At 36.3% G+C, this 57,671-nt stretch carries 55 protein-coding genes and 1 other annotated feature; of the genes, 21 read left to right on the top strand and 34 right to left on the bottom strand.

Annotation, left to right across the window (positions count from 1 at the left end):
- Positions 1-196 precede the first annotated feature (196 nt).
- The gene (locus VIO64_RS17460; protein ID WP_331920591.1) at positions 197-532 is read left to right on the top strand and encodes a YlbF family regulator; all 336 of its coding nucleotides are present in this window, start codon (positions 197-199) and stop codon (positions 530-532) included.
- A 356-nt stretch (positions 533-888) separates the two neighbouring features.
- Here the strand turns inward: VIO64_RS17460 and VIO64_RS17455 are convergent, their stop codons facing one another.
- From VIO64_RS17455 to VIO64_RS17390, 14 genes are all read right to left on the bottom strand, one after another.
- Positions 889-2,541: an FAD-dependent oxidoreductase gene (locus VIO64_RS17455; protein WP_331920589.1), complete on the bottom strand. Its 1,653-nt coding sequence runs from the start codon at positions 2,539-2,541 to the stop codon at positions 889-891.
- Positions 2,542-2,570: 29 nt separating this feature from the next.
- Positions 2,571-3,650: an ACR3 family arsenite efflux transporter gene (arsB, locus tag VIO64_RS17450; protein ID WP_331920587.1), complete on the bottom strand. Its 1,080-nt coding sequence runs from the start codon at positions 3,648-3,650 to the stop codon at positions 2,571-2,573.
- A gap of 32 nt (positions 3,651-3,682) precedes the next feature.
- Entirely contained in the window at positions 3,683-4,018 is a 336-nt protein-coding gene (locus tag VIO64_RS17445) for a metalloregulator ArsR/SmtB family transcription factor (protein ID WP_331920585.1), read from the bottom strand.
- A 111-nt stretch (positions 4,019-4,129) separates the two neighbouring features.
- On the bottom strand, positions 4,130-5,671 hold the full coding sequence (gene nhaB, locus VIO64_RS17440; protein WP_331920583.1) for a sodium/proton antiporter NhaB: 1,542 nt from the start codon (positions 5,669-5,671) through the stop codon (positions 4,130-4,132).
- 147 nt (positions 5,672-5,818) lie between these two features.
- Positions 5,819-5,874: a sequence feature (sodium ion sensor (DUF1646 type); this cis-regulatory element may regulate processes involved in with the transportation of sodium ions), on the bottom strand.
- Between the two features lie 255 nt (positions 5,875-6,129).
- Positions 6,130-7,188, bottom strand: a complete 1,059-nt coding sequence (locus tag VIO64_RS17435; protein ID WP_331920581.1) for an aldose epimerase family protein — start codon at positions 7,186-7,188, stop codon at positions 6,130-6,132.
- Between the two features lie 21 nt (positions 7,189-7,209).
- Positions 7,210-8,529 carry a xylose isomerase gene (gene xylA, locus VIO64_RS17430; protein ID WP_331920579.1) on the bottom strand — a complete coding sequence of 440 codons (1,320 nt, stop codon included), beginning with the start codon at positions 8,527-8,529 and terminating at the stop codon, positions 7,210-7,212.
- A gap of 42 nt (positions 8,530-8,571) precedes the next feature.
- Positions 8,572-9,774, bottom strand: coding sequence for an ROK family transcriptional regulator (locus VIO64_RS17425; RefSeq protein WP_331920577.1), 1,203 nt, complete (start codon positions 9,772-9,774; stop codon positions 8,572-8,574).
- A gap of 75 nt (positions 9,775-9,849) precedes the next feature.
- Positions 9,850-11,376, bottom strand: coding sequence for a xylulokinase (xylB, locus tag VIO64_RS17420; protein ID WP_331920575.1), 1,527 nt, complete (start codon positions 11,374-11,376; stop codon positions 9,850-9,852).
- A gap of 167 nt (positions 11,377-11,543) precedes the next feature.
- Positions 11,544-12,650, bottom strand: coding sequence for an endospore germination permease (locus VIO64_RS17415; RefSeq protein WP_331920573.1), 1,107 nt, complete (start codon positions 12,648-12,650; stop codon positions 11,544-11,546).
- The gene (locus tag VIO64_RS17410; RefSeq protein ID WP_331920571.1) at positions 12,650-12,871 is read right to left on the bottom strand and encodes a hypothetical protein; all 222 of its coding nucleotides are present in this window, start codon (positions 12,869-12,871) and stop codon (positions 12,650-12,652) included. The genes VIO64_RS17415 and VIO64_RS17410 overlap by 1 nt, the downstream gene beginning before the upstream one ends.
- Before the next feature lie 13 nt (positions 12,872-12,884).
- On the bottom strand, positions 12,885-14,054 hold the full coding sequence (locus VIO64_RS17405) for a Ger(x)C family spore germination protein (protein ID WP_331920569.1): 1,170 nt from the start codon (positions 14,052-14,054) through the stop codon (positions 12,885-12,887).
- Positions 14,055-14,059: 5 nt separating this feature from the next.
- Positions 14,060-15,655 carry a spore germination protein gene (locus tag VIO64_RS17400; protein WP_331920567.1) on the bottom strand — a complete coding sequence of 532 codons (1,596 nt, stop codon included), beginning with the start codon at positions 15,653-15,655 and terminating at the stop codon, positions 14,060-14,062.
- Positions 15,656-15,788: 133 nt separating this feature from the next.
- Positions 15,789-16,643 (bottom strand): divergent polysaccharide deacetylase family protein, encoded by an 855-nt coding sequence (locus VIO64_RS17395; protein ID WP_331920565.1) that lies wholly within the window; start codon positions 16,641-16,643, stop codon positions 15,789-15,791.
- 106 nt (positions 16,644-16,749) lie between these two features.
- Positions 16,750-16,935, bottom strand: coding sequence for an N-acetylmuramoyl-L-alanine amidase (locus tag VIO64_RS17390; RefSeq protein ID WP_414705306.1), 186 nt, complete (start codon positions 16,933-16,935; stop codon positions 16,750-16,752).
- 365 nt (positions 16,936-17,300) lie between these two features.
- On the opposite strand from VIO64_RS17390, the gene pdaA reads away from it, so the two are divergent.
- The 10 genes from pdaA to VIO64_RS17340 all read left to right on the top strand — a co-directional run bounded on the left by pdaA (position 17,301) and on the right by VIO64_RS17340 (position 28,336).
- Entirely contained in the window at positions 17,301-18,230 is a 930-nt protein-coding gene (pdaA, locus tag VIO64_RS17385) for a delta-lactam-biosynthetic de-N-acetylase (RefSeq protein WP_414705305.1), read from the top strand.
- 318 nt (positions 18,231-18,548) lie between these two features.
- Positions 18,549-20,336 carry an indolepyruvate ferredoxin oxidoreductase subunit alpha gene (gene iorA, locus VIO64_RS17380; RefSeq protein WP_331920563.1) on the top strand — a complete coding sequence of 596 codons (1,788 nt, stop codon included), beginning with the start codon at positions 18,549-18,551 and terminating at the stop codon, positions 20,334-20,336.
- Positions 20,333-20,914 (top strand): indolepyruvate oxidoreductase subunit beta, encoded by a 582-nt coding sequence (locus tag VIO64_RS17375; RefSeq protein WP_331920561.1) that lies wholly within the window; start codon positions 20,333-20,335, stop codon positions 20,912-20,914. The genes iorA and VIO64_RS17375 overlap by 4 nt, the downstream gene beginning before the upstream one ends.
- Positions 20,915-20,961: 47 nt before the next feature.
- The gene (locus VIO64_RS17370; RefSeq protein ID WP_331920559.1) at positions 20,962-22,197 is read left to right on the top strand and encodes a phenylacetate--CoA ligase; all 1,236 of its coding nucleotides are present in this window, start codon (positions 20,962-20,964) and stop codon (positions 22,195-22,197) included.
- Positions 22,198-22,467: 270 nt separating this feature from the next.
- Positions 22,468-23,031, top strand: coding sequence for a tryptophan transporter (locus VIO64_RS17365; protein WP_331920557.1), 564 nt, complete (start codon positions 22,468-22,470; stop codon positions 23,029-23,031).
- Entirely contained in the window at positions 23,028-23,870 is an 843-nt protein-coding gene (locus tag VIO64_RS17360; RefSeq protein WP_331920555.1) for an energy-coupling factor ABC transporter ATP-binding protein, read from the top strand. The genes VIO64_RS17365 and VIO64_RS17360 overlap by 4 nt, the downstream gene beginning before the upstream one ends.
- A 55-nt stretch (positions 23,871-23,925) precedes the next feature.
- Positions 23,926-24,762 carry an ABC transporter ATP-binding protein gene (locus tag VIO64_RS17355; RefSeq protein WP_331920553.1) on the top strand — a complete coding sequence of 279 codons (837 nt, stop codon included), beginning with the start codon at positions 23,926-23,928 and terminating at the stop codon, positions 24,760-24,762.
- The gene (locus tag VIO64_RS17350; protein WP_331920551.1) at positions 24,746-25,513 is read left to right on the top strand and encodes an energy-coupling factor transporter transmembrane component T; all 768 of its coding nucleotides are present in this window, start codon (positions 24,746-24,748) and stop codon (positions 25,511-25,513) included. The genes VIO64_RS17355 and VIO64_RS17350 overlap by 17 nt, the downstream gene beginning before the upstream one ends.
- 134 nt (positions 25,514-25,647) lie before the next feature.
- On the top strand, positions 25,648-26,265 hold the full coding sequence (locus tag VIO64_RS17345; protein ID WP_331920549.1) for a hypothetical protein: 618 nt from the start codon (positions 25,648-25,650) through the stop codon (positions 26,263-26,265).
- Positions 26,266-26,902: 637 nt separating this feature from the next.
- Positions 26,903-28,336, top strand: coding sequence for an S-layer homology domain-containing protein (locus tag VIO64_RS17340; RefSeq protein ID WP_331920547.1), 1,434 nt, complete (start codon positions 26,903-26,905; stop codon positions 28,334-28,336).
- A 73-nt stretch (positions 28,337-28,409) separates the two neighbouring features.
- Here VIO64_RS17340 and VIO64_RS17335 read toward each other — a convergent pair whose 3' ends face one another.
- Positions 28,410-29,006 carry a copper amine oxidase N-terminal domain-containing protein gene (locus VIO64_RS17335; protein WP_331920545.1) on the bottom strand — a complete coding sequence of 199 codons (597 nt, stop codon included), beginning with the start codon at positions 29,004-29,006 and terminating at the stop codon, positions 28,410-28,412.
- Between the two features lie 434 nt (positions 29,007-29,440).
- Here VIO64_RS17335 and VIO64_RS17330 point away from each other — a divergent pair, with 434 nt between their 5' ends.
- The gene (locus tag VIO64_RS17330) at positions 29,441-30,991 is read left to right on the top strand and encodes a glycosyl hydrolase family 18 protein (RefSeq protein WP_331920543.1); all 1,551 of its coding nucleotides are present in this window, start codon (positions 29,441-29,443) and stop codon (positions 30,989-30,991) included.
- 91 nt (positions 30,992-31,082) lie between these two features.
- Here VIO64_RS17330 and VIO64_RS17325 read toward each other — a convergent pair whose 3' ends face one another.
- A complete protein-coding gene (locus VIO64_RS17325) occupies positions 31,083-32,450 on the bottom strand; it encodes a sialate O-acetylesterase (protein ID WP_331920541.1) in 1,368 nt (455 codons plus the stop codon).
- Positions 32,451-32,664: 214 nt separating this feature from the next.
- Positions 32,665-35,475: a methyl-accepting chemotaxis protein gene (locus VIO64_RS17320; protein ID WP_331920539.1), complete on the bottom strand. Its 2,811-nt coding sequence runs from the start codon at positions 35,473-35,475 to the stop codon at positions 32,665-32,667.
- A 173-nt stretch (positions 35,476-35,648) separates the two neighbouring features.
- On the opposite strand from VIO64_RS17320, the gene VIO64_RS17315 reads away from it, so the two are divergent.
- Complete coding sequence (locus VIO64_RS17315) at positions 35,649-35,849, top strand: asparagine synthase (RefSeq protein ID WP_331920537.1); 201 nt, start codon at positions 35,649-35,651, stop codon at positions 35,847-35,849.
- Positions 35,850-35,926: 77 nt separating this feature from the next.
- Here VIO64_RS17315 and VIO64_RS17310 read toward each other — a convergent pair whose 3' ends face one another.
- The 6 genes from VIO64_RS17310 to VIO64_RS17285 all read right to left on the bottom strand — a co-directional run bounded on the left by VIO64_RS17310 (position 35,927) and on the right by VIO64_RS17285 (position 42,587).
- Entirely contained in the window at positions 35,927-37,960 is a 2,034-nt protein-coding gene (locus tag VIO64_RS17310) for a RiPP maturation radical SAM C-methyltransferase (protein ID WP_331920535.1), read from the bottom strand.
- A 48-nt stretch (positions 37,961-38,008) separates the two neighbouring features.
- The gene (locus VIO64_RS17305; protein WP_331920533.1) at positions 38,009-39,481 is read right to left on the bottom strand and encodes a radical SAM family RiPP maturation amino acid epimerase; all 1,473 of its coding nucleotides are present in this window, start codon (positions 39,479-39,481) and stop codon (positions 38,009-38,011) included.
- A 114-nt stretch (positions 39,482-39,595) separates the two neighbouring features.
- A complete protein-coding gene (locus VIO64_RS17300; RefSeq protein ID WP_331920531.1) occupies positions 39,596-40,129 on the bottom strand; it encodes an NHLP leader peptide family RiPP precursor in 534 nt (177 codons plus the stop codon).
- 332 nt (positions 40,130-40,461) lie between these two features.
- A complete protein-coding gene (locus tag VIO64_RS17295) occupies positions 40,462-40,701 on the bottom strand; it encodes a hypothetical protein (RefSeq protein WP_331920529.1) in 240 nt (79 codons plus the stop codon).
- Between the two features lie 100 nt (positions 40,702-40,801).
- Positions 40,802-41,473, bottom strand: coding sequence for a hypothetical protein (locus VIO64_RS17290; RefSeq protein ID WP_331920527.1), 672 nt, complete (start codon positions 41,471-41,473; stop codon positions 40,802-40,804).
- A 163-nt stretch (positions 41,474-41,636) separates the two neighbouring features.
- The gene (locus tag VIO64_RS17285; protein ID WP_331920525.1) at positions 41,637-42,587 is read right to left on the bottom strand and encodes a type II CAAX endopeptidase family protein; all 951 of its coding nucleotides are present in this window, start codon (positions 42,585-42,587) and stop codon (positions 41,637-41,639) included.
- A 140-nt stretch (positions 42,588-42,727) separates the two neighbouring features.
- Here VIO64_RS17285 and VIO64_RS17280 point away from each other — a divergent pair, with 140 nt between their 5' ends.
- Genes VIO64_RS17280 through VIO64_RS17270 form a run of 3 tightly spaced genes read left to right on the top strand, consistent with a single transcriptional unit; the run spans position 42,728 to position 43,441 of the window.
- Entirely contained in the window at positions 42,728-43,039 is a 312-nt protein-coding gene (locus VIO64_RS17280) for a hypothetical protein (protein WP_331920523.1), read from the top strand.
- Positions 43,023-43,262, top strand: coding sequence for a hypothetical protein (locus VIO64_RS17275; RefSeq protein WP_331920521.1), 240 nt, complete (start codon positions 43,023-43,025; stop codon positions 43,260-43,262). Before VIO64_RS17280 ends, VIO64_RS17275 begins: the two co-directional genes overlap by 17 nt.
- Positions 43,247-43,441, top strand: a complete 195-nt coding sequence (locus tag VIO64_RS17270) for a dockerin type I domain-containing protein (RefSeq protein ID WP_331920609.1) — start codon at positions 43,247-43,249, stop codon at positions 43,439-43,441. The genes VIO64_RS17275 and VIO64_RS17270 overlap by 16 nt, the downstream gene beginning before the upstream one ends.
- A gap of 221 nt (positions 43,442-43,662) precedes the next feature.
- On the opposite strand, the gene VIO64_RS23155 is transcribed toward VIO64_RS17270, so the two are convergent.
- From VIO64_RS23155 to VIO64_RS17240, 6 genes are all read right to left on the bottom strand, one after another.
- Positions 43,663-43,797, bottom strand: coding sequence for a hypothetical protein (locus tag VIO64_RS23155; protein WP_331920607.1), 135 nt, complete (start codon positions 43,795-43,797; stop codon positions 43,663-43,665).
- Positions 43,798-43,916: 119 nt separating this feature from the next.
- Positions 43,917-44,375, bottom strand: a complete 459-nt coding sequence (locus VIO64_RS17260; protein ID WP_331920519.1) for a hypothetical protein — start codon at positions 44,373-44,375, stop codon at positions 43,917-43,919.
- 74 nt (positions 44,376-44,449) lie between these two features.
- Positions 44,450-45,352, bottom strand: coding sequence for a GNAT family N-acetyltransferase (locus VIO64_RS17255; RefSeq protein WP_414705309.1), 903 nt, complete (start codon positions 45,350-45,352; stop codon positions 44,450-44,452).
- Between the two features lie 102 nt (positions 45,353-45,454).
- A complete protein-coding gene (locus tag VIO64_RS17250) occupies positions 45,455-45,724 on the bottom strand; it encodes a hypothetical protein (RefSeq protein WP_331920515.1) in 270 nt (89 codons plus the stop codon).
- A gap of 355 nt (positions 45,725-46,079) precedes the next feature.
- Complete coding sequence (locus VIO64_RS17245) at positions 46,080-46,658, bottom strand: response regulator (RefSeq protein ID WP_331920513.1); 579 nt, start codon at positions 46,656-46,658, stop codon at positions 46,080-46,082.
- A gap of 4 nt (positions 46,659-46,662) precedes the next feature.
- Positions 46,663-48,507: a HAMP domain-containing sensor histidine kinase gene (locus VIO64_RS17240; RefSeq protein WP_331920511.1), complete on the bottom strand. Its 1,845-nt coding sequence runs from the start codon at positions 48,505-48,507 to the stop codon at positions 46,663-46,665.
- A 250-nt stretch (positions 48,508-48,757) separates the two neighbouring features.
- Between VIO64_RS17240 and kdpF the strand changes: the two genes are divergently transcribed.
- The 4 genes from kdpF to kdpC are packed head-to-tail and all read left to right on the top strand — an operon-like array spanning position 48,758 to position 53,236.
- Positions 48,758-48,835 carry a K(+)-transporting ATPase subunit F gene (gene kdpF, locus VIO64_RS23150; protein WP_414705308.1) on the top strand — a complete coding sequence of 26 codons (78 nt, stop codon included), beginning with the start codon at positions 48,758-48,760 and terminating at the stop codon, positions 48,833-48,835.
- Between the two features lie 19 nt (positions 48,836-48,854).
- Positions 48,855-50,534 carry a potassium-transporting ATPase subunit KdpA gene (gene kdpA / locus VIO64_RS17235; RefSeq protein WP_331920509.1) on the top strand — a complete coding sequence of 560 codons (1,680 nt, stop codon included), beginning with the start codon at positions 48,855-48,857 and terminating at the stop codon, positions 50,532-50,534.
- 16 nt (positions 50,535-50,550) lie between these two features.
- Entirely contained in the window at positions 50,551-52,596 is a 2,046-nt protein-coding gene (gene kdpB, locus VIO64_RS17230; protein ID WP_331920507.1) for a potassium-transporting ATPase subunit KdpB, read from the top strand.
- Between the two features lie 13 nt (positions 52,597-52,609).
- The gene (gene kdpC / locus VIO64_RS17225) at positions 52,610-53,236 is read left to right on the top strand and encodes a potassium-transporting ATPase subunit KdpC (protein ID WP_331920505.1); all 627 of its coding nucleotides are present in this window, start codon (positions 52,610-52,612) and stop codon (positions 53,234-53,236) included.
- A gap of 341 nt (positions 53,237-53,577) precedes the next feature.
- Here kdpC and VIO64_RS17220 read toward each other — a convergent pair whose 3' ends face one another.
- The 5 genes from VIO64_RS17220 to VIO64_RS17200 form a co-directional block, all read right to left on the bottom strand.
- A complete protein-coding gene (locus VIO64_RS17220) occupies positions 53,578-53,886 on the bottom strand; it encodes an IS110 family transposase (RefSeq protein ID WP_331920503.1) in 309 nt (102 codons plus the stop codon).
- 27 nt (positions 53,887-53,913) lie between these two features.
- Positions 53,914-54,084 carry a SymE family type I addiction module toxin gene (locus VIO64_RS17215; RefSeq protein WP_331920501.1) on the bottom strand — a complete coding sequence of 57 codons (171 nt, stop codon included), beginning with the start codon at positions 54,082-54,084 and terminating at the stop codon, positions 53,914-53,916.
- Positions 54,085-54,805: 721 nt separating this feature from the next.
- Complete coding sequence (locus VIO64_RS17210) at positions 54,806-55,336, bottom strand: ClbS/DfsB family four-helix bundle protein (RefSeq protein ID WP_331920499.1); 531 nt, start codon at positions 55,334-55,336, stop codon at positions 54,806-54,808.
- Positions 55,337-55,399: 63 nt separating this feature from the next.
- A complete protein-coding gene (locus tag VIO64_RS17205; RefSeq protein ID WP_331920497.1) occupies positions 55,400-55,666 on the bottom strand; it encodes a zinc ribbon domain-containing protein in 267 nt (88 codons plus the stop codon).
- A 75-nt stretch (positions 55,667-55,741) separates the two neighbouring features.
- Positions 55,742-56,656, bottom strand: coding sequence for a YafY family protein (locus VIO64_RS17200; protein WP_331920495.1), 915 nt, complete (start codon positions 56,654-56,656; stop codon positions 55,742-55,744).
- A gap of 472 nt (positions 56,657-57,128) precedes the next feature.
- Here VIO64_RS17200 and VIO64_RS17195 point away from each other — a divergent pair, with 472 nt between their 5' ends.
- Positions 57,129-57,341 carry a transposase gene (locus VIO64_RS17195; RefSeq protein ID WP_331920493.1) on the top strand — a complete coding sequence of 71 codons (213 nt, stop codon included), beginning with the start codon at positions 57,129-57,131 and terminating at the stop codon, positions 57,339-57,341.
- Positions 57,342-57,671 lie beyond the last annotated feature (330 nt).

Genomic DNA, 57,671 nt, shown 5'->3' with positions numbered 1-57,671 from the left:
CTACTGTTGGTCTCACCAGTAGTCTAAATCCATTTAATACCTGATTACTCCAAACTATTATAGGAAATCTTATCCTCCTCTATATATTGAAGTATTGTTTCATGTTAACGAAAAAGATGACTTTATATACACTTCTGAATCTACGAGTACATATTATAAAAGATGAAGAATATGATTCTAAATGGTGGTATATTCGATGGGATTAAATAATCATATATGGGGATTGGTTGAAGCAATAAAAGCAAGTTCTGAGTTCTCTAAACTTAAGCAGGCAAATGACATCATTTCAAAAAATCCTGTTTTAAAGAAAGAATTGGAGGACCTAAATGCTAGGCAGGAACAACTATTAACCTCGAGGCTCTCTGCAAAGGAAGCAGAGTCTAATTTAAAGCAGTTAAACTCTAAAATTGAAAGTTTATCAAATCTGCCTGAAGTAGACAGTTATTTTAAGGCAGCACACGCATTTGAGCGTATGATGTATAATATCTATAAAGAAATTAGTGGATATTTGGAAAAAGAACTCAAAAAATAGAGCACGGAAATTAGTGGTGTTTGTAGTTAAGGAACAGAAAACGGCTATAAGTGTGTCGGACAGGATGTAGAAGCTATTGTTGGTAACACAATTGCAAAAGCACAAGAGTTAGCAAAAGGTTTCTATGCTGTTAAAAAGTTCGTTTATTCGCTGACCGGCCGCAGTGTCACCCCATTTACTAACAAATACTTAACGGCCTGAAAGCAACAACAGCAATACGTGAGTACGGATATCATAATAATTGCAAAATATTTTTGCCATAATATAGAAAATTATTAAATGAAAAAGCCATACGAAGAAGGGATGCTGCTGTGTCCTTTCTTCATATAGATTGCCTGACTTTATTTTAGATGTTCTTATATATCCTTTGTTTTGAAATAGTTTTTATGTCCTCCGGAAAGGTTGTAAACCTTATTAAATCCCTTGTTAATTAGTATATTTTGTGCTGCATTTCCTGTAACACCTTTATTACAGTAGGTTACAATCATATTATCCTTATCTATGGAATCTGTGTTTTCTCTTAAAATCTCATGGGGCAAATTAACAGCCCCTTCAACATGAGACTGCTCATACTGCTTGGCTGCCCTGGCATCAATAATAGTAATACTCTCATTATTCTCAATTCTATAATCCAGCTCATCTGATGTAATAAGCTTTCTTCCTCTTTCCAGGTCGTTTGTCAAAATCATTCCAGTATACATCACAGGGTCCTTGGTAGTTGAGAAGGGGGGTGCATAAGCTAGATCCAAATGAAATAAATCCTGGACTTTAGCACCAAAAGTAATGGCAGTGGCAAATACATCAACCCGTTTATCCACACCGGATTTTCCGATAATTTGAACACCCAAAAGCTTTCCGCTATCTTTATCTGCAACTGCCTTAATTAACATCTCTTCACCATGAAAGTATTCAGGTTTATCGGGCTTAATATTGTGGCAAACTGATATTCCATAGCCTTCGTTTACAGCCTCTCGTTCTGAAAGTCCGGCCTGTGCGACGGTATAATCAAATATTTTAAAAATACTGGTACCTAAAATTCCCCTAAATTCCAAGTTTTCACCTGTTGCCTGGTCTCCAGCAATCCGTCCCGTTTTATTGGCCGTGGATCCTAATGGTCTATAACATGGTTTTCCGGTAACTATTGAAAAGCTTTCAGCACAATCCCCACATGCATATATATCTTTAATGTTTGTCTCCATTCTGTTGTTAACCTTAATTGCACCTGTTGTTCCAATTTCAATTCCCGCTTTTTTTGCAAGCTCAACATTTGGACCAACCCCTGCAGCCACAACAACCATATCGGTATCCAATACAGCTCCGCTTTTTAAAACTGCTTTATTGGTATATTCGTCTCCCGCTAATTCAGTAACCATTTCATTGAGGTACACTTCCACACCATTTTTCAATAAGATATCTTTTAAATACATTGATACATCACAATCCAATGGCCTCATCAGATGATCTTCCATCTCAACAACAGCAACCTCTATTCCAAGAGCTTTTAGATTTTCAACCAACTCAAGCCCGATAAAACCGGAACCAATTACAATTGCTTTTTGTGGATTTTGCTTATTTATATAAGTTTTTATCAAATCTGCACTTCTTACATTTCTGAGCATAAAAACATTCTTCTTGTCTATACCTTGTATTTGTGGCGTTATTGGCTTGGCACCTGTTGAAATTATTAATTTGTCATAAGAATCGGTAAAGACTTCAGAAGTTAATAAATTTTTTACTTCAATTTTCTTGTCATTAGAATTTATATTCAAAACCTGGTGGCTTGTTAGTATGTCAACATTGTATTTACTCTTAAAAAACGCCGGGTTCCGTGGAACCAGCTCCTCAAGAGTTTCAATTTTCCCGCCGACAAAATATGGAAGTCCGCAGGCCGAATAAGATATATCACTGTCCATCTCATATATTTTTATTTGTGCATCTTCATTGTTTCTTCTTGCTTTAGCAGCTGCAGATGTGCCTGCTGCAACAGCACCAATTATAACTATTTTCATATTTGCCCCTCCAGTATGTATAGTACCTCTTATTTTAATCTCATCTTTGGTAAACCTTTCTCGTCAAAATATTTTCTTCTCATAAAAAGTGCGGCATTAACCAAAGCCACCATAACAGGAACTTCAACCAATGGTCCGATAACAGCTGCAAATGCCTGACCGCTTCCAATAGAAAAGACTGCAACTGCAACTGCTATAGCAAGCTCAAAATTGTTGCTTGCAGCAGTAAAGGCAAGTGTTACTGTCTTTTCATATGAGAATCCGCTTCGTACCGACATATAAAAGCTCACAAAGAACATAATGGCAAAATATAGCAATAGCGGAATTGCGATTCTAATTACATCCATAGGCAACTCAACAATTTTATGCCCCTTAAGTATGAACATAATAACTATTGTGTAAAGTAAAGCAATTAAAGCAAGTGGAGATACCTTGGGCAAAAATACATTTTCAAACCATTCCCTGCCTTTTAATCTAATCAGTGAAAAGTGTGTAATAAAGCCTGCTGCAAAAGGAATTCCCAGATATATAAGAACGCTTTGTGCTACTTTTAGAATTCCTACACTAACTTCAATCCCTCCAAAGGATAAACCCAAAAAATCAGGAACTACTGTAACGAAAAACCATATATATACTGAGTAAAGCAGTATTTGGAATATGGAATTTAGTGCTACAAGTGCAGCACAGTATTCATTATCGCCTTTTGCAAGGGTATTCCAAACAATTACCATAGCAATACAGCGTGCAAGACCTATAATAATTAGGCCAACAGCATATTCCTTCATATCGGGAAGAAATATTACAGCAAGTATAAACATCAATATAGGTCCAATTATCCAGTTTTGAATCAAAGAAAAATTGAAAACCTTTTTGTCCTTTGATACCTTCCCCATCTCATTATATTTAACCTTGGCAAGGGGCGGGTACATCATTACTATTAGCCCTACAGCAATTGGCCAGGAAGTTGTTCCTGTACTCATTCCTTCCAGAGTTTTGGAAAGGCTTGGAAACAGAAATCCGATTGTTACCCCTAATCCCATTGCAAGAAAAATCCATAGAGTTAAAAATCTATCCAGGAATGACAGTCTTGTTTTTTGATTAATATTCATTTTAAAGCTCCTTACATTAAAAAACGATAAATCTATTCACAATTATTCTTTTGGCTTAACCATTTTGCCAAATTCTCAAGATCAGTTTTATATAATTCCATGTTTCTTAAATTATCATAAACCAGGCTGTCGATAAATTTCATTTGTCCATCTTTAAACATGGAGTAATATGTCCACTGGGCGTGTTTTCGATCTTTTACAAGATCGGCATTTTTAAGGTAAATTAAGTGCCTTGATGCTTTTGTCTGAGATATTTGTAATGCTTCCATTATGTCACAGACACAAAGCTCCTTCTCATATAAAAGGTTCATAATTCTTAATCTGGTCTCATCTGAAAGTGCTTTTAAACCATCTAAAAGTTTATCCATCATTTCACCCCTTTTATGGCTTGTATGCCTATATGCGTATAAGCGAATATATTAACATTATATACATATTTGAATAAGAATGTAACCCTTTTTTATTTAAATATGGTGTGGTTATAATAAAAACATTGTTGCCAGTAGACCTGTAGCTGTTAAAGCGATGGTGTACGGCAATGCAAGCTTTACCATAGACATGAATGAAAGCCTTATCACAGGAGCAAGAGATGATGTAAGTAAAAATAGAAACGCAGCCTGACCATTTGGAGTTGCTACTGATGGAATATTTGTACCCATGTTTACAACGGCTGCAAGCTTTGTATACCATTCGTAGGAAAAAGCACCTGCTTCAAAAGCTGCCTGCAGTTCTTTTATATAAACCGTGGCTACAAAAACATTATCACTTATAGCAGACAAGATTCCGTTTGCAAGAAAGAGTGAAATTAACTGGTTGCGTCCTTCAATACTCAGAACAAGATCAATAACCGGAGAGAATAGATGCAAATCATGAATTACAGCTACAATAGCGAAAAATACAACTAAAAGTGAAGTAAAAGGCAGAGCCTCATGAAATGCGGCACCAAATTGATGCTCTTCGGTTATGCCGTTGAAGGCTGTCAATAAAATGATAACCAGGAGGCCTATTAATCCAACTTCAGCAAGGTGCAAAGCCAAAGCGATTATTAATAATACTCCAACAATAGCTTGTATGGCTAAACGAGCAATTGCTTGAGCATCCATTTTTTTTGCTTTTTCTTTATTTTCATTTTCAAGAACTGCTCTTACTTTGTCGGGAAGTTTGTATCCATAGCCCATGATTCCTGTCAATTCCAGGAATAAGCAAACGAAGAGTCCTACTATAAGTACCGGGATAGATATACGGGAACAGTATAAGAAGAAGTCAGCAAAACTCCATTTCATGATAGTACCTATAAGAAGGTTTTGCGGTTCACCTACTATCGTGGTGGCTCCGCCAAGGGCAGTACCTACTGCACCATGCATCATTAGATTCCTTAGAAAGCCTCTGAACTGATCCAAATCCTTTTTATGCTCTTCCGGTATTGAACTGTCATCTGTAACCCCTGCATATTCAACCAGGTCATCATCGAAATGGTCAGGTTCTCCAGTGGACGAGACCCTTCCAAGCTTTGAAGAATATTTATGGAATATGTTATAAAAGCTATAAGCTACTGCAATGATGACAGCTGTAACAGTCAACGCATCTAAAAAAGCCGATAAAAACGCTCCTAATATACAAAAGATAAGTGATAAGAATACCTTTGATTTTACAGAAACAAGTATTTTAGAAAATATCACTAAAAGGCCGTCTTTCATAAAATGAATCCCTGCTACCATGAACATAAGCAGCAAGATTATGGGAAGGTTTTGTGAAACTTCTTTATAGACAGTGTCGGCAGATGTCATACCTATGATAACAGCCTCAATGGCCAATAAGCCGCTGGCAGGCAAAGGATAACATTTTAGTGCAAGTGCAAGTGTAAATATAAATTCTGCAACCAGGACCCAGCCTGATAAAAACGGGTTAATAAAAAAATAGATAATTGGGTTAATTAGCAAAAAGGCTATTATGGTATACTTATACCATTGAGGGGACTTGCCCAAGAAATTTTTTAAAATGACCTTACCAAATGAATTCAAATTTGAAAGCCTCCTTCTTAATAAAATAATAAGTCAATATAACAAAATCACGAAGAGATTTTGCAACCCTGATCGTTGTCGTGAGAAATTATGGTGTATACACCATAATTTCTCACGACATAAAAAGGGTAAGAATCTCGTTAAACGAGCTTCCCACCCCAGAAGCCAAATGTCTTGAAAGTAAACTTATTGTTTACCCAACCGAAATATTTATACTCTTTTTTGGGATAATAATATCATAATTTCATTTTTACTTCAATACAATTTTCATACATTTAAAATAGCAGACTTTCCTAAGTGAAAGCCTGCTATTTTCTATATGTCTATACGCCTTACAATTCCATTCTTACTCTAATCAAAAATAAATAATCTAAATAAATAATCTAAATAAATAATCTAAACAAAATAATGCAAACAAATAATCTTAGAACAATCTATTAAATAAAAAATAAAAAAATTTAAATTGTCAGGAATTTATATATTGTTGTGTGTTTGTACTCCTGACCGGCACTAAATACAGGTGACGGAAAGTGCTTGTGTTTTAATGAGTTGGGGAAATATTGTGTTTCGAGGCATAGACCACCTCGTTTTTTGTATTGAATATTACCCTTCCCTGCACCTACGTCAACAAGATTGTTTCCTGAATAAAACTGTATCCCAGGCTTTGTAGTATGAACCTCCATAAATCTTCCGCTCTCAGGATCATATACTTCAGCTGCAAGCTTAAGCTTTTCTTCAGAAATATCTAAAATATAATTATGATCATAACCTTCGCCGTACTTAATTTGGATGTCATCACTGGATATTCCTGAACTAATTGGCTTCATTGTTGTAAAATTCAATGGAGTGCCTTTTACTTCTCTAATTTCTCCTGTAGGCAGGCACTCTTCATTTATTGGTGTAAACTTATCGGCATAGATCTTCAGATGGTGTTTTGTGATATCCCCTGCCCCATGTCCTGAAAGATTAAAGTATGCATGGTTTGTAAGATTTATCACAGTGTCCCTGTCTGAAACAGCATGGTAGTCAATTTTAAGAGCATTGTCATAGGTAAGGGAATAAGTTACTGTAACCGTAAGGTTGCCAGGGTAATTCTCTTCCCCATCCTTGCTTAGATAAGTAAGCTGTAAACACTCTATATCATTCTTCTCAACTATTTTTGCATCCCAGATAACCTTATGAAATCCTTTTGTACCGCCATGCAAATGATTATCACCCTCATTTTTCTCAACATGGTACTCTACACCCGAAATCTCAAAGCATGAATCTTCAATCCTGTTTGCGTGCCTTCCAATTATTGCACCAAAAAATGGTTTGTTCTCATAATAATCCTGAAGCCTTTCATAACCCAGAGCAACATCCTCATAATTTCCATATTTGTCTGGAACAAAAATGGAAATTACGATACCCCCAAAGTTGGTAATTTTGACTTTCATGCCATTGCTGTTAGTCAGCGTATATATATATATTTCATGTTGGTCATGATCGTCACAAAATTTCTCTCTAATAATATTCATAAAAACTGTCCTTCAAATAAATTAATCTTCCAGGATGTACTTGTTTAACATGCTTTCGAGTACTTCCTGCCTGCCTGATACATTCTTAACTTCACCAAGATCCAGCACATATTTTTCAAGCTCCTTAAAGCCAACTTTGCCGTTTACGATATCACTTCCGATACCGCTCTTGAAGCTTGCATAACGGTCTTCAACAACCTTTTCAAACTTACCATCCGAAACCATTTTGTGTGCAATTTTGAGACCCTTAGCAAATGCATCCATACCAGCTATATGTGCATAGAACAAGTCGATTGGCTCAAATGAACCTCTTCTAACCTTGGAGTCGAAGTTCAAACCACCGGTTGTAAAGCCGCCTGCTTTTAGCACTTCATACATACAAAGAGTTGTATCGTAAATATTTGTAGGGAATTGGTCTGTATCCCATCCTAAGAGAAGGTCACCCTGGTTTGCATCTATGCTTCCGAATACACCATTTACTCTTGCAGTATGGACTTCATGCTGGAAGGTATGAGCAGCGAGTGTAGCATGGTTTGCTTCTATGTTCATCTTGAAGTCGTTTTCGAGGCCGTGAGCTCTCAAGAAACCGACAACTGTAGCTGTATCGAAGTCATACTGATGCTTTGTAGGTTCCTTCGGCTTTGGCTCGATGAGGAACTGTCCCTTAAAGCCAATTTCCTTAGCATAGTCAACAGCCATTCTTAAGAATCTTCCCATATTGTCAAGCTCAAGCTTCATGTCGGTGTTAAGTAAAGTTTCATAACCTTCCCTGCCGCCCCAGAAAACATAGTTCTGACCGCCAAGCTCTAAAGTTATTTCCATAGCTTTTTTAACCTGAGCAGCTGCGTATGCAAATACATCAGCGTTTGGTGATGTGGAAGCACCGTGAACGAACCTTGGGTTACTGAAAGCGTTTGTTGTACCCCATAGAAGTTTTACGCTGCTTGTTTTCATGTATTCCTTCATGAGGACAACAATTTCATCAAGTCTCTTATTTGTTTCTCTAAGAGTTGAAGCTTCAGGAGCAATATCTCTGTCATGGAAACAGTAGAATGGTACACCTAATTTTTCACAAAGCTCAAAGTTAGCAGCAACTTTAGCCTTTGCAAGCTCCATAGGGTCAGATATATTATCCCAAGGTCTTACTGCTGTTCCAGGTCCAAAGGGATCTGATCCTGTTCCCTGGAAAGTATGCCAGTAAGCAACTGCAAACCTTAAGTGATCCTTCATTGTTTTGCCGCCTATAACTTCATCAGGGTTATAGTACTTAAATGCCAATGGATTGTCGGATCCTTTGCCTTCGTATTGGATCTTTGATACATTACTAAAAAATTCTGCCATATTTTTTCCTCCTTAAATATTTTATGAATTAAACACTTGTGTTTATTTCCCAAAGAAAACCTTAAGTGGTATTATAGCCGAACCAAGCACTGAAGCTCTTTCACCCAGCTTGGATTCGGTTATCTCAACATCCTTAGATGTTTGCTTTAAAGCCTTGCACATTACAATCTCTTTCATATGGTCAAGTACGATATCCGAATAATGGACAAAATCTTTGCCCAAAACAACTTTTTGAGGGCTTAGGATGTTGACAATGCTTGAAATTGCCAGTCCAAGGTATCTTGCCGATTCAAGAAGGATATTCCTGGATACTTCATCTCCCTCTCTAGCACAGTCGATAATGGATTTGGGACTTAAATCTTCAACATCCGATATATCGTTAAGCTTTGAAGCAATACCTGATTTAACCAATCTTTTTGCCTGGTCAACCATATGCGTTGTAGATGCAATTGTTTCAAGGCATCCATAATTTCCACATCTGCACTTTGAACCATTGGAATCAACAACCATGTGGCCAACCTCTCCGGTTATTCCGCTTGTGCCGCGGTAGGGTTTACCGTCAATAAATATACCAGAACCTATACCGGATTTAATATTTACACAAACGAAATTACTTATTCCCTGACAGGTACCAATCCAGTTTTCGCTTATTGCAGATGCCATTGCTTCGTTTTCAACATAGACTTTTATATCTGAGAAATCCTCGAACTGGTCCTTAACATCTATGTCTTCCCACCCCATGTTGGGTGCAAAAATGATTTTTAAGTCCCTGCTATCCACCATGCCGGGCACCGACATACCAATTCCCAAAAGCCTTTCTGTGGTTATGCCATAATCTTTCAAAATCTTTTTGATTTCACCGCGAATAACCTTCATCACATTCTTGAAAACTAGGGATTTTGGCATTCCCAGTGTTCTTTCTTCAATAATCCAACTGGTGATATCCATTAAAACAAAATTTATGTAATTTACATCCATGTCTATTCCAATGGTGTAAAAGGATTTTGGCTTAAGTTCGATTAAAACAGGCCTCCTGCCACCCTTTGATTCTCCTATGCCGCTTTCGGAAATATAACCCATTTCCAGTAGCTCCGATACGATGCTGCCTATTGCTGTGGGTGACAACCCAGTGAGTTTGGACAATTCAGCCCTGGAAATTGCTTTGTGAACCCTTATCATGTCCAGGATTGCTGTCTGATTAAACTCCTTGAGAAATCTGTTATTGCCTACTATCTTCCCTGTCATTATCTACTCCTTTTCGGATCTGAATTAAAAGTGATAAACCTATTTATTAGCACTTTTAATGTACAAACACATGCATCACAGTATGGATGAAAGATCTGCAAAATCCTTTTTCAATGAGATATACAGGCGTTTGTATATATCGTAAAATTTATTGTACCTGCTGTTAAGTCCCATATCAGCTTGCTGTCTTGTCTTGACACTTATTACTTTGTCACATGCTTCTGTAACGCTGTTGTAAATGCCTGCACCAACCCCTGCAAGAAGAGCAACACCAAGTGCCGGTCCTTCACTTGAATTTATGGTAGTAATTTCTGTGCCGAATACATCCGACTGCATCTGTCTCCATAGTGGGCTCTTTCCACCGCCTCCTGACGCTCTTACCTCTGAAACATTTACTCCCATTTCCCTTATGATTTCAAGACAGTCCTTCAGGCTGTATACAACGCCTTCCATTACCGCTCTTACCATATCCGGTTTTTCATGCTTTGCTGACAGACCGAAGAATACGCCTTTTGCATTAGGGTCAAGGTGTGGCGTTCTTTCACCCATGAGGTATGGCAGATAAATAAGACCGCTGCAGCCTGCAGCAACTTTTTCAGCTTCCTTGTCCATGAGCATGTATGGATCAATTCCCATTAGCTCTGCAGTTCTCTTTTCTTCTATGCAAAAGTTATCACGGAACCACTTTAAAGAAAGCCCTGCACCCTGAGTAACACCCATTATATGCCATGTGTTGGGCACTGCATGACAGAATGTATGAACCCTGCCCTTTGGATCTATGCTTACATTTTGTGAGAATGCGAATACGACACCGGACGTTCCTATAGTTGAAGAAACTACTCCCGGTTTTACAATACCATTTCCAACAGCTCCGGCAGCCTGGTCACCGGCTCCGCCTACTACTATGGTTCCTTCTTTTAGTCCTGTAAGGGATGAAGCTTCTTTATTTACTGTTCCTGTAACTTCTTGGGACTCATAAAGCTTTCCTAACATTCCTTTATCTATCTCAAGCTTTGTGAGCACTTCATCGCTCCACTTGCGGCCTGGTATGTCCATAAGCTGCATACCGCTGGCATCGGAAACCTCTGTTGCAAATTCACCTGTCAATTTAAATCTTATATAGTCTTTGGGAAGAAGTATTTTACTTACTTTTTCATAAACCTGGGGCTCATTATTCCTGACCCAGAGGATTTTTGATGCTGTAAATCCTGTTAGAGCCGGGTTTGCAGTTATTTCAATGAGTCTTTCCTTGCCTATTAGCGAAGTGATTTGATCGCACTCAGCGGAACTTCTCTGATCACACCATATGATTGATCTCCTTAATACATTATAGTTCTTGTCCAGAAGAACTGCACCATGCATCTGGCCTGAAAGACCTACACCCTTGATGTCAGCCGCATCGATACCGCCTTTTTGAATAACCTGCCTGATAGTCATGCAAGTAGCCTTCCACCAATCTTCAGGGTCCTGCTCTGCCCAACCGATATTAGGCTGGTATAATGGATATTCTTCAACACTGCTTGCTATTGTATTACCTGCTTCATCAAATAACACCGTCTTTGTACCCGATGTCCCGATATCAATTCCCAATAAAAATGACAAGCATAATCCCTCCCCATATTGTTTTGTTGACTTTGTAATATCATATTAATAACTATAATTAATTATACCATTGCCAAGAAAATAAATCCACTGTTTTTGCAAAACTTTATAATATGGTATTAATAACAATTTATATATCATATTGTTTCTAATTTACAAAGAAACGCTTATATTGTGCTGGCAGCTTTAGCATTTTTTACTTTCCTAGTCCTCTTGTGCCTGACAAACGATATAATAAGCAATATACATGGTATTGCAATTTGAAATGGAATAGAATAATATGGCCAAATATCTATAGCCCACTGCAGCATCTCCATAATACTTCCATATACCCAAATAGATAATGAAACAGCCAATGCAGTAAGAGGAAGCACAAACGGCTTATAATCATCAAGGTTTAAGAGTTGTACTATACCCGCAGATGCTGCATAGATACAAATCCCTGTTTTAATAATTCCTGCCACTGTAAGGTTAACATCAAGAAGCGGATCTACATCCAGATTGGGAATAAGTCTGAATACTATATGTGACGGAAATATGTCCCTTGAGGCCATATCGCTGCCTAAAACTAAAATATTTCTCAATATAACCTGAATAAGAACCAAACCCACAAACAGCGAAGAAAATATTGATGTTTTCATAATTTTCTCTTGTTTAACGGCATGGGGAAAAACCATTAGAAATGCAATTGTCTCCCCGAATGGGAAAGTTGCCGTTCTGAATGCGGTTTTTAATACCGGTTTTATACCTCGTGTCATAAAGGGTTTCAGGTTTTCAAAATCATATGCAGTGATCAGGGAAAAAAACACAAAAGCAAGAATTGCGGTCAATATTAGAAGAAATATTTCGCTGATCCTACCCATAACTTCTATACCTGCCCTTACTGAAAAGGCAATAATGAGAGAAAAACCTATAATTATAAACAGAATGGGTGTTTCAGGATAACCTGTTACAACAGAATATTCGCCAAAATTCCTTAATACCAAAGATGCCAGATGAATAAAATACCAGATATATAATATTGCGAACACTTTGCCCAGTACCTTGCCAAAATTATTTTCCAAAATTTCTATTAGAGTACATGAGGGGTTCAACCTGGATATTAATGCATACATTGCTATTAAAATTGTACCAATGATACAGCCAATAAGAAATGCCAGCCAAGTTTCTTGCTTTGCTTCTACTGCAGGATTTATAATCAGTGAACTTCCTATCATAAAGCCGCACAGAAGAGTAAATAATTGATAATTTGATATCCTCGTATTTTTATACATTATGTTTCACCTATTATTCCTTTAATGATTGATTCTATGACTTTTGCAGGACTTGCAGGGGCTTTATCTATTACTTGCAGGAGGCTTATAGTAAAACCAATTACAAGAATAAAAGCATAAAGCCCGATATATTTTACTCTATGCTTTGATTTCTTAACAATACTTGGTATATCGACTAGAGTTATTGTGATAAATGCTGCAATTATACCTAATATGACCATACATACCCATCCTTTATTTTGGTTCGGCAGGCTGTCTTATAAGACCCGACCTTCTTATTTTGAATTTCACTTCTATTTTAACTGGTGTTTGGCTGTAAATATTGCTCCAATTATGGATTGACTTCATCCAATCAGAGTAATAGTTTCTATAAATTTCATCTATAAAACCAAAAATATCACTTTTATATTCTTTTTGTGTAGTTTTAACAGCATTGCCGATTTCGTCTTCCATTTCTCTTTGCACTGCATCTTCCAAAGCTTTGACCATATCAGGTTTGGTTAAGTCTGCTTTTTCCTGTTGCTCACCAATATTGCCTTCTGCTGAAACTTCAATGCTTAAAACAGGCTTTCCATTCACAATTTTTGAAATGACTTTTCCATTAGTACGGGTAACCTCTATTGAAATAGTATTTTTAGAATGCAGCGGACTTGGTATATTAATAATAGTGCTTTCTATTTTATCATCTGCAAATATATAACCTCTTGTCTGTAAAGGATCAAGAAAGCCTGCCAATTTATCCTTTTTGATAACAGCGGAGCCTTCTGTTAATAGGTCTTCCTGAAATACTTTCCCTGCCTTAGTGCTACTATATATTATTGGCAGTACAAAGCTATATTCTTCCTTATTAAGAACTTTTAGTACATCAACCAGAGTTACCTTTATAGTTTTACCAAAATATCGACTGGCCTCCAAAGCCTCTATCTCGTGTGTTGCCGGAAGCTTAGACATGCGGCTTTCACTTTCCAAAACAGTTTTGGCCTCTATTCCTTTTGCTATTATTAAATCCGCACGCCTTCTTGTTTCAGTATCTCTTTCAAACAAATCAAATATCTTACTTATCCCATCTCTTGCAAATTCCTCTGAAATCACCATCAACTGTACTTGTCCAAAATATGCTCTTTTGTTTATCTTTGCTGTTAAATTTCTGGCACACTCAAAAACAGTTTCTCCCGTGATGCTAACATTAATAAAAGCATTTTTTTCATTTTCTCTACCTTGCCCGGAAGTTTTTATAGCTTCAGGCTTTACAAACTGAACAGTAATTTGAATTTTCCCATTTTCACCCTTATCAAATGCAATCCCTGTCATGATGGACAAATCTGTCAAGTCCCGATTACCCCAACACCCTGGCAGTATTAATATAATACTTAGTATAAAAAGCAATTTGTTGAAGCGTCTCATAAATTCTACCTGCCTTCCTTTTTATGCCTGTTTCTGAATTTTGCATTTCCCCCATGTTCCCAGGTTAATTCCTTTGGCCTTGTAAACATAGCCCATAGCGGAACACGGACAAAAGTGTCCTTCAAATCGGAAATGCTTAACGGTGTAAAAGGAGATAAAAAATTTACTCCAAAAGACTTTAACTGACACATATGAATAAAAAATGCGACGGACACCAGTAAGATACCAAGAATTCCTATAATGTTGGCAGCCAACATTAACACTATTCGCATGAACAAAAAAGTGCCTGATAACGAAGATACTATAAAGCTTGATATGGCAGTTACAGCTATTACTATGATCATAGGTGTACTAACAAGCCCTGCTTTTACAGCAGCATCTCCTATAACCAATGCTCCTACTATACTTATTGCTTGTCCGATTGCCCTCGGCATCCTAATTCCTGCTTCACGGAGAAGCTCAAATGTGATTACCATTACTAGTGCTTCTGTTAGTGCGGAAAATGGAATTCCCTCCCGGGCAGCTGTCATAGTTAATAAAAGCTTATAGGGTATAATATCCTGGTGAAATGTAACCAGTGCTACATAAAAAGCCGGTAAAAAGACGGTAATTACAAGTGCTATAATTCTAACAAATCTACTCATTGTTGCATAAATAGATCTGGTATAATAATCCTCACTGGATTGTATGGCCTCAACAAAAAGGTATGGGACAGTAAGGACAAAAGGAGTCCCATCACATAAGATAGCTACACGGCCCTCTAATAACTTTCCGGCCACAACATCAGGTTTCTCACTGTTTCCGACCGTAGGGAATAACCCTAATTTGGAGTCTTGGATAAATTCTTCAATATATCCTGATTCCAGTATGGCATCAGTTTTAATACTTCCAATCCTTTCTTTGACTGTTTTAATTGTATCATCGCTTGCTATTCCCTTGATATAACATATGCAGATTTCTGTATTCGTCTGCTCTCCGACCGTCATTGTCTCAAATTTCAAATTTGAGTTTTTAATCTTTCGCCTTAATAAAATAGTATTAGTACGAAGAGTTTCAGTAAATCCTTCTCTCGGCCCCCGAATTACAACATTAGTGGTTGGCTCCCCGACACTTCTTTTATCCCACAATCGAAGCGATGCTTTTAAAGCTGAATCACAGTTATCTATGAAAATCATGGTATCTCCGGAAAGTAAGGAGGCAACGCTCTCGTCAAAGCTGTTTACTTCCTTAATATAACTGGTGCTGATGAGTTTTTCTTTTAATAGGTTCAACGTTGATTTGTCCTTTAAGCTATGGACCGGATTAATTGAATTACATTCAATCATTATGGGTTTTATTATATCTGAATTAATCAACTGATTATTTACCATACCGTCTATATATGCAATAAGGATATGAGTTGAGCTATCCTTCCCAAGTAGGAGTTCCCTGAGTATGAAATCACTGCTCTCTGAAAAACGATCTTCAAGCATAGCTCTGACTTTATTTATTGATTTGGGTATTTTACTAACTTTATTGCTATTTTGTTTTTCATTGTTCGAATTATCATTAATAGCATTTAGCTTTGTGTAAGTAAAAATTCTTTTCAAGCGTCTGAACATTTTTCCTCCATAAATTTACTATATTATCAATTTAGGCTGACTTCTGTAAAAAAGCGATGCTTATATTGAAGTATTAGCAAAAAATTAATCTCTTAAACTTAAAAAATGATATATATAGGAAGTATTGATATAATCAAAGTTCCGAAACAAATACAAGTTGTATATTATTACTTTCCAATACAGGTATAATCTCGGAAATTGCTTCTGCTGTGATCTGCCCACCTTCTGTTCCAACATGCCCGATTGCAATTGCTTTGCCATTTTTTAAAGCTATATCTCCAGCCTTCCGCAGTTGCTCAATTATATAAGATTTTGGTTTTTTACCATCTAAAAAAACATCTCTATCATGACAAATAATACCTATTTTATCGGCTAGTTTTTTTGCAATTGGATGATCTTCCGATCGACTGTCTACAAAAAACATATTTTTCTCTTTGATAATATCCAATATACTTGATACTACATGTTTTTCATTTCCTGCTTTAGAGCCCATATGAATATTAGCTCCCACCGCATACGGTACATCCTCAAGAGCATCTAATGTAACCTGCTTTATTTCATTAACTTGCATATTTGCTAATATTGGTTTAGGCCCAACCCATTTTAAAGGAGCACTGTTTGCTTCTAGCGGAAGGTGAACAATAACTTCATATCCTTTTGTATGTGCATTTAAAGCATCTGTTTTCGTATATGTAAGAAAAGGCATTACAGCAAATGTTAGATGTTTGTTTATTGACATCATCTCATCAACACCTTTACGATTTTGCCCGAAATCATCAATTATAATTGCTAATTTAGCTTTTTGAATTAGTGAATTGGAGTTACCATGACCAATAGAATTAACAGATCTAGAAAGTTCTTGCTTTCGAGAATTATTTGCCATAAAATTGCAGATAAATGCAATACCGAAAACTGTAATAATTGCAAGTATAAGAAATATTGAAAAAGCTCTTTTTGTAACGATTATTAATATGCTGAATTTGTTCATTGTATATAATCTCACTTTCTATAAATTATTTTTTATTCAAGCTTTATAAACTTATGGGCTAAATACCCTTTCATCTATTTTTAAGCAAGTACAGGGTATCAATTTTTTATGGATCATGAATTGTTTTCTTTTTATCGTCTATAACCATGCTATTTAAAGCTTCCTGTACAGTTTTAATCTTACGGGAGGTGTCTAAATTTATATACTTTTCCAGTAAATTGTTGATTGAAGCTCCTCCATCAATTCCACCATGTCCGGGATCTATAACGATAACTCTGTTATGGGGGGGCATTGAATGAATCTGTTTTAATATTAGAAAGTTTAAAATAGCTAATAGACAGTATAAATATCGTTGAAAACATAATCAAAGCTGATTTGAGAAAAACTTTTTTACTAAAAGTTTTTATTTTAATTTTCACATTTGATTCCTTGACTTTTATAACTATATATATTTTATTCTTTGAAATTTAAAATATGATGATACTAAGTATAGCGAGAGCATTCCATTTAAAATATTTATTTTTAAACCGGAATAATAAGTTAGTGCATTATTGAATATATATTTGATAGTAATCCGATGGGAGTGAACAAAAAATGCAATATGATGATTTGAAGCAATCCAACAATTACGGCAAGATTGCAGGGAGGTATTTGTGAATGAGTTTTAAATATAAATTGAAGAGAATATTATTATTAGGTATTTCTTTAGTAATGATAGCAATGGTATTAGGAGGATGTTCAAAATTTTCAGATACAGGAGCATATTCCGAGTTCAAGGGAAACATTAGTTTTGATAATGAGATAACCGGAAGGCTCTCTGAGGATTTTGGCTATGAAATTAAGGATTTACAAAGTAATTTGTCAGTAAAAGAAGATATTAAGCCGCTTAATAACAAAACCCTTGGGTGGGGAATTTTGAGAAGCCCTGATAATAAACCGCCAAAGGCAGACCCTGGAGCACCTGAGCTGCTTTCTAAATATGGAGGTTTCTACCTGGGAGATACGAGCAAAAAGGAAGTATACCTGACATTTGACGAGGGTTATGAAAATGGCTATACTCCAAAAATTCTTGATGTTTTAAGAGATAATAATGTAAAAGCTGTATTTTTTATTACCGGGCCTTATTTAAAAGGTCATCAGGACCTTGTTACGAGGATGGTGGAAGAAGGTCACGAAGTGGGAAATCATACTATAAATCATCCTAGTTTGCCGGAAGTTGATGACAAAAGGATTGAGGAGGAAATATTAGGACTTGATAAGATTTTCAATGAAATATTTGGGAAGCATATGACTTATTTAAGACCTCCAAAGGGTGAATTCAGCGAAAGAACTCTTTCAATAAGTCAAAGACTTGGTTATACAAACCTTTTTTGGAGCTTTGCTTATGAGGATTGGCACAGGGATAGGGTAAGAGGCCCTGATTATGCAAAAAATATAGTAATGAGAAATATTCATAATGGTGCAATAATATTATTGCATGCTGTGTCAAAGGATAATGCAGAAGCACTTGACAGTATTATAAAAAGTGCTAGAGAGAATGGTTATGAATTTGGAAATATAAATAATTTATGTAAAAAGGCACCTTAGCTGTCACAATCAATACAATGACCATTTCTTTCAATATTATATAAAACTTAATAGGCAAACTAATACAATAATTCCCGGATGTATGATCAGATTTTGCCCACTTCCAGGAGGCAAAATTATATCTAACTTATCCAGGAATATTTTTTTACCCTTCTCACTCTTAACAATAGCCTTGAATGAAGTATTTAGGTCCGGATTACAAGGGGTAGTGTTTATTGGCTTATATAAGGCGGTCTGCCAAGTTGAAGCTTTACTTTCGACGAAATTTGACTTATAATTTTCATATGGACTAGCAGAAGTTTTTTGGAGGTCATCATAATGTATAAAAAAGTAATAATGGGTAATGAAGCCATTGCCCTTGGTGCAATAAAAGCAGGTGTCAATTTTGTTTCAGGGTATCCTGGAACCCCTTCCACCGAAGTCCTTGAGAGTATTGCAGAAAACAATCCAGGAGAAATTTATGTAGAATGGTCGGTAAATGAAAAGGTTGCATTGGAGGTGGCTGCCGGAGCTGCTTATGCAGGTGCAAGATCACTTGTTACCATGAAGCAGGTTGGTTTGAATGTAGCTTCAGATCCTCTGATGAGCCTTTCATATATTGGAATAAAAGGAGGCATGGTTGTCCTTGTAGCGGATGACCCAGGTCCTTTTTCTTCCCAGACAGAGCAGGACACAAGGCACTTTGCCCGTTTTTCCAACTTGCCGGTTTTTGATCCCTCATCCCCTGAAGAGGCGTTCGAGATGATACAATCGGCCTTTGAGCATTCTGAACAGGTAGGACTTCCTGTGTTTTTCAGGCCTACCACCAGGATATGCCATTCCTGTAGCACTCTTGAGATTCCTGAACTGTCCGAAAGACACAAGCCGGAGGGATTTGTAAAAGATCCACGATGGGTAATATTCCCCAGTCTTTCTTATAGAAAACATGTCCAACTTGAAGAATTGCAAACTAAGATAAGTGATATTTTTTCAGATTTCCCTTATAACAAATTAACAGGAAGCGGAAATAAGGGTATTGCTGCTTCTGGTATTGCCTACGCATATGTTAAGGATGTTCTTACATCATTAGATAAGGATATAAAGCTTATGAAGATAGGCACTCCCTATCCGTTTCCTAAGAAGCTAGGGATAGAATTCATTGACGGACTTGATGAGATACTGATCTTTGAAGAGCTGGATCCAGTTATAGAAGAAAGTTTTCTTGAGCTAAAGGCGTTAAACGAATATAAAATTGGGGTACTGGGTAAAAAGACAGGACATCTCCCCTATGCCGGTGAATACAGCTACGAGCTTGTCAAGGGTGCTGTGTCAAAGTTTCTGGGAATTGATACTGAGGTTAAAAAACCCCTTCCTACTCCTGAGCTTCCTGTAAGACCACCTGTTTTATGTGCAGGGTGTCCTCACAGAGCTTCCTTCTATGCTGTCAAAACCGCTTTGAAAAATCAAAAGGCTGTTTTTTCAGGTGATATAGGTTGCTATACCCTTGGAAATGCAAAGCCTCTTGATATGGTTGATACATGCCTTTGCATGGGAGCCGGTATTACAATTGCTCAAGGCTTGCAAAGAATTGAACCGGATGTAAAGCATATTGCTTTTATTGGAGACTCCACATTCTTTCACACAGGAATTCCTGGAATAATAAATGCAGTTTACAACAACACCGATATTACCGTAGTAATTTTAGATAACAGTACCACTGCCATGACAGGTAATCAGCCCCACCCAGGAACAGGTAAAACCATGATGAAAAATATTTCGGAAAAGATTGATATTTACAGTATGGTTAAGGCTTGCGGAGTAAAGCAGATTTCAAAAGCCAACCCTTTAAATCAAAAAGAGGCTGTTGATGCAGTTAAGGAAAATATTTCCTATAACGGTCCTTCTGTAGTGATTTTTGAAGCCCCATGTATTGCATTGCAAAAGCAGACCAACATACAGGCTGTGAATGAGTCATGCAATTTATGTAAAAAGTGCATCCGTGAGATAGGCTGTCCCGGAATGAGTATCATAGAAGGCAAGGTCGTAATAGAACAGTCCTTATGCTATGGATGTACACTTTGCTCCCAGATATGTTCCGCAGATGCTATAGGAGGTGCTGAAAAATGAAATTTGATATATTAATTGCCGGAGTCGGAGGTCAGGGAACGGTCCTTGCATCAAGGCTCCTTGCAGCTTCAGCCATAAAGGCAGGTTATTTTGCTCGAACCTCTGAGACAATCGGTATGGCTCAAAGAGGAGGCTGTGTTGTCAGCCATGTAAGGATTGGAGATGAAAACTTAAGCCCTGTAATTCCCTTTGGTGAAGCAGATTTGTTAATAGGCTTTGAGCCGGCAGAAGCGGCCAGAAGTATTGCAAGGCTAAGTCCTGAAGGCAAATGTGTTGTTAATACACGAATAATCAAACCTGTTACAGCTTCATTAAATACCGTTTCTTACGAGGTTGAACCAATTTTGGAGTTCATTAATAAAAATTCATCTCATAGGATATTGGTTGACGGATATGATTTAGCCCAAAAATCAGGCTCTGTTAAAGCGTTGAATACGGTACTTCTTGGGGTAGCTGCAGCTGCAGGCTTCCTTCCATTTTCCAAGGAGGATCTTTTAAATACAATAGGTGAAAATGTTTCTCCAAAGTATGTAGAGCTCAATGAAAAGGCCTTCAATATTGGAGCGTCATTTGTATAAATATACAAGTATATTATTGAAATAATAGAATAGGAGAGTCAGATAAGATGAGAAGAGAACAGTTTGAGTCGTTTAAAGAGCTCTTGGAAAGGCTTTCGGAAAACAGTCCTTTCTATAAAAACAAGTTTAAAACAACCGAAGTAAGTATAGATGACATAAAGTCACCGGAAGATATCAGCGAGTTGCCTTTTACTACCAAAGATGAGTTAAGAGATGCTTATCCATTAGGGCTTCAAGCTGTCCCAGATGAGGAAGTTGTCAGAATCCATTCTTCCTCGGGTACCACGGGTAAGCCTGTCATAATACCATATACAAGAAAAGATATTGAAGATTGGTCAGTAATGATGGCAAGATGCTTTCAGCTTGCGGGGATTACTCCTTTGGACAGGGTGCAAATAACTCCAGGCTACGGACTTTGGACTGCGGGAATAGGTTTTCAGGCAGGAGTTGAGAAAGTAGGTGCCATGGCTGTTCCAATGGGCCCTGGGAACACTGAAAAGCAACTTCAAATGATGATGGATTTAAAATCAACAGTTTTTGTTGCTACATCCTCCTACGCACTTGTGTTGGCAGAAGAAGTTGAAAAAAGAGGAATACGCCCCCAAATTCACCTGAAAAAAGGTGTTATAGGTTCCGAACGCTGGGGGGAAAAAATGCGAAGCAGGATAAAAAATGAGCTTGATATAGACATTTATGACATTTACGGTCTTACAGAGATCTATGGACCCGGAATTTCATTAGACTGTGATTGTCACACAGGACTTCACTATTGGGATGATTTTCTCTATTTTGAGATAATTGATCCTGTTACATGCAAGCCCCTTAAAGAAGGAGAATACGGTGAGCTTGTCATAACCACTTTGAAAAAAGAGGGGGCTCCCCTTTTAAGATACAGAACCCGTGATCTTACCAGACTTATACCCGGAGAGTGTCCCTGCGGTTCCCCCTATCCAAGGCATGATGTGATCATTGGAAGGACAGATGATATGGTTAAGGTTAAGGGGGTAAACATCTATCCCGGCCAAATAGATGAACTCCTTAGGGATATTGAGGGAGCGAGCAGTGAATACCAAGTGATGATAAGACACATAAACGGCAAGGATGAAATGACCCTGAGGGTTGAAAAAGAGAAAGATTCTCAAAATAACAACTTAAGGGATATAATTATCGATCGTTTTAAGAAAAAAGTAGGAATACATATAGAAGCCGAAGTTTTAGATATTGGTGAACTGCCAAGAAGTGAAAAGAAGAGTGCAAGGATTTTGGATTGCAGATACCAGTAAACAGTTATCAATAGCCATTTGGCTTTATTGGTCGCAGGATTGACTTTAAGCTAATTACATGTTAATATAATGTTAGATGAGTTGAGAAGAGAATAGATTTTTTAGACGAGACGAGATGAGCCTGAAAAGTGTAATTGACTAGCAATTGACATAGCCAGGTTAATCCAGGGCTATGTTTTATTTATGTTAAGGACACAAAATCCCAAAGTAATTTGCAAAAGTTGTTCTCTATACTCAACCTTCAATATATTTTCTGGAGGTTGTTTTTTTATGGAAACTGCTATTAAAAGACAGGTTGTCAAAAAAGGTTTAAGTGCGACAGACGTTGTCCTTGTTGCCGTATTACTTGCTGCAGGTGCAGTATTAAGGCTTTTTACACCGCCTATTTTCGGTATCACACCCAATTTTATAATCGGAATGTACTGTATGGCAATATTCCTCATCAGACCCAAATTTATTGAAGTTATATTTATAGGCCTTGTGGCTGCTGCGGTATGCCACTTTACAACCAAATCAATGATTCCCTATATCAACTTTATCAGTGAGCCTGTGGCAGCATTGGTGGTATTTACTATGATGAAGCTTCCGTTTAAAGCTATGGTCAATAAAGTTTCCTTCAAGCCTGCGATTATTGCCTTCTTTGGTACATTGACCAGCGGTTTGGTTTATGTTTCGATTTTGAAATTCCTCATACTGTTTGTAGAGACGCCAAAGAATCCTGCCTTGATGGGATTACTTACCGTTGTAATTGTTACGGCAATTGCAAACACAGTCATAGCACAGCTTATCTATTATCCTGTTAAAATCGCTACCGGAAAGAAGGATTTGGAATGATCAATATAAAAGGTTTGTCCTTTCTCTATAACGATACCAAGGAACCAGCTCTTAACAACATTAATATAGACATTTCTGAAGGTGAGTTTGTGGGTATTGCCGGTCCTACCGGTGCCGGTAAGTCAACCCTTACATTATGCTTGAACGGAGTTATCCCCCACTTCCTCCATGGCGACTTTTACGGTGAAGTTAAAGTGGACGGCAAGGATACAGTTGAAAAAGATTGTGCCCAGATTGCTTATTCGGTGGGAAGTGTTTTCCAGGACCCGGAAGCTCAGATAGTATCAACCTGTGTTGAAGATGAAATAGCTTTTGGACTTGAGAACCTCAACATTCCCAGAATAGAAATTGCTTCAAGGATAAAAGAAAGCCTGGAAATGACAGGTATATCGGATTTGCGGAATTATTCCACCTCACAGCTTTCTGGCGGTCAGAAACAAAGAGTTGCTATTGCTTCAGCCATCGCACTTCGCCCGAAGATACTTGTGCTTGATGAACCCACATCCGAATTGGATCCCAAGGGCAGCCTTGATATATTCAACACCTTAAAAAAGCTGAACATGGAATACAACATTACCATAGTTGTTGTTGAGCAAAAGATTCAGCTTCTTTCAGAATACTGCTCAAGGATTGTTATTATGGAAAAAGGAAATATCCTTTTAGACGGTCCTACAAGGTCTGTGCTTGCCGATCAGGAGACATTGCAGCGGATTGGGGTCAGTTCCCCACCTGTTACAAGACTTGCATACATGCTGAAGAAAGCAGGATTATACCAGGGCGATTTTCCTATAAATGTGGAGGAAGCACATCTGATGGTGAGCAAGGTTTTATCAATGTAAAAAGCATTGGTTTAAAAGGTTAATCGTTTTTCATCAATAAAAAGGCGGTAAATATATGATCAGAATAAATAATTTAAGTTATCAGTATAAAAACGGTAACAAAGTTCTTAAAAATTTGAATATCAATATAAAAAGCGGTGAGTTTACAGCACTAATAGGCCAAAACGGTGCCGGGAAAACAACCCTTTTAAAAAACCTGAATGGCCTTTTAAAGCCTACAGAAGGTAATATATCAATATGCGGGCTGGATACCTCCAAAACTAAAACCAGCGTTTTGGCTAAAAAAATCGGTTTCCTGTTTCAAAATCCTGATCATCAGATTTTCTGTTCCTCAGTTTATGATGAGATAGCTTTCGGCTTGAAAAATCTAGGCAAAACACTTGGCGAAATAGAAGGGCTGGTGTATAATGCTGCAAAAAAAGTAGGCATGGAGCTGTGCCTAAAACACGATCCATTCTCTTTAAGCAAGGGACAGCGTCAAAGGGTTGCACTTGCATCGGTGCTGGCTATGGAAACCGACATACTTGTCCTTGACGAGCCTACTACAGGCCAAGATTACAGTGAAGGGCTGGAAATTATGGAAATTGTAAAGGAGCTAAATAAAAAAGGTAAAACCATTGTTATGGTTACACATGATATGGAGCTGGTGGCTCAATATGCCAACAGAGTTATTGTGCTTATGAAAGGAACTGTTTTGGAGGACGGAGCTACCGAAGAGGTGCTCAGCAAGGAAGAAAGCCTGGCACTTTCAAACCTTAAGCCACCTCAGGCATATCTGCTGGCAAAGAAGTTTCAAAAGAAGGGATTCTTTAAGAATACCTATACCGTGGAAGAAATGTTTAACGAGATTATTTCATATATAAGGGGTGAACAAAATGCCTGCAATGATTGAATATATTCAAAAAGACTCTTTTATACACAGACTCCACCCTATTACAAAAATTTTATGGACATTTGCAGTGCTTATCACAAGCTTTCTTTTCAGTAGTCCCTTTCCAATACTGATTATTCTGCTTTCCAATATATTGGTAGCTGTTGCAAGCGGAATAATAAAGCAGGTATTGCCTGTAATAAAGGCTTTGTTTTTATTTTCACTTCTATTGATACTCTTTCAGATATTCTTTGTATCTGACGGTAAAACATTGCTTTATGCCATACCTTTTCTAAACATCGGAAGGATTACTGATGTAGGACTCAGCTTAAGCCTTGTAATGTCTTTCAGGATGGTAGCTACAGTGTCAACAATTCCCATACTTATGATGACAACTCCCATGACAGACCTAGTTGTGGTCCTTGTAGAAAAGCTCAAAATACCTTTCAAATATGCGTTTATGTTTATAACTGCATTAAGGTTTATACCAACGCTTATGGGAGAAATTGAGCAAATAATGCAGGCTCAGATGTCCAGGGGTTACAATTCCGACACTAAAAACCCTTTTAAAAAGATGATAATTGTAATTCCACTAGCAATACCTTTATTGGTTTCATCCATTAAAAAGACGGAAAAGATGGCAATATCCATGGAAGCAAGAGGATTTGCATCAGGTCCAAGGTCCTACTACAGGAAGATTGTAATGAGAAAAGCGGATTTTGCCGTACTTGTCACTTTTGCTGCTGCAATAGTTTTAATTGTAATGTTATAAGTTAATAGATTTGCAAAATAATATAAAGCTTGTTCTAAAACGCTGCATTTATATCTTTGACTCTCCTCCCTCCCCCAGGATGCTCCATACAATCCAAGTGATATGGCAGCTATTGTCAAAAGTCCTATCAATATTTGCTTCAAAATGAGTTGCTAAAAGAGAAGTCTCTTATAGTAGAAGAACAAAAGAAACAACTTCAAGAAGAGCTAGATGATCAAAAACTTCTGCAAAGTATAAGCGTTGAGTTCCTTTGTGAAGGCAACACTCAAGCACTCTACGAAAGGATTATTGATACTGCAATGCGAATCATGCACTCAGATTATGCCAGTATGCAAATGTTTTATACTAAATGTGGGGAAAGCGGTAAGCTTCGTCTATTAGCCTATCGTGATTTCAATCCTGAAGCTGCAAGGCTCTCTGGGAATGGGTCTACCCCTTTATTTCTTGCTGAAATCATTTGTGACAAAACCGACAAGCCTGCTGATTACCTTTACCTGGATGCTAATCCGGCGTTGGAAAAGGTCATTGGCTTAAAGAATGAACAGATTGTAGGGGAAACCATGCAAGAGACTTTATATATTCCAAACTCGTGGATAGATTCTTTTGCTAAGGTGGCTCTAACACGTGAATCTACAGCTTTTGAAGGCTTCTCTGATGGATTGGACAGGCATTTTGCAATTAGTACTTTTTCCCCAAAGCAAGGCCAGGTTGCTTGCCTTATTCAAGATATAACTGAACATAAACACCATTAACGGTCATAAATGCTGCACTACAATCCATTGAATCTATTTATGGACATGAAGTGACATGCAATGTAAAAAACATTTGCAAAGAATTCGGACAAATTCATTTAGACAGATCCGACTTGTAAATAATCTTCTAGATATATCAAGGTATAACGCTGGTCAGTTTAAATGTAATAAAAAAAATTTGGATATTGTGTTTCTCACAAGTGCTATTACAAAATCAGTTGATCTATACGCAAAACAAGAAGGTGTTAGTTTAAAGTTCTCTTCTGATTCAGAGTGTGAGGAAATAGCTTGATGAAGAAAAATATGAGAGAATAATGCTAAATCTGTTATGAAATGCAATTAAGTTTACACCAAAAGGAAAGTCAATATATATTAATATCTCTTGTAAATAAGGCTTCTATAATCATAAAAGACGAAGGTATAGGAATAATCAAAGAAAAAGAAAAGCTCATATTTGAACGCTTTGGGCCAGCTAGACAGTTCGTTATCAAGGCAGGCAGTTGCAATAGAATTTTCCGATATATATTTAAAATAATATATAGTTTTAATAATTTTTTGCTTTCCCTTATTAAAAAAAAATAATATGTCGAATAATTTAGTATTAACCAATACCAACCAATAATGAGGAGGAAAAATTATGAGGGAAAGTAAAAAAGCCATAGTACTTCTGACAATAATTATGTTAATTCTTCAGTCTTCCATTTTTGTATATACTGAGGAAAATACAGCTGAAACCAAGATAACCCAGGCTTTTTCAGATGTTGACAGCAGTAATTGGGCTTATGAAGCTATTTCATGGATGGTAGACCAAAAAATACTTGCAGGCTACAATGACGGTACTTTTAAACCTGCTAAAACAATTTCGAGGGCTGAATTTGCAAAGATTATGGTGTTAACACTCGATCTTCCATTAAAAAACGCTGCTGAGCCCACATTTGTAGACATATCAAAAGACAGCTGGGAGTACGAATATGTGGAAACTGCAAAATATTACCTTACCGGTTTCAGAACATCAAAAGGAGATTATTTTAAATCAAATAACGAAGCAGTCAGAGAAGATATGGCAGTTGCACTGGTTAAGGCACTTAAGCTAACAGGTGAAATTGTGGATGAAAAGGTTTTAAACGCATTCAATGACAGCAGCAGCATCTCCCCCGCTCTTAAAAAATATGTTGCGATTGCTTTAAAAAACGGAATAATGAAGGGTAATCCAGTAGAAAACAGTGATCAAAAAGCATTCAGACCGCTGAACCCGCTTACTAGAGCTGAAGCTGCAGTTCTTTTATATAATATAGTCAAAGAAAAGAAAATTACATATGATGACTCAGAACCCGATGATGAAAATAATAGCAAGCAGCAAGAACCTGAGATGAGCCAAATAGAAACTGTAACGGCACACAAGAAGCCAGTTGTAACAGGCAAGGTTGACGGAAGCAGGATAATGTTAAGCTGGACACCGGCTGATAGTAATGGATTTACCTATTATAAAGTTGTTGTTTCAAAAAGCAATCCATATCCTAGATACCCTCAGGACGGTTATATGTTTGTGATAAGTGACAGGAATAAAACTTCACAGTCAATAGATGTGTCAAACGGATACAACGGCGGTGATTTTGGCGGAAAGCTTGCGGCAGGGCAAAAATACTACTTTAGTGTAACCAGTATATATTCGGATGAAAAAGTGGCCGGAAATGCTGTATACCTTACTGTTCCCAAAAAGGAAACTGAAACCTATAAAGAGTATTCACACATTAAACCCATTGTGAAATCAAGTGTCGCTAATGGCAAGATTACTTTAAAGTGGCAGCCTACTTATGCCTCTGATTTTTCCTACTATAAGGTTGTAATTTCAAAAAGCAATTCTGCCCCTAAATATCCCGAAGACGGCTATATGGCTTATATTACAGATAAGGACTGTACATCTTATACAATAGACGTTTCGAAAGAATACAGCGGAGGTGACTTTGGAGGTTATCTTGAACCGGGTAAAAAGTATTATTTTAGCGTAACCAATGTATACGGAAGTGAAAAAATTGCCGGCAACGCACTGTATTTGGAGGTGCCAAGATAATTTAAAGCAGTAAACTTTTAATGATTTCGTATCCCCCCAATTCATAAGGATTGGGGGGATAACAGTTTTGCGGCTATTGAATTGTAATTTCCTTTGTTTTGTCATTCCAACTGACATTCTTACCTGTAGCTTCAGCTACAAATCTTAATGGGACCATTATTCTTTCACTAACAACTAATGGAGTTTGGTCTAAATTAACTGCTTTGAAATTCACAATCTTTAAACTTGGATCATTTTTAGGAAGCCTATCTATGTAGTTAGTATAATAATTAAGTCTGGTTTCCGGTGTTGATGCATCAGCATTGTAATTATCCCAATAAGATACTGCACAAGCTTCTGATTTTTGCAAAAATACACCTTCCATTAAATTCCTGCCCATTTCTTGTTTATAAGTTGCTTTAATCAATGTTACTATTTCATTTTTTGAATTATAATAACATTCATAGCCCAAATTTTCAGCAATGAATCTTAATGCAACAAGAGTTCTGTTTGATTTTTTGTCTACATATGGAGCAACATCAAGTGGTTTGTTTACACCATTTACAATAGATTCAGTTTCACCAATACGTAAAATAATTTTGTTTTCAATAGAACTACCGTTTACATAATATGCAAAATTCATGGTTGATACCATAATTGCAATTAATATCATTGATATAAATTTTTTCACAAAGACCAACTCGCTTTCTTAAAACAAATTAATATCCAGAGTGCCTGTCGAATCTGACAGAACTCCACAGAGTAGCTTTTATATTACACCTTTTTGAGTTAATAGCGGTTTTAAAATTCACCAATATATATTATTTAAAAATAGCTTTTTATTCTATAGTACACTACAAATTTTCACATGTAAAAGGAAAGTTGTTAGTTATACCAGGAAATGTTTTGCGTGGAGTGAAACAAAAATTTTTTTAGAACCATTGGAACCATTGGACCTATGCTATTAGAACTATATGACTATATTAATGGTTTACATAATGTGTTATGATCTATAGTATAAGTTTCAATCTACTTCGGAATAAATATCTTTCATTTTACACTTTTTTCTTTCTCAAAATTAAAACTTTAGGATTAAAAAATTAATTTACAGGAGATGGTTAAATTATGAACAAGCTTTGCATTAAAAAAGATTGGATTTGTATGATTATTGCTTTCATGATGGTTTTTACGTCCTTGGTTAATATCTCGTTTGCTGCAAAACCTCAAAAGGATACGGTAGTTCCTTCTTCGCCGACAAACTTGAGAGCTGTAACTGTAAATGATAAATCAATATCGTTGGCATGGAATCCTTCAAAAGATAATAATATGGTGTCTTCCTACTATGTATATATAAATGGTAAATACATAGGAGCTTCTTCATCAACTACATATACAGTTAGTGAGTTAAGTCCTGCAACCACATACGAGTTCTATGTGAAAGCCATAGATGCTGCAGGTAACCTTTCGAACTCAAGCAATATCATTAGAATAACAACTATAAACGCAAGTACACCAACGCCAACATCAACACCAACATCAACACCAACATCAACACCAACATCAACACCAACATCAACACCAGTACCTACTTCTAACCCTACCCCTGTTCCATCTCCTGGCAATACCAACAAGGTAGTTGGATATTATGCAGCATGGGCAGCGTATAGTGGTTTTACTCCAGACAAAATTGATGCAAGCAAGCTGACACATATCAATTATGCCTTTGCAAATATTGGTAATGATCTTAAAATCGCTCTAGGCTATCCGGACATAGATCCAGCTAATTTCACCAAATTAAACACACTTAAAACATTGAACCCCAACTTAAAAACATTGATTGCTGTTGGAGGATGGTCATGGTCCGGAAAATTTTCAGATGTAGCTCTCACTGAAGCATCAAGGGCTGCGTTTGCAGATAGCTGTGTTGATTTTATACTAAAATATGGATTTGACGGTATTGATCTTGATTGGGAGTATCCTGTGGGCGGTGGTATGGCTTCCAATGTAAAGAGGCCTGAAGATAAGCAAAACTTTACCCTTTTATTAAAAACACTCCGTAATAAACTTGATGCTCAAAAAGCACTGAATGGAAAACATTATTTGCTTACTATTGCAGGCGGTGCAGGAAGCTTTTATGTCAGCAATACTGAATTAGGAATTCTTCACCAGTACCTGGACTTTGCAAGCATTATGACCTATGATCTTCACGGGACATGGGATACCTACAGTGACTTTAATGCACCTCTATACAATAACAGTGATAACTCTCCCCAATATAAAATAAGTGTTGATACAGCTATTAAAGGATGGTTAAATGCAGGATTTCCTAAAGGAAAATTGGTTATGGGCATTCCTTTCTATGGTTACAGGTACGATGCGGTTAACAATACTAACAATGGATTGTACCAGCTTTACTCAGGCGGAGCGTCTTTAAGTTATGCAAGTATAGCATCAAAATATTTAAATGCACCAGGGTTTGTACGCTATTACCAATCACAGTCGATGGTACCTTGGCTTTTTAATGGTACAACCTTTATAAGCTATGATGATGAACATTCAATAGGTGCGAAGGCTCAATACATAAAGACTAACGGGTTGGCTGGCGGCATGGTTTGGGAACTAAGCCAGGACCCCAATAGAGTGCTTTTAAATTCATTGTACAATGTCCTCAAGTAGGAAATTATTAATATTAAATAACAAAAAGCGGATGACAAGCTATCATTCGCTTTTTGTTATTGTCTAGGGATTATAGTTTATTAAAATAATTTTACTTTTGAAGCATTTCATACATTGTTTTGGCAAATAACGCCCCCATATCCAGCATCCCTTGAGTTTTATAATGCATTCCATCGGTATCGAGATCCTTTGTATCAAAAATCCCGACATAGGGAACTTTTTTCGATACATTTATTTCGCCCTGGCGTACTGTCTCATTATATGGCCAGCTGCTTGAATCGTCAATCATTGCGATTATAAAAGGCATGTTGGGTACGTTTAGTTCTTTACGAACATCATTTATAAATGCTGTAAGGTTTCCTTCATAATCACTGGCTATGTTTGGTGCACATGCATCGGATTCACCTTGCATCCAGCACATTCCTGCAATTTCATATTGAGTTCCGGGACTTAATGCTGCAAGTGCTTTTTTGGTATTTGTGATAAAGCTGGTGTACAATTTTCCCGTTGTACCACCGGCACTTGGCGGACGCCAGTCTCCGCTCAATGATGTTCCTGACCATCCTTCCTTAATCAATAGAATTTTACTGTCAGGTAATAGTCTGGCCATATCCCTTCCAAAGATCAATTCAGGTCCAAAACAACCTGAACCGCCGCCGTAACCTATCTTTAATGTGCCCCAGCTTCCTCCAAAACCATTGTCTACTGTGCCTGAGGCATATATTTTTACACCCTCTATAGGCTCTTTATATTCAGGAGTTAATTCATGATTCATACCTATCCCGGCCATGTTGGATTGACCTGCGAGAAGGAAAACTTTATATGGTGCACCCGAGGGCTTGGGCGTTGCAGATGGAGAAGTTGAAGGAACAGGTATATTTACTACCGGATAGCTGGTATCTACTTTATTAAAATTCTTTGCTATTATCACTATATCAGCCATATTTATACTGCCGTCCTTGTTGAGATCAAGATCAGCAGAGTATTTGCCGTCATCTGATATTGAATTGAATTTCTTAGCTATTTCTATAACGTCAGCCATGTTTATGGTATTATCCTGCTGACCGTTTACAGGAACATCTCCAGCCCAAAGTGCTATTGGAGCTGCGGAAGAACCGATAACTATATTGCCTGTAAGCTTTATACCTGAGATTGTTCTCGTTAGAAAGCCTGTTTTTGATATCTTAAGAACATACTGGCTTTCAGGAATGTTATTAATCTCAAAGTACCCGTTGGAATCAGTAGAAGCCTTATAGCTTGTACCATCAATAATGACAGAAATTGCTGAGTTTAAGCTTGAAGAAGATGAGCTTGAAAAATCCGGCTGAATGTATCCTGAGATTTTGTAGGAACCTGCTGCATAGACGTTCACAATGTTTTGTAAAAACACTGTTCCAATGATTAATGCCAAAGTAAAGATTACTAGGCAACTGAGGTTCTTTCTTTTTGAACTGCACATAAATATTCCCCCTGAAAATAAAATTATATATTTATAAAATAAAAATATAGATAATCAAATGTAAATTTAGTTTTATAAAGCGGTCTTTTATAAAACTTTACAGGCGATTATCTATATTTTATCAAACTTGAATATGCGTTTCAAACAAAACATGGAAAAACTCAAATGTCAACCTGCCATCCTGAATTTTACTACATTGAAAGGTTATCAATGCCTAATATTTACCGAACTCGTTTTCGCTCAATATAATTTTTGCTTTAACACCGCAACCTCCGGTTTTTTTTCTATTCTGATTCATTATTTCTCCATTAGATTTCTTTATATTTAAATCATCATCTGGCATCTCAAATGCATAAGGGTTTTGATATTCAAATGCGTTTTCCTGCATATTCCCCTTCTTAAGCTTGAATTTTCCAACCATTTCTTTAAGTGAATCAGCTTGGCTGGATAATTGTTCGCTTGCTGCAGCACTTTCTTCAGATGTAGCTGAATTGATCTGAGTAACCTGGGATACTTGTGTTATTCCTCTGTTTATCTGTGTAATACCTGTTGCCTGCTCGTTTGAAGCCTTGGCAATTTGTCCCACCAACTCAGCAGCCTTGGTTACACCCTCCACAATACTATTTAATGCAGCCGCAGTATCGTTTGCAATTTTGGTACCGTCTTCCACTTTTTTTATTGTCCCCTCTATAAGGACAGTTGTCTCTTTTGCTGCGTTTGCAGATCTTCCCGCCAGATTCCTAACCTCTTCTGCCACCACAGCAAACCCCTTTCCGTGCTGACCCGCTCTTGCCGCTTCTACAGCAGCGTTTAGTGCAAGTATATTGGTTTGGAATGCAATTTCATCTATAACTTTTATGATTTTTGAAATATTGCTTGATGCCTCATTTATTCCATCCATAGATTGAACCATACCCCTCATTTGGCTATTTCCCTGAATAGCATTTTCTTTTACCGAAAGTGCCAAGTCATTTGCCTGGTTTGCACTTACTGCGTTTTGTTTTGTCTGTGCTGAGATCTCTTCTAAAGAAGCAGTAAGTTCCTGGATAGAGCTTGCCTGCTCTGTAGAACCTTGGGATAATGCCTGTGCGGAATCGGATACTTGTTTTGAGCCTGAAGCTACCTGTCTAGCTGCGTCATTTATTTCATTTAGAACATGGCTTAAAGTCATCTGTACATAATTTATTGCACTTACAAGCTCATGAAAGGAACCTTTGTAGTCCCCCGAAATATCATTCGTGTAGTCGTTCTGAGCCATTTTAGAGAGCACCTTAAGAGCAGAATTAAGAGGTGCAGCAATAGCGTTAAGGGTATTGTTAACCCCTGCAATTATGGTTTTATATCCACCTTCAAATTTTGATTCATCACCACGAATATCAAGGTTACCTTCTGAAGCAGCATTTGTAATATGTTCAACCTCATTCATAAGGTCCTGTATGGATTGCATCATTTCTATAAAAGAGGGCACAAGCTTATCATTTTCAGAATACTTACCGATTTTGATGAATTCATCCAACCTGCTTATATCTCCTTTTGACACTCTGATTGCAATATCCTGTACGCTCACAAGGCGGCTTTTCACAAGGTTTATTTTTTCAGAAAACTCTTTAAGCATTCCCTGATATTTTCCATTCATTTCAAGGGAGTAATCATTTACAGCCATGTTACCAAGGACTATTGATGCTTCATTTATAGGTTCTATAACAGCATCCAACGTGTCATTTATTCCTTTAACAATCTCAGAATATCCACCTTTAAGCTTGCTATGGTTTCCTCTAACCGACAGATCACCCTGAACAGCTGCTTTAGAAAGTATACTTGTTTCATTTATGAGATCCTTTAAAGTGTTTACAACCTGCTTCATACTTCCTGCAAGAATATCTTTTTCCGATCTTTGGTTTATTACTATATCAAGATTTCCCTCTGCTATTTTATGTGCATTTTCCGATTGCTCTTTTGTGTTGTCCACTATATTGGCGAAGGAAGCCATAAGAATTCCGATTTCGTCCTTACTGTCAGATTTTATGCTTACATCTGTATCACCAACAGCTAATTTATCGGATATCCTTACAAGTCTTCGAATAGGGTTAGTAATAAGAAACCTTGAAATAAGCAAACTTGAACCAATACCAAGCAGTATAAAAATGAAGGTAACAACAACAATTTTTGTTCTCAGATCATACAGGCCAGCATAAAACTCGTCCCTTGGAGCCGTTAAACCGATTGACCACTCTGAATTTGGTATGGGTGCAAAGGCCATAAATTTATCTATCCCGCCGTAAAAGTATTCGCCAAAGCCTTTTTCACCATTAATCATTCTTCTTTCAAGATCAACAAGGGATTTAAGATTGGGATCTTTATTTATATTCTCGAAATCATTATCCTGGTTTACAACAAGCTCATTTTTAACATGTGCTACTTTTATTCCTTTCTTGTTTATAGCAAAGGCGTATCCCTCATTACCTATTTTGATTTTGTCAATTATTTTACTAAATACTGTATTTTCATGAGTTGCAACCAGTACCCCTATAATTTTTCCACTCATATCTTTTATAGGCGTGGCTATTACAATAACCATTTTGTTATCAATTTTACTGTGTGTCGGATCTGTTATGTTTGTAGTACCTTGTAAAGCTTTTTTAAAATAGTCCATATCAGAGAGATCAGGAGTACTTCCATCTGTAAAGTTAGCCTTACCGTTTAGGTCGGTTACTCCCATCCTTAAGCATCCCATTCTTTTTACTGAATCCATGAGTAAATTTTTTTGTAATGCCCAGTCCATTGATTGTATTTCAGTAGTATATGAAACACCTTCAACATCCTTTAACAAAGTTTTAACCTCAGAGGCAACAATTTCGGCTCCATCGGAGGCATTGCTCTTAAGGTTGGTTTCCAAAGCGTTGTGCAAGGTTTTTGAAGAACTGGAATAAGAAATAACCCCAATTGTGATAAAAGCGATAAGCATAATAAATGTTACAGCAAGTGTTATTTTTGTACCGATTTTCATGTTTCTAATAAAATACATAGAATGTGCCTCCTGTTATTTACATAATTAATTGCCAAACAATTATATATATAAATATCGGATAAATTATAAATAAACTGAATAATAGATAATGCCCATTATTTCCTTGGAATTAAAAATATAAAGTAAGGCAAAATAAGTTTGAACTCTATATTGATGGGGAGGTTGTTACTATGAAGATGCGTGAAGGATTGATACCTACTGTACTTGGAACAGTTGTAACAGCAACCGGGCTATCGTTAAAACCAATGGCAGCAAGAAAAATGGCTTCAAAGAAAATGGCCTCAAATATTGCATGGGGAGTTGCAGGATTTGGTTTAGCCCATGTGGTTTTAGGAGCCATAGATCTTATTGAACACCGTAACCGGCACTAAGAGTTGACATAATAGATAAGGGAGGCGTTTCCCTTATCTATTTACTAATTACTAAGTTATTTTTGATCGTGCTTATACTACATAGAATCCCATAAGGATTTTCTATTTGTCATTGCATAGCTCTCCAGTTGTGACTCTATTGTACCGCCTGGAAAATCCTTACGTGAAGGCAATCTTGGAATACTCCCCCACACTGCAAGGCTCAGTACACGACCGTCAATTGAAAGAACTACCCCTAAAGCCTTTAACCTGTTCAGTATATCGTTAATTTCATTTTCGTCCAATTCTATGTCATATTTTGTTTTCAATACCGCTTCTACATTTTGAATTTTGGGAGCATCCTCACAGACAAGATAAATTAGGCGTTCAAATCCCGTAAGTTTATAACTGTATTGCGAGGAGCATCTTCTTGTATCTATAAAGTTCAATATCTCTCCATCATCTTCAACTCCCAATATTGGTGAAACCCTATTCCAGAAGGTTATTTTCCACTCCATGACCTTTTTTGCAACATTGTAAGCACCTGGCCTATCCCTATATTGATCGCTTAAGGGGTGCTCGAAAACATTGAACCAGCCCTCGGGTATAAATGTGTAGGAAAGGCCATTGATAGCCTCTGGAGGTAAGTCATAAATATATGATAAGGAACTTAGAGGTTTGAGTTTTAAGTTGTATTTATCGGCGTTATCAAAGAAATGGCTGTATCTGTGTATTCGGACATGTAAAAAAACATTTGGGGGTTGTAAATGTTCAAGGAGATGAAGCATTGATGCCATTTCCTCATACCACTCATCTTTTTCTCCGGGAAAGCCCCAGAGTATATTCCAGGATAATCGTATACCAGCCTCTCGTGCCCATTTGAGGAGTTGGATATTTTGCCAGCCGGATACTCCCTTGCTTATTATATTAAGCACATTTGTCATAAGACTTTCGATTCCAGGTTGCAGCCATATTACACCTGCCTCTTTTAGACTTAGGAGATGAGTTTTTTTAAGATTTGCTTTTGACTCAAAGAAAAGGTAATGCTTTTCTTTGTCCATTGCGAGTTCCTTAAGAACATTGTTAAAGAAATCCATATATAATATATTATCCACTGTCTCTATCTTGTTTATACAGTATTTTTTCTCCAGCTCTTTTATCTCATTTAAGACTCGCTCAGGTGATTTAATCCTATAGCATTTTGTTGCACAGTTTAGGCCGCAAAACTTACATTTGTTCCACCAGCAGCCCCTAGAGGTCTCCATCAACAGTCCGGGTGATATAATTTTATTCAATCCTGAATTAATAATTTCCTCAAAAAATTCATCATAACTTGGCAGAGGAAGAGAGTCAAGATTGTGAAATTCTTGGTTTTCCATATATCCCCTATCGTTTTTTAAGCGGTTATAGCTGTCTGTGCGATCACAGGGTCCTGCTATATTTAGGGGTAGTTCAGACCCATCAATTTTTCTCCCAAACTTCAACATTTTCTTATAGGCATCGACAATAACTCCATCCGATTCACCTGAAAAAACATAGTCTATCCATGGAAATGATTTGTGAGTGGTGATTCCCATTGTTGTATTGCAGTTGGCACCTCCCATCACAGTTATAACTGAAGGATCCAACTCACGTATCTTCTTCAAAAGAGCTATTGAGGATAAATGTTGAAAAAATGTAGAAGTGCATGCAACTATTTTGGGTGAGTTCTCAAGTATATTTTTTGCAAGATTGTCTACAAATTCTGAAGCTTTTTCTCTTATATCTTTTAGATACTGTTTAATTTCATCTTTATTCCGCTTAAAATAGCTATTGAGGATTGGGTATGGCAGGACAGCAATTACTTTTTCAAGATAGGTCTCTTCGTCAGTCTCAAAATTGGGAAACACAGTCTTTGAAAAGGTCCAGTCGCTGAAATAAAGTTCACTTGGAAGCATTTCAGCACATAAATTATATCTGTCCATACCAATTGAAGTTACAAACTGTAAATTTGCATAAACAATCCTGCACCCAATATCTGCATCCTCCAGTATTGATTTCAGTAAACCAAGGGCTATTGAAGGCCTGGGGAGGCTGGCATATGGCATATTTACGAAGCATACATCATAATATTTATTCGTGTTTGTACTCATCAAACCCTCCTTTCTCCTGCAGATGGCTGCGGCACACTTTCAATTTGCCTACACAGCATTTTCTTTATTGAAATTATAATATGTATTGTTTTCCAGAAATCCATTTATAAAAAATTCATTCAATGTGTTAAAAACATCTTCCAAAGAAGCTTTACAATTGATTTCCAGGTCCAAAGCTATATCAGCTGCCGAGTAATCCCCCTGTGATATCAGTTCTTTTAATCTGCCCAAATATGGATTTTTATCAAATTTGTAGCTTACATATTTGGAATATACTATAAAATAGCTCTCTTCCTCTTTAATTTGCAAATCAGGTCTTAGTGATATTTTATGATTTGCCCCCACCCATCTTGGCATATTGTCCTCTATCATTCTTTCCAAAAGTGCCTTAAACTCACAGGAGGTGTTGAAACTGCCTTCATCTAAAATCCAATATCCATTGGGGTATTGCTTAGTTGCACGGCATGGTGTAATCAATTGGACCTTTTTTTCAGGCATACTAATTTTGAACCCTGATACGCAAGCAATAGTAGAAGCATTATCTTCATCGGATACTTTTTCCTTTAGTCTGTTTGAGCCTTCCATATCTCTTGCCCTGCCTGCATTTGCTTTTTTGTATCTACTTTCAGATTCAATATTCTGTGGTATCAGCTCAACTCTGAGAAGTTCTTCAGGCGTGAAAGCTGAGTGAACTTTGTTCAACATATCAAGAGATAAAATAGAGAATCTGTCTATATGAGAATTTAAACGACGGCTAAGCTTAAGAAAAGACCGTGTTCGTTCAATATTTTTCGTAGATAAAGCTGTAGTAGTTTGGGGACATCTTCCCATTATATTATAGAAGTCTGTTATAAAGTTCTCATAATCGGGATTATCAAAAGGATCGCTGGCCCAATAGCACACTCCATATTTGGCACCATTACCCACAACTTTTTTTAATACATTCAGGCATTCCTGCCACAACATTGCATTTTCATCATTATATTGCCATACTTTTTCCAGTTTTTTTGCCGATAAAGCACAAAACCAGCATCCTACAGAACAGCCTGTATTAAGCTCAATAGTAATGGGGCTGTGTACCAGTGCTTCAGCTTTCATATAGCCCAACTCGCTTAGGCAGCGATTTATTTGTCTGTTTCTCCAAGTTGAAAAGCTTATGTCACTAGGTGTACTGTCATATCTGATATTTTGTCGGGTGGTTATTTTTTCTTTTATGAAGGCTCTATACCGTCTTACCGATATGGGAAAATTTTGGTCACAATTGTTTTTTTCTGCTTCATGGAGCTCAGCAGCCTTTTTGGGATCAATAAACGGAAGAACTTCGTCCGGATTCAGAGAGACATTGAGATTTCTTAGTGCCTTGATGCTATCATTATTAAAGCTTTTGCGAAATTCCTCATCCATTGTCCAACGTTCCAATACTCTTTTTATATCACTTACCTGTTTTATATAAGCTGTATCAGCATCTTTAGAACTGTCTAAAAGTGGGTGTATCCCGGCATTTTCAGCATTGGAAAACATTTTATTATCACATCCAGACTTATAATATTTTAATTATCATGATTTGGTAAAACTAATCGACATCAGCTGTATTGGCTGATGTCGACTTTGTGTCAGTAGATTTACTAATAATAATTATATTAGTACAAGAGCAAATTCGGCAACTACACTAATTGTAGTTTCAGCATCTACGGCTTCTGTTGTTTGTGAGACTGCAGCTTCTGTTGTCTCAACCTCTACGGCTTCAGTTGTATCATGGTATGTTGTCTGAACACCTTCTGATACAGCAAGGTTTGTCAAGAGAATTGAGCACAAATTATTTAATTTATCTTGTGGAATTGGAGGAGGAATAACTATGTAATATGTATTTTGAGTGCTTTGTACCAGCCGCAACTCTTTGCCCTCGGGTATTGGTGTGATTGATTTAAAGAGCGAAATTAAACGGTCCTGGTTAGAATCCAAATCCAAGTTTTTAGCTAGCGGTATATACTTTACATTATTTGTGTCTTCAAGTACTTTGATACTTACACAATCAGGAATATCAATTCCTTCTGCTGTGAGAAACTCTTTAGGATCAGCAAGAAACCCTTTTTTGTATTCCTCATCTCTCCATGTTCTGGCGATAAGCATAGCTAATACAGTTCTTCCTTTGTCCCCATATAAGTCCATAAAATAACCTCCTCATGCTTTTTGCAGGCTAAATCAGAAATAATAATTTATGATTTTTGGCGGGCAGATCTTAAATAAATATCCCTAATATTATATAAGTAACAATGAAAAAAGATACCATATTTTAGATGTTTTAATGTTTTGAACTTTACAATGTCTATGAGTTCTTGATTAACCTTGAAGTTACCAAAAACCCATAGACATTGTATGACGATATAATCAAAATAGCAGATTTATTTTTGAAAGATAATATTAAGTACTTTTACTTACTATGTTAGGAGTAATCCTAACATAGTAAGTATTTACCAGACAGCAGTTATGCTGCTAACATACTAGTTACCAAACTCTATTCTACCACCGGCATTTTTGACGGTTTCTAAAATACCGCCAATATCATACTTTGAGTGTTTTCCACCGAGGAAAGGCAACCTAAGTATAATGCATATACCGCTAGGAGAGGAAAGCTCAATTAGGTTAAGCAGATTAATAACAGCTCCTGCAGGTATAAATATACGGAGAATTGTTCCTGGTAACTGAGGACAAGGACTTGAATGCTTGCAATTTTCTTCCATAAATAAAAGTCTCCTTACTATTTTGTTATAGTATATAGTATGAGTTTTATTGTTAATTGGTTACCATAATGTGTAGACAATAATTCGATGTTCTGAAATATTAATTTAAAGGCTCTGAGGGTGCTTTAGTTATTTTTATCAGTGAATCAAGAGGAATACTTCCATTAGTCTGATTAAAAATGCTAAGAAAGTTTGTCAACATTTCAGGCGGTATTTCAATAACCTTTGGTTCAATTTCAGAATGAGTAGGAATGCCTTCTACTTCTTTTAATGAAGTATCTGGGTAATTTTGATTATTGTTCAGGGTTTTATCACTGTCGTTCATGCTTAATCCTCCATGTTCATCAGTGGATATCAATACAACTTCTAGATAAGGGCTTTTTATTTCATCATTTTGTTTTTTTATGCCTTTACTAGGTTCTACATCAGGCTTGAACGTTTTTTTTGATTTGTTTTGGTTGATTTCACTAGTTTCTTTGGCATGATGCATCTCACTGGAGTATTCTTCTATAGAATCCGTTTCAGATGAAATTTCATGGCTGTTATTGCTGACAATGGTATCTGCTTTGAGAGGCACTTCAATTGAATTATCAGGTGCTGCCTTACAATTAAAATAATCGGTAAAATAATCTTTTATATCATCTTTGATATTTTCTTTTGTATCCTCTACTAGTTTTTCTGTATTAGCTTTACTGGTTCGATGCTTTCCGATTACACAAGCAATAATAGACAAAGGCGATTTTTTTTCTGCGTCAATATGATTCGTTTTCATATAATTATACCCTCCCTAAAAGATCATAGATGTTGATAATATTTATGACAGATAAGTTTACATAATTATAATATGAAACAGTAAATACAAGGGTTCTGGTGGTAAAATATAACAATCCCAAACTGCTCCCAATTACTTATTTAGAACTTGCTTAGCGGTTTTTTCATAAAGATGGAGACGTTTCAGATTTAAAGCTTAGTTTGGCAATAATAGCCTCCCACGCTATTACAAGTACAATTGACATTGCCATAACAACCCATATGCTTTGAAGTCCATCAAATATAAGTAACGGCATATTCCATAGACTATGGATACCAACTGCTAAAAATAAGTTGTCGGTAAAGAGGTAAATAATAGAGAAAAATACGCCAAGCAAAAAAACAATTAGAAGCGAAGGCAATATTTCCAGTATCGACATTCCGTTTAAAATTCTGTTGGGCACGTGAATCAGAGCAAATATTAGCTGAGAAATAACTAATCCCAAAATTATATTTGGTTTTTTATTTCCACACTTTTTGCTGAGTTGAACTAATAAAAATCCTCTGAAGGCAATTTCTTCAAAAAGTGCATTTCCTAAAATTTGAGCTATAAAGCTTCCTATGACATATGGTGCTCCATACTTATTCCATCCGCTATAAATAACAGGTTTTCCATCTATAACAACCGCTACAGCGATATTTAGTAATTGTAAAATAACCCAAATAGTTATCACTGCTAAAACAGCACTTAAGAAGCGGTTCTTTTTTAGACCTATATCACAAATGCTTAATTTACCTTGAATAAGTATCAAAATAAAAACAAACAATAATATATTAACCCAATTAGCTGTAAGTGTTTCATTCATAATACCCATTGTTAAATCGGGAATAAAACCTAAATAGTTTTGCTTAAAAACAACTAGATTTATAAATGCTGTAAATATGCAGTAGGTTATACAAAAGATAACTATAGTCAGCCAGGTTGTTTCTTTAGTATTTTGGATATCCGTTCTGATCCTCGTTCTGATCCTATTAGTTAGTCTGTTCATGTTATATTTCCTTTCAAGTTTGAATGATTGGTAAAATTCCATAATGTCGGGATTCTCCAACCACTTATATGCTAACATATTTTTCATAACTTTACTACCTACTACTATAGATGTCTAGTTGTATTTACAATATAAATATAATGTTACAAAATGTAAAACAAACCAAATTAAATTAGGTAGTACATTCAATTTATGGAATTTATATTAAACCAAGGGAGAAAATGATTATGAGAAAGAAACAGCAACGGAAAAATACAGCAATTGGATTGGTTGTACTAATGATTTTTAGTTTATGCGGTTTATTAACGTTTTCAGAAGGTCAAAAAGAATCATTAGGCAAATTAAGTGATTTGGATAATCTTAAACCATTCCAATATGGACTTTTCAGCGGGGATGAAAACTCAGACTTTGATCTTAGAGGGAGGAATATTCAAATTATTGGTGACATGCACACAAATGCAGCGATTAAGATATATGAAGGAGATCTTAAAATTATCAGTTTTATTGGAAAAGGGATTATTATTGCCAGGCAATGTTGATTTTTTAGGTAGCAATATTGATACCACAAAGGGTTCAGCCTTTATTTATTCTATAAGTAAGGGTATTAGATTAGTAGCACAAAGAAGTATGATTAGTGCTATTTTCTATGCTCCAGAAGGAAAAGTACAAATAGATGGAAGTGAAATTAGTATAGTTGGAAAAATAGTTGCAAAGCACATTGCATTATATCCAATCATGCTTAAGATATCTCAAAAGGAGTAGATATAAACGGTGATAAGGTTATTAATATGACGGATGTAATAATTCTAGCATCGGTGCTCAATATTGCGAAAGGAAATTCTGAATATGTCGAAGCTTACGATTTGAACAGTGACGGTGCAATAAATATGAGTGATTTAGTGATTATAGCAGCAAAATTCAATACCATGGTGTCGGATTGATGCTGGCTTGTTGAACTTAGGCAGAAAATGACAAAGGGAGCATGCAGATTGTGCTCCCTTTGTGCTAAGCAATTTGACTATTTCTCTCTCCCTGTTTGTAAGACTAAGGTTAATGAATATATACTTGGTAAAATTGGTTTAACAAGCAGAGAGATTATACCTATTTCAGACAAATCTCTTTCAGCTAGCTCTGTAATAACAATGTTGTAATTGCTCGTTTTTCAAGCCTTTCTGATATCACTTAAAGCTGCATGAAATGACCTTGCATTTTTACTCCTCATAGAATCTAAACCCTCATGAAGTAACTTGTATAGTTCAAATTTTTCAACAAGTTTCTCATAGGTCTCAATACTTATAACTGCTAAATCACCTTGTCCATTCTTTGTGATGAATACAGTTATATGAATATTTTGTTATGTCATCAACTTTAATATACATATCATGAATCTCTATTAAAATTTAAGCTACAGCAGGTTTACCTTTGTTGGGACTCCACCGAAGGAAACCGACGACTTTTAATTAATTGAATAATAAAGATAAACACTGTAGTAAGCTCACCTAAAAGTAAAACTATATCAAATATGAAATTGCCCGGCCCAACGAATATACCATCCTTTAAATATGCTGAAGTATCGCCTGGAACATAAACAAGCTCTATTTTATCACCTATATTTATACTATCCCATATTTCTTTTTCCACATTAGTTCTATGATTTCCTCTCACACTGATGTCTTGATTACCCCATGAAATCCAAAATGTATTTCTTCCACTTGGATGTATATCCGGTGTCTGGTTCCACTTTTGAGTTATTTCCTCAACTTTTATTTCTGCACCTGTTACCCACCCCTTAATTTGAGCCATTTTAATTAATTTAGGGCCGGTAACACCTAAAGCTAAAAAACCTGCAAAAATAATAATTGCAATTCTCCACATTTTCACGCCTCCTATTTTTACATATGTACGGATGGTATGCCAACTTCATAGACTTAGATCCCAATCTTACATTACTACGCATGCGATAAAATGGGAAACATTATTTTTTTATTATCAAATATACCACATCTATCATCAAGTATAAAAAGAGTTGTGTCTTCCTGCTTTAATAATGTTGCATCAAATGATGCTGTATCTTTAGGTGTGAATCCTAAAACGACTTTTTTTATTTCCTTATTTGTCATTGATAAAATAATGTCATTTAGTAAAACTTCCTTTTCGCAAAAAATATCGTTTATATACAATATGCTTTCATTAAATTCTGCAATAACAACAGCATCAAATCTTTTAATATAATACACATTTTGATCCATGAATGATGTACAATAAAACATGACAAGAGAGGCCTTATTATCCATTGATATTTGTGAAAAATGTAATGATTGATTGACTTTATTGAAAAGAAAGTTTTTATTTTCTTCATCAGACATGTTTAATTTTACAAAATCAAATGAATTATTTTCTGAGAAGATTTCTTTTGAATGTTGATACTCATGTGCGGAATTAAAACCAAATTTAGGGTAAAAATCAAGGACGCTATCGTTGGCAAAAAGATATATTAAATCGCATCTGCCTCTCCAGTTCCCCAACACCTTTTCCATAAGGAATCCGTTTAGCCCTTTTTTTCTATATTCTTTTTCTGTCATAACAGTGCCTATTTGTATGTATGTCCTTTTTTCCCCCATTACCAAGAAATCAATGACATTTACAGATACATTGGAAACGATATTATTTCCGTCCACTATTGAATAAGGAATGTATCCATCCTTCCAATATCCATTTTGATACCATTCCTCAAAATCAAATCCATATATTCTTTTTGTCAAACTATTTAGACTGTTCCTTAATTGATCATTATTTTTATAATCAACAACAAATCCATAGATTTTACCATTAATATTTACATTCTCCATAATATTATCCATTACCCGCCTTTTGACCTCCTGCCGCCTCGAAATATTTTGTATAACATTTAATAATACTAGGTTCTAACTAATACATGTATTGCTATGACTACTTTACAAGTGTATATTGCTTTCTTTGAACTCATCTTCAGTATCAATAGGTATAAATATATTTCTATTTCTCTTTAGGAGATCTATTAGGGATAAAATAAATATGATAAAAATTGCAATTATTATAAACCCACCAAATACTAGTGGAACGTATCCTAAAAGGATAGACACCATATAAGTAATCATTAATACGAAAACAAACCCCAATGCTGTTACACTTAATCTTGAAACCTTGAGATTTTGTTGACTAGGGTTTTTACTCTCATCTGGCATTTGCAATATCCCCCTTTCCAATAGTATACAATAAACGTACTGCTATTTTTAATCCTGTGCTAGCTTTAGACAATTATAGCAAGAACATGCTAAATTTAAAAGCTTGTTTATTTCAGATTTACCCTAAAGCCCTTGCTAATTTAATTTAAAAGTCTTAGCCACAATACTTCTGTCATCAGGTTTGTTGTCTTTGTATAAACAAATAGCAGCAAAAACAGAATTGTTACCCGACCAGAAATATAAATAGCTTTCAGCATACTTTTCAGCTAATAGGGGTAGTGGGAGCATCCGTGCTCTGTACTGAAATGTGTTTGGTAAAATTTGGGGTTTAAATTCATATCAATTACTCTTTAAATTATTTGATTATTTCATAAATTTTAAAATATTTTTCAGCATCAATATTAAATCCTAAACCTTTATTTGCTTTTGACAATAATAAATATACTTCTGCATCCAAAGGGTTCTCTGATAAAGCTTTCTTCAGTAAATAAACCGCTTCAGAAAACAAATTATCTTGAATCAATTTATGTGCATTTGTAAGAAAGTCTGAATAAGATTCTTCTTCTCCAACAGTATTCCCCTCGTTAAGGTCTGAAAGCACATTTCTAATTTTTTCTGGTGTGAATGGTTTTTGTAAATAAGCAACAGCACCCATATGAGTACACTCAAAAGCATTTTTTACAGTTGCATATGCAGTAATGATAATAACAGGAGTTTTAATACCTATTTCACGAATCTTTTTAAGTACCTCAGTTCCGCTTAAATGTGGCATTTTTATATCTAAAAAAGCTAAATCAAAAGCCTCCTGCAAAAATATTTCCATAGCCCCATTTCCATCGTTTGCAGTTTTTACATCATATCCTTCTATTTTCAGGCATTTAGTAAGCAATTCCCTTATGTTTTTTGTATCATCTACAATAAGCACTTTTTTCATAGAATCATTTCTCCCTCTTTATAGTAGGTAAGGAAAAAGTAAAGATGCTACCAGCATCCAGCTCACTTTCTGCCCATATTTTACCTTTGTGGCTTGTTATTATTTCTTTTGCTACGGATAGACCAAGCCCTGTCCCTCTCACCTCAATATCTCTACCTTTAACCTGGACAAACTTATTAAATATTTTTTGAATATATTCTTTTGGAATCCCATCACCTGTATCTTCAACAGAAATGAAAACATAGTTTTTTTCAATCCTTGATTTAATATTTATAAAATCACCAGAATTAGTATATTTTAATGCATTACTTATTAGGTTATTCATTACCCATTTAATCTTTTCAAAGTCTGCATTAATTAAAGGTAGATCTATTTCTAACTCATTAATAAGATTTATATCCCGCTTTTGGGCTATGGATATAAAATTATTTATGCTTTCATTAACAATTAAATTAATTGAGCAAGGTGAAAAATCATATATTGCGTTTCCTGACTCAATTCTTGATAACTCCAAAAGTTCACTGACAAGGTTTGAAAGTTTTTCGCCATCTTCCTTTATTGTTTCAACGGTTTCTTTTTGAACCTCGTTTAATTCACCCATACCATCTTCTGATAGCATACTGGCAGCCATCATAATTGAAGTCAAAGGTGTTTTAAACTCGTGAGAAATTGTAGCTATGAAATCAGTTTTTACTTTTTCCAATTCTTTTAGCTCAGTAACATTTTGCATTGTAACAATGACGCTTATAGGTTGTTCTTCATCATCATTAATAGTGCTAACAACAACATTATAGAAATTTTCTTCATCATCACTTTTCACTGTTTTTATAATTTTTTCATTATGATCATGACTGTTTTCAATTGTTCCTGATATATGATCAAAAATCTCACCATTTCTAATAGCCTCAAGAAAATGTTTTCCTAAAACATTTTCCTCACTTATAGAAAAATAGTTCTCACATGCATTATTTATAAGAACTATACGGTAGTTGTTATCAAGGACCAGCATAGGGCTTGAAATGCTCTTTACTATCGCCATTGTTTTATTTTTTTCAGCCATTAAAGAGCCTAGTGTACTTTGTTCATAGTTTTTGAGCCTTTTTGTCATTTGGTTGAATTCTTCTGCAAGTTTTCCAGTCTCATCATTAGTATTTATATCTAAATGATGATAAAGTTCCCCTCCTTTTATCTTACTTATTCCGTTTGATAATTTTTGCAATGGTCCTAAGAATATCTTAATAAAATATATAGATAATACAAGTCCTCCAATAATTGTTAAGCCAGATAGTAGTAAAAGCATATTCATTGATCTTTTAGTATTATTATTTGCTAAAGTTTTACTATTGAACATTGCTTTTTCATTAATGTTTATTAGATTCCTCAGTTGGAGTTTCAGTTTATTAAAAATCGGCATAATTTTATTATCATAAAAAGCTACAGATGCATCTTCTCCATTCGTATTCCTAACTTCCTGCAATTCTGAAAAAAGCTTTACAAATGTCCCATAGTTATTATTTATACCTTCTACAATATCACTTTCACCAAGCTCGGTGATATTATTTTCTTCGATGCTAAACCATTTTAGAAAATTAGTACTGCTTTGAGTAAAGAGATTAATGCCTTTCTGCCTATCAACACTTATATAAATAAGCATGGCACTATCCTGTCTTTCAATGGCTTCAAACGCATTTGTCAAAGCACTGATACTTTTATAATTGGCAGTCATTAAATTATTTACAGTCTTCTCAAGCCTGTATAAGTTGAAGAATCCAGTAAATCCTACTACTGCTATCAAAAATACAAGACCAATATAAACTAATGATATTTTGCCTTTTAACGTATTAACCATAGGATATACCTCGCAAATATAAGTAATAATTAAAGTATATTTGTATTAAATTATTTATTCAATGCACCACACCTATACTAAATGAAGATAAACGGAGTAAAAACTACATAAGTAAGATGTAAATTAAATTAACAGCTTTTAAATTGTCTGGTAAAACTGAATTGAAATTTAAAGCCAATTTTGAGTTTTAGTTTATCAGGAATATAATAAAATTGGTCGCAAGCTAAGGAAATCAAGGAGATGAATCAATATGGTAGCTATAGTAATTTTAAGTTTGGCATTATTTATTTATCTTGGGTATGTACTAATTAACCCGGAAAAGTTTTAGAAATTAGGAGATGAACAGAATGGGAATTTTACAGATTTCAATAACAGTAATTATTTTAGTAGTTTTATCCATACCCCTTGGAAAGTACATTTATAAGATTATTTCAGGTGATAAATCATTTATTGATCCTGTTTTCAATAAAGTTGATGGCGTTATTTACAAGCTGACTGGAATAAGGAAAGACCATGAAATGAATTGGAAAGAGTATATAGTGGCAATACTCCTTAGCAATATAGTTTTGTGCTTTATATTGTTTTTGGTTTTGAAGCTTCAAGGAATTATTTTTCTAAATCCAAACAAAATTAATGGAATGGAATCATCATTAGCATTAAACACTGCAATTAGTTTTATAACAAATACAAACCTACAGGATTATAGCGGAGAATCAGGGGTTTCATATTTTACCCAAATGATGCTCACATGCTTTATGTTTGTAGCTCCTGCTACAGGACTTGCAGCTACAGCAGCATTTTTAAGAGGAATTACAGGAAGAAAAGAAGGGCTTGGTAACTTTTATGTAGACCTTACCAGATTTACAACAAGGCTCTTGTTGCCAATATCAATAGCTATAAGCTTATTCCTGGTTTGGCAGGGAGTACCTCAGACACTATCACCCAACCAGACTGTTAGCACCATCGAAGGTAAAATGCAGGATATAGCTTTAGGTCCTGTTGCTGCACTGGAAGCTATTAAAAACCTGGCATCCAATGGCGGAGGGTTCTTTGGAGCCAATTCGGCACACCCCTTTGAAAACCCCACTCCCCTTACAAACCTTATAACAATAATTTGTCTTGGACTAATTGCTACATCTTTGGTGTTTGCATTTGGTAATATGATTAAAAATAAAAAGCAATCGGTTATAATTTTTCTGTCAATGTTTGTGCTTTTAATTGGAAGTATTGCATTTACTTATTATGCTGAAAGCAAGGGTAATCCAATACTGGAAAAAGCCGGGCTGTCGCAATCCATGGGTAACATGGAAGGTAAGGAAACAAGATTTGGAGTTGCAGAGTCCTCCTTATTTGTTGCCGCAACTACTGCTTATCAGGTAGGAGCCGTCAATGCAATGCATGATTCCCTCACCCCATTAGGCGGCCTAGCAGCCATGTGGAACATGATGCTGCAAACGGTTTTCGGAGGTAAGGGAACGGGATTCATTTATATCATCATGTACGCCATACTTACTGTCTTCCTCTGCGGCCTTATGGTTGGAAGAACCCCTGAGTTCCTTGGAAGAAAAATAGAGGGCAGAGAAATAAAAATGGTAGCAATTGCGATCCTTCTTCATCCCTTATTGATACTCCTTCCTACTGCGATTGCTTTATTGGTAACCCCAGGAACCAATGGAATTACCAATCCTGGTTTCCATGGATTCAGCCAGATTCTTTATCAATTTACTTCATCTGCTGCCAATAATGGTTCAGGCTTTGAAGGACTTGCCGATAACACTGTATTCTGGAATATTTCTGCAGCCCTCGTAATGCTTATCGGAAGATATATTCCGCTTACAGCCATGCTTGCACTGGCAGGTTCTATGGCATCAAAAAGAGCAGTACCGGTAACAGCAGGAACTTTTAAAACAGATAAGGCAATTTTCGGAGTTATGCTTGTAGCTATAGTTATTATCGTTGGTGCATTGACGTTTTTACCATCATTGGTGTTAGGTCCTATAGCAGAGCATTTGACCATGATGAAATAGGAGAGGTGAAAAGTATATGAAAAGTAAGAGCTTTATAGATAAAAAGATATTAATAAAAGCTTTAAAAGATTCATTTGCAAAACTAGACCCAAGAAACATGATAAAAAATCCTGTTATGTTTGTTGTTGAAATAGGCTTTCTGATTACTGTTTTTCTTACATTGTTTCCAAATGCCGTTAATGAAAAAGGAAATAGACTCTATAACGGTGTGGTATCGTTAATCCTATTTATAACAATACTTTTTGCTAATTTTGCAGAAGCAGTGGCTGAAGGCAGAGGTAAAGCCCAGGCAGACAGCATGAAAAAAACCAGAAAAGATACAAAGGCAAGGCTGGTTGAAAAGGATGGCAGCACAACAATAGTTGATTCCAGCGAAATAAAAAAGGGAGATATCGTCCTTGTCAATGAGGGAGAAACCATACCAAATGATGGCGAAGTAGTTGAGGGATTAGCATTCGTGGATGAGTCAGCTATAACAGGAGAATCAGCTCCTGTTATGAAGGAAGCAGGTGGAGACTTCAGTTCGGTTACCGGAGGTACAAAATTAAAGAGCGATTGGCTCAAAATACGTATCACAGCAACTCCCGGAGAATCATTTTTAGACAGGATGATTAGCCTTGTAGAGGGTGCCGCAAGACAAAAAACTCCTAATGAAATTGCACTTACTACTATATTGGTAAGTCTTACCATGGTATTCCTCATAGTTGTAGTTACCTTATACCCAATGGCAAATTATACTGGTGCAAAGATTGGTGTTTCAACCCTAATAGCATTGCTAGTATGCTTGATACCTACAACCATAGGTGGTCTTTTATCAGCTATAGGTATAGCAGGTATGGATAGGGTAACAAGGTTTAATGTAATAGCAATGTCTGGTAAAGCAGTAGAGGCATGTGGCGATGTAGATACTATGATACTTGATAAAACCGGAACAATTACTTATGGAAACCGTATGGCTGCTGAATTTGTACCTGTGGGAAAATCCACCCAAGAAAATGCAGCAAGGTTTGCCCTCATCTCATCATTGAAGGATGATACTCCTGAAGGAAGGTCCATTGTTGAGCTTGCCAATAAACAAGGAATTCAGGTTGATACCAATGAGTATTACAAAGCCGAAGCAATCGAATTTACAAGCCAGACAAGAATGAGCGGTCTGGATCTTCCCAATGGAGCACAAGTAAGAAAAGGTGCAGCAGATACCATAAAGAAGTATGTTTCTTCATTAGGTGGAAAATTACCTGAAGATTTGGACAAAGCAGTGGAAAGGATTTCTAGACTTGGAGGAACTCCTTTGGTAGTTTGTGTTGATAAAGAAATTGTAGGGGTTATATATTTAAAAGATACCATTAAGCCTGGACTTGTTGAAAGATTTGCACGTTTACGTGAAATTGGAATAAAAACAATTATGTGTACAGGTGACAATCCACTCACGGCAGAAACTATCGCAAAAGAGGCAGGTGTTGACGAATTTGTGGCTGAGTGCAAGCCTGAACAGAAAATAGATGTTATTAAAAGAGAGCAGGCTATGGGTAAACTTGTTGCCATGACAGGAGACGGTACCAATGATGCTCCGGCTCTTGCCCAGGCTGACGTAGGCTTGGCGATGAACAGCGGTACTCAGGCTGCAAAAGAAGCTGCTAATATGGTAGATCTGGATTCTGATCCTACAAAAATTATAGAGGTAGTTGAAATCGGAAAGCAGCTCTTAATAACAAGAGGCTCCCTTACAACCTTCAGTATCGCAAATGACGTTGCCAAGTACTTTGCCATTATTCCGGCTATGTTCACTCTGGCAATCCCTCAAATGAATTCATTAAATATCATGAGGCTGGCTTCTCCCAATAGTGCAATTCTTTCAGCACTAATATTTAATGCAATAATAATTCCGGCACTAATACCCATTGCTATGAGGGGTGTCAAGTATAAACCAATGAGCTCTGAGGCTTTACTGGCAAAGAATGTATTAATTTACGGCCTTGGAGGTATAATTGTTCCATTCATAGGAATAAAGCTTATTGACGTATTGATAAATCCGGTTCTAAATATGATGAACCTGGCTTAGGAGGAGTGGTATTATGAATAATTTTATAAAAGCATTAAGAATTAGCTTAGTTATGATAATAATTTGCGGTTTCCTATATCCTTTAGCTATTACAGGCATAAGCCAGCTTTTATTTCCAAAACAAAGCAATGGAAGTATAGTTGAGTACAATGGTAAAAAAGTAGGCTCAGAGCTTTTAGGCCAGAGCTTTACCGGCAATAGATTTTTCCATGGCAGAGTATCGGCATATAACTATAACACATATACCGTTGAAGAAACAAAACCTGATAACAATGGCAAAACTGCTTATACTGGAGTTTCTTCAGGCTCAGAAAACTTGGCACCTTCAAACCCCAAATTAGTTGATAGGGTAATAAAGGAAATGAATGAGTTTATTAGAACCTATCCCGATGTAAAGAAAGAAAATATCCCTACAGACCTAGTTACAAGCTCAGGCTCGGGTCTTGATCCTCATATTAGTATAGAAAGTGCAAAAATCCAGATTCCCACAATTTCAAAAGCTACAGGTATTGATGAAACAGAGCTTAGCAAGATTGTAGATAATTGCACTGATGAAAGGACCTTTGGGATATTTGGCGAACCAGGAGTGAATTTTTTTAAAGCAAATATTGAAATACAAAAACGGCTTGATAAAAAATAACTTGCAGGGCTGTTAATGGCTGAAAAAACTATAGAAATATTTCAATATTTTTTATTAATATTTAATATTTAAAATTTATCAATATTATGATAATGATTATTTTGAAGTCTATAAATTTGAAGATGATGATGAAGATTAATAAATCAAGGAGGAAAGTATTCTTCATAAGAGGTTCCTTAATAACTCAGGCTTCAGTAAATATTATACATTATGTTTCATCATTTGGCATTGGTTTTTCATAATACTCTGACTTATCTTTCATCATGCGGTAAATTATATTTACCAGCCTACGCATTACACATTTTAAACTTTGGCGTTTTGTTTTTCCCTCAGAAATCTTTCTATTTATAATACTCATAAAAATATGGGTTAAAAGGCTTTCTCTGCCCTGCGTAGTTACTTACAACAAGTACGGCAAGGTGAAAAAAGATGTGCCTTAGTTCCTTATCTCCTCGCCTGTCGCTAAAATGTTTGGATGTTTTACCTGTTGCATAACTGACAAGACTTATTCCTGCGAATTTGGCAAGCTTTGAGGCATTGGAAAAGCGGTCAATGTTGCCTATGTGGGCTATTAGTCCAGCAGCAAATGTTGTACTTATTCCCTTCATGGTTTGCAGTTTGTATCCGAATTTGGGAACGATCTCTGGCATCCCTATGTAAAAAACGATCTCTAACCCTCATGCGTCATCCTCACAATCTACAGGACGAATCGTAATAACGCCCTGTGAAACCTCAATAACTACCTTACGGCCTACCTCAAAACCATACTGACTAAGCCAATCCGCCGATACTACCACGGCTGGAGCATCATCCAGCCAATGCTCTCTGATAGATGCTAAAGCTACCATATATATATACCCATAAAATACAATCCAGCCTATAAAACCAGATACCCTCTGTATAAGCCGGTGCAAAGACTACCGCTAGACCATGCCTCAGTCAAGGGATTTTAAAAAAAGAAAATCAAAAAATTCCTCCTGATTTGGAGAGGCTCTGCAAGCAGCTTTTAAGCAAGCCTACGCCATACATTGAATATAGAATCACTTATTCAATGGTATGGCAAAGACATGTATCAATTATCTGTATTTTTGATACATGTCTTATGGGCACTTAAAAAGCGGCTTTAAACTTTAAAAATACTTAAAGTACTTCAATAGTTTGATTTTGCTTAGTTGATCCCTTACTGGTAGCTCATACGCATCTTACAAGTTCCCCACGGTAAGAAAGGAAAATTGAATTTGGATTGTTTTGTCAAGGACTGTTTTTAGGTGGGAAAATCCCCACCCTTTTCTACTGTGGTGGTCAATTCTTCATACCTCAACCGTAACGCTTTAGGCTTAAAACCGCACAAACAAAGGCTTTTCACGCTCCGTTTGGAAGGTAAGATTTATCCCTCGACTGCCCAAAAACACAGATGGCAACTGTAGGCGAGAAATTGTACGTCTATGATAGGGCAACAGAAAAAGTCCCTACTGCGAGGGTTTTACCCCACATTAGGAACTTTTCGTATTCACGACTGTACTACCTTGCTCGTATATTCCTATCTCGAAAGCCTTTTGCAAGACGATTTTAGAAACTCTTTATATGCACCTTAATCTTTTTTATCGCCCAATCGTAGTGGCTGGCGGTAGCCGAAACGCAATAACTGCCCAAGGTTGATGTGCCTGTCCATGGAAGATAATTTTTTGCAAATAGTTCATCGTTGGAAAACTGTTCAATCATATCAATTACTTTTTTGTGGCTTTCACGGATCATCGTTTTTGAATCCTCATAAGATGTGGACTGATGTTTTTTCCAAAACTCCACGTTCATCTGACCGTAGGTTTTCCAGTTGTAGGGTTCTGGCAAAAATGGTTTTGCTTCACCATTTTGGTTAGACGCAGCCCAATTCAGCAATAGTTGATGCCATTCGTACAAATGGACAAGAACATCGCGTAAATTTTTATCGCGTGCCCAATGTGCTTCTTTGCCTACATTTTCACTGAAATTAAAGGTTGCGGTCTGTTCGTCCTCCGTCATGGAGTCAATGAGTTTCCACATCTTTTCAAACTGTTTGCTTGCCATATCAAGCAAGTCCGGCTTTGTCGTTGCTCTGCCCATTGCGGTTATCCTCCTTATGACATTAGGGAATGGAAAAATTCCATACCCTAAGCTGAATTAAGTTTAGGCTGTTTTCCAACGTTTGAGCGTTGGGAAATACTCACGCATCATTTTTCGTGCTTCGTCCTCACTCATGCCTGAATTGACGGAAGCCATATGAGGAATGCAAATCTCAATCATTTCGTCCATCGTGGCGTTTGATGTAAACGCTCCGTATTCAAAACAGTATTTGCAGTAATCCTCGCTTTTGCTTCCGTCGGTATTCGTGCCGTACATTTCATCGGTTGTGCCCATCGGCATAGCACAGCATTGGCAATACTTTTCTTCCATATTCATTTCCTCCCTTCGTGTTTGCGGTTATTCCCTACGTTCACATCATAACAGATATAAGGTGACAACAGCATGTCATGTTTTGTTTAGGTATTTCTTTTTTATTTTATCCACTTGCTTTACAATTTCATTGCGGACGCTTTGCGGTTCTAAAACTTCAATTGAATCACCGAAAGAGAGGATATAATCGTAAAGCCAGTAATCGTTTGGCAGTTTCATAGCGACGACAAATGAGCCGTCCTCATTTTTGGTAATGTCTTTTTCATCAAACTCGTCATAAACACGATAGGCCACATGGGGCGAAAATAATAACTTTACATCTAAAAGGCAGGGTGATTGATACTCAGTCGAATCCATTTCAGGGATTTGAAACGCCATACCGCTAAATGTTTCGTCTATCGTTTCAATATTTCGCATACGGTTTACCTTGAACGTTCGGTAGTTTTCCTTTGGCAAACAAAAGGCTTGCAAATACCACGACTTAGATTTGAACGCCAATTTCAAGGGATAAACTTTGCGGTCTCTCGTTTCGCCGTATGAATTGGAATAATTGAAAGCAAGAGCTTGCTTTTTGATAATAGCGTTTTTCAGACAATCAAACTTTGCTTTGTCGGTTACGCTATTTCCCCAACGTGAAAAATCAACTTCTATCCAATTCGAATCCGCTTTTTCAAAAAGACTTTGCAGTTTAACGAGAATGTTATCCGTGTCGATATTATGCGTAGCGGATAAACCTTGCAGGGCAAAAAGGATTTGATTTTGCTCGTCCTCCGACAGCACAGTCTTATTGAGAATGTAGCTATCGAGAATGGAAATGCCGCCGCCTTTGCCCTGCGTGGTGTAAATAGGAATGCCCGCCGTTGTCAAAGTGTCTATGTCGCGCAATATCGTTCTGATGGAAACTTCAAAGTGTGCTGCCAGTTCTTTTGCGGTCATGTTCTTTTTATTCATTAAGAGATATACAATCTCAAATAGTCGGCTTATCTGCATATGACCACCTCAAATTTAGTATAGCACAAAAACATGACAACATCACGTCATGTTTAATGGAACTTTGTTTTCATTTCCTCCTGTTCTTTGGAAGAGGTCGGGGACACGGGGTGCGTAGCCCCGCAAAAGCCAACGATAACCGCCGCACCAGTGAATCCGGTTGTATAACCGTCCTTTACAGCATAAACCTTTTGGAAATTTCCTTTCTTACCTAACAGGATGAGTGTATACTTTAAATTAGACACATAAAAGCTTGCGAAATCTCGATTTTTCATAACTTTTCTTAAAATTTATTTTGCAACCTTTTACACATGCCTCTTCAACGGGATTAAATATTAAATAGTGTAATATTTGGAATGAATACAGTAAAAAATGCTTTATTCTTATATAACATTCACTTAAGCCTCATAATCACCTTGGACAGTTTCGGAATAAACAAGTAAAATAGAAATTGTCAGGAGGGGTTACATAATTGGGAAAAAAAGTTTATGAAAAAGAATTTTATGAAAAAGAATTTATAGAGCAAATAGTCAGAGAAGCTATTGAAACTGGAAATGCAAGTATAGTAGCTAGAAAACACGGAATTAGCCCTAAAAATGTAAGTTACTGGTTAAGAACTAGAAATAGCCATATTGAGGGATGTATTAAAAAAACGAATTCGCCATTGCCACAAAGATTGGAATAGCTGACGAATGGATTAATCAAGGGTTTTCAGCAAATTTTGTATTAAATGCTCTTGAGATAAACCGATCAAGCTATTATCATAGAAAACAAAATGAGGGATATATAAAGCTGGAAAACGGCGGGAGACCTATACCAGGATATTCCTTCAATGAATATGGTGAAAAAATATGTGATGAGTACATAAAAGAATTAATTATACAACTCATTGAAACAGAAGCCTTTGGATATGGATATTATAAGCTTACAATTCTTTTAAAAAGACGATTTAAACTGATAGTGGATGATAAGAAGGTATACAGGCTATGCAAGGAAATGGATATCTTAAGACCTC

It is taken from the genome of Pseudobacteroides sp., assembly GCF_036567765.1.
In the GTDB taxonomy this organism is placed as follows: Bacteria; Bacillota; Clostridia; order Acetivibrionales; family DSM-2933; genus Pseudobacteroides.
Note: the sequence above shows the minus strand (reverse complement) of the source record. Positions and strands in the feature narration are given on the sequence as shown.

Bases quoted from the DNA above. Each gene is read 5' to 3' on its own strand.
- VIO64_RS17460 (WP_331920591.1), top strand. From the start codon at position 197: ATGGGATTAAATAATCATATATGGGGATTGGTTGAAGCAATAAAAGCA.
- VIO64_RS17455 (WP_331920589.1), bottom strand. From the start codon at position 2,541: ATGAAAATAGTTATAATTGGTGCTGTTGCAGCAGGCACATCTGCAGCT.
- arsB (WP_331920587.1), bottom strand. From the start codon at position 3,650: ATGAATATTAATCAAAAAACAAGACTGTCATTCCTGGATAGATTTTTA.
- VIO64_RS17445 (WP_331920585.1), bottom strand. From the start codon at position 4,018: ATGGATAAACTTTTAGATGGTTTAAAAGCACTTTCAGATGAGACCAGA.
- VIO64_RS17435 (WP_331920581.1), bottom strand. From the start codon at position 7,188: ATGAATATTATTAGAGAGAAATTTTGTGACGATCATGACCAACATGAA.
- xylA (WP_331920579.1), bottom strand. From the start codon at position 8,529: ATGGCAGAATTTTTTAGTAATGTATCAAAGATCCAATACGAAGGCAAA.
- VIO64_RS17425 (WP_331920577.1), bottom strand. From the start codon at position 9,774: ATGACAGGGAAGATAGTAGGCAATAACAGATTTCTCAAGGAGTTTAAT.
- VIO64_RS17415 (WP_331920573.1), bottom strand. From the start codon at position 12,650: ATGTATAAAAATACGAGGATATCAAATTATCAATTATTTACTCTTCTG.
- VIO64_RS17410 (WP_331920571.1), bottom strand. From the start codon at position 12,871: ATGGTCATATTAGGTATAATTGCAGCATTTATCACAATAACTCTAGTC.
- VIO64_RS17405 (WP_331920569.1), bottom strand. From the start codon at position 14,054: ATGAGACGCTTCAACAAATTGCTTTTTATACTAAGTATTATATTAATA.
- VIO64_RS17400 (WP_331920567.1), bottom strand. From the start codon at position 15,655: ATGTTCAGACGCTTGAAAAGAATTTTTACTTACACAAAGCTAAATGCT.
- VIO64_RS17395 (WP_331920565.1), bottom strand. From the start codon at position 16,643: ATGAACAAATTCAGCATATTAATAATCGTTACAAAAAGAGCTTTTTCA.
- VIO64_RS17390 (WP_414705306.1), bottom strand. From the start codon at position 16,935: ATGCCCCCCCATAACAGAGTTATCGTTATAGATCCCGGACATGGTGGA.
- pdaA (WP_414705305.1), top strand. From the start codon at position 17,301: ATGAGTTTTAAATATAAATTGAAGAGAATATTATTATTAGGTATTTCT.
- iorA (WP_331920563.1), top strand. From the start codon at position 18,549: ATGTATAAAAAAGTAATAATGGGTAATGAAGCCATTGCCCTTGGTGCA.
- VIO64_RS17375 (WP_331920561.1), top strand. From the start codon at position 20,333: ATGAAATTTGATATATTAATTGCCGGAGTCGGAGGTCAGGGAACGGTC.
- VIO64_RS17370 (WP_331920559.1), top strand. From the start codon at position 20,962: ATGAGAAGAGAACAGTTTGAGTCGTTTAAAGAGCTCTTGGAAAGGCTT.
- VIO64_RS17365 (WP_331920557.1), top strand. From the start codon at position 22,468: ATGGAAACTGCTATTAAAAGACAGGTTGTCAAAAAAGGTTTAAGTGCG.
- VIO64_RS17360 (WP_331920555.1), top strand. From the start codon at position 23,028: ATGATCAATATAAAAGGTTTGTCCTTTCTCTATAACGATACCAAGGAA.
- VIO64_RS17355 (WP_331920553.1), top strand. From the start codon at position 23,926: ATGATCAGAATAAATAATTTAAGTTATCAGTATAAAAACGGTAACAAA.
- VIO64_RS17350 (WP_331920551.1), top strand. From the start codon at position 24,746: ATGCCTGCAATGATTGAATATATTCAAAAAGACTCTTTTATACACAGA.
- VIO64_RS17340 (WP_331920547.1), top strand. From the start codon at position 26,903: ATGAGGGAAAGTAAAAAAGCCATAGTACTTCTGACAATAATTATGTTA.
- VIO64_RS17330 (WP_331920543.1), top strand. From the start codon at position 29,441: ATGAACAAGCTTTGCATTAAAAAAGATTGGATTTGTATGATTATTGCT.
- VIO64_RS17325 (WP_331920541.1), bottom strand. From the start codon at position 32,450: ATGTGCAGTTCAAAAAGAAAGAACCTCAGTTGCCTAGTAATCTTTACT.
- VIO64_RS17320 (WP_331920539.1), bottom strand. From the start codon at position 35,475: ATGTATTTTATTAGAAACATGAAAATCGGTACAAAAATAACACTTGCT.
- VIO64_RS17315 (WP_331920537.1), top strand. From the start codon at position 35,649: ATGAAGATGCGTGAAGGATTGATACCTACTGTACTTGGAACAGTTGTA.
- VIO64_RS17310 (WP_331920535.1), bottom strand. From the start codon at position 37,960: ATGAGTACAAACACGAATAAATATTATGATGTATGCTTCGTAAATATG.
- VIO64_RS17305 (WP_331920533.1), bottom strand. From the start codon at position 39,481: ATGTTTTCCAATGCTGAAAATGCCGGGATACACCCACTTTTAGACAGT.
- VIO64_RS17300 (WP_331920531.1), bottom strand. From the start codon at position 40,129: ATGGACTTATATGGGGACAAAGGAAGAACTGTATTAGCTATGCTTATC.
- VIO64_RS17295 (WP_331920529.1), bottom strand. From the start codon at position 40,701: ATGGAAGAAAATTGCAAGCATTCAAGTCCTTGTCCTCAGTTACCAGGA.
- VIO64_RS17290 (WP_331920527.1), bottom strand. From the start codon at position 41,473: ATGAAAACGAATCATATTGACGCAGAAAAAAAATCGCCTTTGTCTATT.
- VIO64_RS17285 (WP_331920525.1), bottom strand. From the start codon at position 42,587: ATGAAAAATATGTTAGCATATAAGTGGTTGGAGAATCCCGACATTATG.
- VIO64_RS17280 (WP_331920523.1), top strand. From the start codon at position 42,728: ATGAGAAAGAAACAGCAACGGAAAAATACAGCAATTGGATTGGTTGTA.
- VIO64_RS17260 (WP_331920519.1), bottom strand. From the start codon at position 44,375: ATGTGGAGAATTGCAATTATTATTTTTGCAGGTTTTTTAGCTTTAGGT.
- VIO64_RS17250 (WP_331920515.1), bottom strand. From the start codon at position 45,724: ATGCCAGATGAGAGTAAAAACCCTAGTCAACAAAATCTCAAGGTTTCA.
- VIO64_RS17245 (WP_331920513.1), bottom strand. From the start codon at position 46,658: ATGAAAAAAGTGCTTATTGTAGATGATACAAAAAACATAAGGGAATTG.
- VIO64_RS17240 (WP_331920511.1), bottom strand. From the start codon at position 48,507: ATGGTTAATACGTTAAAAGGCAAAATATCATTAGTTTATATTGGTCTT.
- kdpF (WP_414705308.1), top strand. From the start codon at position 48,758: ATGGTAGCTATAGTAATTTTAAGTTTGGCATTATTTATTTATCTTGGG.
- kdpA (WP_331920509.1), top strand. From the start codon at position 48,855: ATGGGAATTTTACAGATTTCAATAACAGTAATTATTTTAGTAGTTTTA.
- kdpB (WP_331920507.1), top strand. From the start codon at position 50,551: ATGAAAAGTAAGAGCTTTATAGATAAAAAGATATTAATAAAAGCTTTA.
- kdpC (WP_331920505.1), top strand. From the start codon at position 52,610: ATGAATAATTTTATAAAAGCATTAAGAATTAGCTTAGTTATGATAATA.
- VIO64_RS17220 (WP_331920503.1), bottom strand. From the start codon at position 53,886: ATGCCAGAGATCGTTCCCAAATTCGGATACAAACTGCAAACCATGAAG.
- VIO64_RS17215 (WP_331920501.1), bottom strand. From the start codon at position 54,084: ATGGTAGCTTTAGCATCTATCAGAGAGCATTGGCTGGATGATGCTCCA.
- VIO64_RS17210 (WP_331920499.1), bottom strand. From the start codon at position 55,336: ATGGGCAGAGCAACGACAAAGCCGGACTTGCTTGATATGGCAAGCAAA.
- VIO64_RS17205 (WP_331920497.1), bottom strand. From the start codon at position 55,666: ATGGAAGAAAAGTATTGCCAATGCTGTGCTATGCCGATGGGCACAACC.
- VIO64_RS17200 (WP_331920495.1), bottom strand. From the start codon at position 56,656: ATGCAGATAAGCCGACTATTTGAGATTGTATATCTCTTAATGAATAAA.